This window comes from Paracoccus caeni, from assembly GCF_016629665.1.
Lineage (GTDB): Bacteria > Pseudomonadota > Alphaproteobacteria > Rhodobacterales > Rhodobacteraceae > Paracoccus > Paracoccus caeni.
Genome location: NZ_JAEPRQ010000011.1, coordinates 1 through 54,804, shown reverse-complemented (window position 1 = coordinate 54,804; position 54,804 = coordinate 1). Strand labels below are relative to the sequence as shown.

Annotated in this window: 57 protein-coding genes; 30 read left to right on the top strand and 27 right to left on the bottom strand. The window is 63.7% G+C overall.

Annotated elements, in window-relative coordinates; genetic code table 11:
• Positions 1-93 precede the first annotated feature (93 nt).
• From JJJ17_RS19020 to JJJ17_RS19010, 3 genes are read left to right on the top strand one after another with little or no spacing between them, the layout of a single operon-like run.
• The gene (locus JJJ17_RS19020; protein ID WP_234464207.1) at positions 94-606 is read left to right on the top strand and encodes a MarR family winged helix-turn-helix transcriptional regulator; all 513 of its coding nucleotides are present in this window, start codon (positions 94-96) and stop codon (positions 604-606) included.
• 15 nt (positions 607-621) lie between these two features.
• Positions 622-1,326, top strand: coding sequence for a response regulator (locus JJJ17_RS19015; RefSeq protein WP_200689297.1), 705 nt, complete (start codon positions 622-624; stop codon positions 1,324-1,326).
• Between the two features lie 41 nt (positions 1,327-1,367).
• Entirely contained in the window at positions 1,368-2,204 is an 837-nt protein-coding gene (locus JJJ17_RS19010) for a uracil-DNA glycosylase (RefSeq protein ID WP_200689295.1), read from the top strand.
• Here JJJ17_RS19010 and JJJ17_RS19005 read toward each other — a convergent pair.
• The gene (locus JJJ17_RS19005) at positions 2,201-2,983 is read right to left on the bottom strand and encodes a protein-disulfide reductase DsbD domain-containing protein (protein WP_234464206.1); all 783 of its coding nucleotides are present in this window, start codon (positions 2,981-2,983) and stop codon (positions 2,201-2,203) included. The genes JJJ17_RS19010 and JJJ17_RS19005 overlap by 4 nt on opposite strands.
• Before the next feature lie 195 nt (positions 2,984-3,178).
• Between JJJ17_RS19005 and JJJ17_RS19000 the strand changes: the two genes are divergently transcribed.
• Complete coding sequence (locus tag JJJ17_RS19000; protein ID WP_407673381.1) at positions 3,179-3,709, top strand: YqgE/AlgH family protein; 531 nt, start codon at positions 3,179-3,181, stop codon at positions 3,707-3,709.
• A gap of 28 nt (positions 3,710-3,737) precedes the next feature.
• Here JJJ17_RS19000 and map read toward each other — a convergent pair whose 3' ends face one another.
• Positions 3,738-4,535, bottom strand: coding sequence for a type I methionyl aminopeptidase (gene map / locus JJJ17_RS18995; RefSeq protein ID WP_200689293.1), 798 nt, complete (start codon positions 4,533-4,535; stop codon positions 3,738-3,740).
• 103 nt (positions 4,536-4,638) lie between these two features.
• On the opposite strand from map, the gene JJJ17_RS18990 reads away from it, so the two are divergent.
• Together JJJ17_RS18990 and JJJ17_RS18985 are read left to right on the top strand one after the other, a co-directional pair.
• Complete coding sequence (locus JJJ17_RS18990) at positions 4,639-5,379, top strand: competence/damage-inducible protein A (RefSeq protein WP_200689292.1); 741 nt, start codon at positions 4,639-4,641, stop codon at positions 5,377-5,379.
• A complete protein-coding gene (locus tag JJJ17_RS18985) occupies positions 5,379-6,089 on the top strand; it encodes a GNAT family N-acetyltransferase (protein ID WP_200689291.1) in 711 nt (236 codons plus the stop codon). Before JJJ17_RS18990 ends, JJJ17_RS18985 begins: the two co-directional genes overlap by 1 nt.
• A 178-nt stretch (positions 6,090-6,267) precedes the next feature.
• On the opposite strand, the gene JJJ17_RS18980 is transcribed toward JJJ17_RS18985, so the two are convergent.
• Both JJJ17_RS18980 and kynA read right to left on the bottom strand, forming a co-directional pair.
• Positions 6,268-6,984: a hypothetical protein gene (locus tag JJJ17_RS18980; protein ID WP_200689290.1), complete on the bottom strand. Its 717-nt coding sequence runs from the start codon at positions 6,982-6,984 to the stop codon at positions 6,268-6,270.
• Positions 6,981-7,802 (bottom strand): tryptophan 2,3-dioxygenase, encoded by an 822-nt coding sequence (gene kynA, locus JJJ17_RS18975; RefSeq protein WP_200689289.1) that lies wholly within the window; start codon positions 7,800-7,802, stop codon positions 6,981-6,983. Before kynA ends, JJJ17_RS18980 begins: the two co-directional genes overlap by 4 nt.
• A gap of 53 nt (positions 7,803-7,855) precedes the next feature.
• On the opposite strand from kynA, the gene JJJ17_RS18970 reads away from it, so the two are divergent.
• The 4 genes from JJJ17_RS18970 to nadC all read left to right on the top strand — a co-directional run bounded on the left by JJJ17_RS18970 (position 7,856) and on the right by nadC (position 12,288).
• Positions 7,856-8,881 carry an NUDIX hydrolase gene (locus tag JJJ17_RS18970; protein WP_325168841.1) on the top strand — a complete coding sequence of 342 codons (1,026 nt, stop codon included), beginning with the start codon at positions 7,856-7,858 and terminating at the stop codon, positions 8,879-8,881.
• Between the two features lie 65 nt (positions 8,882-8,946).
• The gene (nadA, locus tag JJJ17_RS18965; RefSeq protein ID WP_200689284.1) at positions 8,947-9,918 is read left to right on the top strand and encodes a quinolinate synthase NadA; all 972 of its coding nucleotides are present in this window, start codon (positions 8,947-8,949) and stop codon (positions 9,916-9,918) included.
• Complete coding sequence (locus tag JJJ17_RS18960; protein ID WP_200689283.1) at positions 9,915-11,429, top strand: L-aspartate oxidase; 1,515 nt, start codon at positions 9,915-9,917, stop codon at positions 11,427-11,429. The genes nadA and JJJ17_RS18960 overlap by 4 nt, the downstream gene beginning before the upstream one ends.
• Before the next feature lies 1 nt (position 11,430).
• Positions 11,431-12,288 carry a carboxylating nicotinate-nucleotide diphosphorylase gene (gene nadC / locus JJJ17_RS18955; RefSeq protein WP_200689282.1) on the top strand — a complete coding sequence of 286 codons (858 nt, stop codon included), beginning with the start codon at positions 11,431-11,433 and terminating at the stop codon, positions 12,286-12,288.
• Positions 12,289-12,381: 93 nt separating this feature from the next.
• On the opposite strand, the gene JJJ17_RS18950 is transcribed toward nadC, so the two are convergent.
• Positions 12,382-13,149, bottom strand: a complete 768-nt coding sequence (locus JJJ17_RS18950) for a pyrroline-5-carboxylate reductase family protein (RefSeq protein WP_200689281.1) — start codon at positions 13,147-13,149, stop codon at positions 12,382-12,384.
• Positions 13,146-13,775: a TetR/AcrR family transcriptional regulator gene (locus JJJ17_RS18945; protein ID WP_200689280.1), complete on the bottom strand. Its 630-nt coding sequence runs from the start codon at positions 13,773-13,775 to the stop codon at positions 13,146-13,148. Before JJJ17_RS18945 ends, JJJ17_RS18950 begins: the two co-directional genes overlap by 4 nt.
• A gap of 113 nt (positions 13,776-13,888) precedes the next feature.
• On the opposite strand from JJJ17_RS18945, the gene JJJ17_RS18940 reads away from it, so the two are divergent.
• Positions 13,889-15,925, top strand: coding sequence for an NADH:flavin oxidoreductase (locus tag JJJ17_RS18940; protein ID WP_200689279.1), 2,037 nt, complete (start codon positions 13,889-13,891; stop codon positions 15,923-15,925).
• Here the strand turns inward: JJJ17_RS18940 and JJJ17_RS18935 are convergent, their stop codons facing one another.
• Complete coding sequence (locus JJJ17_RS18935) at positions 15,926-16,291, bottom strand: DUF983 domain-containing protein (protein WP_200689278.1); 366 nt, start codon at positions 16,289-16,291, stop codon at positions 15,926-15,928. It abuts the gene before it with no gap.
• A 73-nt stretch (positions 16,292-16,364) separates the two neighbouring features.
• Positions 16,365-17,327, bottom strand: a complete 963-nt coding sequence (locus JJJ17_RS18930) for an AraC family transcriptional regulator (protein WP_200689277.1) — start codon at positions 17,325-17,327, stop codon at positions 16,365-16,367.
• An 81-nt stretch (positions 17,328-17,408) separates the two neighbouring features.
• Here JJJ17_RS18930 and JJJ17_RS18925 point away from each other — a divergent pair, with 81 nt between their 5' ends.
• On the top strand, positions 17,409-18,629 hold the full coding sequence (locus JJJ17_RS18925; RefSeq protein ID WP_200689276.1) for an MFS transporter: 1,221 nt from the start codon (positions 17,409-17,411) through the stop codon (positions 18,627-18,629).
• Here JJJ17_RS18925 and JJJ17_RS18920 read toward each other — a convergent pair.
• The 8 genes from JJJ17_RS18920 to JJJ17_RS18885 all read right to left on the bottom strand — a co-directional run bounded on the left by JJJ17_RS18920 (position 18,595) and on the right by JJJ17_RS18885 (position 28,643).
• Positions 18,595-21,213, bottom strand: a complete 2,619-nt coding sequence (locus JJJ17_RS18920) for a nitrate reductase (RefSeq protein WP_200689274.1) — start codon at positions 21,211-21,213, stop codon at positions 18,595-18,597. The genes JJJ17_RS18925 and JJJ17_RS18920 overlap by 35 nt on opposite strands.
• Positions 21,214-21,219: 6 nt before the next feature.
• On the bottom strand, positions 21,220-22,068 hold the full coding sequence (locus JJJ17_RS18915) for a formate/nitrite transporter family protein (RefSeq protein ID WP_200689272.1): 849 nt from the start codon (positions 22,066-22,068) through the stop codon (positions 21,220-21,222).
• Between the two features lie 59 nt (positions 22,069-22,127).
• On the bottom strand, positions 22,128-22,592 hold the full coding sequence (gene cynS, locus JJJ17_RS18910; RefSeq protein WP_200689271.1) for a cyanase: 465 nt from the start codon (positions 22,590-22,592) through the stop codon (positions 22,128-22,130).
• 12 nt (positions 22,593-22,604) lie between these two features.
• Positions 22,605-22,940 (bottom strand): nitrite reductase small subunit NirD, encoded by a 336-nt coding sequence (nirD, locus tag JJJ17_RS18905; RefSeq protein WP_200689269.1) that lies wholly within the window; start codon positions 22,938-22,940, stop codon positions 22,605-22,607.
• The gene (gene nirB / locus JJJ17_RS18900) at positions 22,937-25,375 is read right to left on the bottom strand and encodes a nitrite reductase large subunit NirB (RefSeq protein ID WP_200689267.1); all 2,439 of its coding nucleotides are present in this window, start codon (positions 25,373-25,375) and stop codon (positions 22,937-22,939) included. The genes nirD and nirB overlap by 4 nt, the downstream gene beginning before the upstream one ends.
• Before the next feature lie 12 nt (positions 25,376-25,387).
• The gene (locus JJJ17_RS18895; protein WP_200689266.1) at positions 25,388-26,608 is read right to left on the bottom strand and encodes an MFS transporter; all 1,221 of its coding nucleotides are present in this window, start codon (positions 26,606-26,608) and stop codon (positions 25,388-25,390) included.
• 269 nt (positions 26,609-26,877) lie between these two features.
• Positions 26,878-28,065: an ABC transporter substrate-binding protein gene (locus JJJ17_RS18890; protein WP_200689264.1), complete on the bottom strand. Its 1,188-nt coding sequence runs from the start codon at positions 28,063-28,065 to the stop codon at positions 26,878-26,880.
• Positions 28,056-28,643: an ANTAR domain-containing response regulator gene (locus JJJ17_RS18885; RefSeq protein WP_200689263.1), complete on the bottom strand. Its 588-nt coding sequence runs from the start codon at positions 28,641-28,643 to the stop codon at positions 28,056-28,058. Before JJJ17_RS18885 ends, JJJ17_RS18890 begins: the two co-directional genes overlap by 10 nt.
• A gap of 228 nt (positions 28,644-28,871) precedes the next feature.
• On the opposite strand from JJJ17_RS18885, the gene JJJ17_RS18880 reads away from it, so the two are divergent.
• Positions 28,872-29,336: a hypothetical protein gene (locus JJJ17_RS18880; RefSeq protein WP_234464205.1), complete on the top strand. Its 465-nt coding sequence runs from the start codon at positions 28,872-28,874 to the stop codon at positions 29,334-29,336.
• A 23-nt stretch (positions 29,337-29,359) separates the two neighbouring features.
• Here the strand turns inward: JJJ17_RS18880 and JJJ17_RS18875 are convergent, their stop codons facing one another.
• Positions 29,360-30,703 (bottom strand): alpha,alpha-trehalose-phosphate synthase (UDP-forming), encoded by a 1,344-nt coding sequence (locus tag JJJ17_RS18875; RefSeq protein WP_200689261.1) that lies wholly within the window; start codon positions 30,701-30,703, stop codon positions 29,360-29,362.
• 13 nt (positions 30,704-30,716) lie between these two features.
• Positions 30,717-31,454 carry a trehalose-phosphatase gene (otsB, locus tag JJJ17_RS18870; protein WP_200689260.1) on the bottom strand — a complete coding sequence of 246 codons (738 nt, stop codon included), beginning with the start codon at positions 31,452-31,454 and terminating at the stop codon, positions 30,717-30,719.
• A 212-nt stretch (positions 31,455-31,666) separates the two neighbouring features.
• Here otsB and JJJ17_RS18865 point away from each other — a divergent pair, with 212 nt between their 5' ends.
• Genes JJJ17_RS18865 through JJJ17_RS18845 form a run of 5 tightly spaced genes read left to right on the top strand, consistent with a single transcriptional unit; the run spans position 31,667 to position 35,848 of the window.
• Entirely contained in the window at positions 31,667-32,401 is a 735-nt protein-coding gene (locus JJJ17_RS18865) for an energy-coupling factor ABC transporter ATP-binding protein (protein WP_200689258.1), read from the top strand.
• On the top strand, positions 32,376-32,984 hold the full coding sequence (locus JJJ17_RS18860) for an energy-coupling factor transporter transmembrane component T family protein (RefSeq protein ID WP_200689256.1): 609 nt from the start codon (positions 32,376-32,378) through the stop codon (positions 32,982-32,984). The genes JJJ17_RS18865 and JJJ17_RS18860 overlap by 26 nt, the downstream gene beginning before the upstream one ends.
• A gap of 13 nt (positions 32,985-32,997) precedes the next feature.
• Positions 32,998-33,573 (top strand): biotin transporter BioY, encoded by a 576-nt coding sequence (locus JJJ17_RS18855; RefSeq protein WP_200689254.1) that lies wholly within the window; start codon positions 32,998-33,000, stop codon positions 33,571-33,573.
• Positions 33,570-34,733, top strand: a complete 1,164-nt coding sequence (locus tag JJJ17_RS18850; RefSeq protein WP_234464204.1) for an AMP-binding protein — start codon at positions 33,570-33,572, stop codon at positions 34,731-34,733. The genes JJJ17_RS18855 and JJJ17_RS18850 overlap by 4 nt, the downstream gene beginning before the upstream one ends.
• Positions 34,730-35,848, top strand: a complete 1,119-nt coding sequence (locus tag JJJ17_RS18845; RefSeq protein ID WP_200689248.1) for a thiolase family protein — start codon at positions 34,730-34,732, stop codon at positions 35,846-35,848. The genes JJJ17_RS18850 and JJJ17_RS18845 overlap by 4 nt, the downstream gene beginning before the upstream one ends.
• A gap of 5 nt (positions 35,849-35,853) precedes the next feature.
• Here the strand turns inward: JJJ17_RS18845 and JJJ17_RS18840 are convergent, their stop codons facing one another.
• Positions 35,854-36,528: a nitroreductase gene (locus JJJ17_RS18840; protein ID WP_200689246.1), complete on the bottom strand. Its 675-nt coding sequence runs from the start codon at positions 36,526-36,528 to the stop codon at positions 35,854-35,856.
• Between the two features lie 130 nt (positions 36,529-36,658).
• Here JJJ17_RS18840 and JJJ17_RS18835 point away from each other — a divergent pair, with 130 nt between their 5' ends.
• The 6 genes from JJJ17_RS18835 to JJJ17_RS20435 all read left to right on the top strand — a co-directional run bounded on the left by JJJ17_RS18835 (position 36,659) and on the right by JJJ17_RS20435 (position 40,636).
• Complete coding sequence (locus JJJ17_RS18835; RefSeq protein ID WP_200689241.1) at positions 36,659-37,444, top strand: exodeoxyribonuclease III; 786 nt, start codon at positions 36,659-36,661, stop codon at positions 37,442-37,444.
• A 79-nt stretch (positions 37,445-37,523) separates the two neighbouring features.
• The gene (locus JJJ17_RS18830) at positions 37,524-37,982 is read left to right on the top strand and encodes a hypothetical protein (protein ID WP_200689236.1); all 459 of its coding nucleotides are present in this window, start codon (positions 37,524-37,526) and stop codon (positions 37,980-37,982) included.
• Between the two features lie 258 nt (positions 37,983-38,240).
• Positions 38,241-39,149: a thioredoxin gene (trxA, locus tag JJJ17_RS18825; RefSeq protein WP_200689360.1), complete on the top strand. Its 909-nt coding sequence runs from the start codon at positions 38,241-38,243 to the stop codon at positions 39,147-39,149.
• 12 nt (positions 39,150-39,161) lie between these two features.
• Entirely contained in the window at positions 39,162-39,788 is a 627-nt protein-coding gene (locus JJJ17_RS18820; protein WP_200689235.1) for an LON peptidase substrate-binding domain-containing protein, read from the top strand.
• Entirely contained in the window at positions 39,785-39,976 is a 192-nt protein-coding gene (locus JJJ17_RS18815; RefSeq protein WP_200689230.1) for a Trm112 family protein, read from the top strand. The genes JJJ17_RS18820 and JJJ17_RS18815 overlap by 4 nt, the downstream gene beginning before the upstream one ends.
• Positions 39,977-40,636: a rhomboid family intramembrane serine protease gene (locus JJJ17_RS20435; RefSeq protein WP_200689229.1), complete on the top strand. Its 660-nt coding sequence runs from the start codon at positions 39,977-39,979 to the stop codon at positions 40,634-40,636.
• Here the strand turns inward: JJJ17_RS20435 and JJJ17_RS18805 are convergent, their stop codons facing one another.
• Complete coding sequence (locus JJJ17_RS18805) at positions 40,637-41,461, bottom strand: DUF2268 domain-containing putative Zn-dependent protease (RefSeq protein ID WP_200689228.1); 825 nt, start codon at positions 41,459-41,461, stop codon at positions 40,637-40,639.
• Positions 41,462-41,680: 219 nt separating this feature from the next.
• On the opposite strand from JJJ17_RS18805, the gene JJJ17_RS18800 reads away from it, so the two are divergent.
• The gene (locus tag JJJ17_RS18800; RefSeq protein ID WP_200689227.1) at positions 41,681-42,442 is read left to right on the top strand and encodes a DeoR/GlpR family DNA-binding transcription regulator; all 762 of its coding nucleotides are present in this window, start codon (positions 41,681-41,683) and stop codon (positions 42,440-42,442) included.
• Between the two features lie 4 nt (positions 42,443-42,446).
• Here the strand turns inward: JJJ17_RS18800 and JJJ17_RS18795 are convergent, their stop codons facing one another.
• Positions 42,447-42,800: a winged helix-turn-helix domain-containing protein gene (locus JJJ17_RS18795; RefSeq protein WP_200689226.1), complete on the bottom strand. Its 354-nt coding sequence runs from the start codon at positions 42,798-42,800 to the stop codon at positions 42,447-42,449.
• Positions 42,801-42,982: 182 nt separating this feature from the next.
• Here JJJ17_RS18795 and JJJ17_RS18790 point away from each other — a divergent pair, with 182 nt between their 5' ends.
• Complete coding sequence (locus tag JJJ17_RS18790; protein WP_200689225.1) at positions 42,983-44,164, top strand: acetyl-CoA C-acyltransferase family protein; 1,182 nt, start codon at positions 42,983-42,985, stop codon at positions 44,162-44,164.
• Between the two features lie 58 nt (positions 44,165-44,222).
• On the opposite strand, the gene JJJ17_RS18785 is transcribed toward JJJ17_RS18790, so the two are convergent.
• The 6 genes from JJJ17_RS18785 to JJJ17_RS18760 all read right to left on the bottom strand — a co-directional run bounded on the left by JJJ17_RS18785 (position 44,223) and on the right by JJJ17_RS18760 (position 50,245).
• Positions 44,223-45,083: a DMT family transporter gene (locus tag JJJ17_RS18785; protein ID WP_234464209.1), complete on the bottom strand. Its 861-nt coding sequence runs from the start codon at positions 45,081-45,083 to the stop codon at positions 44,223-44,225.
• A gap of 409 nt (positions 45,084-45,492) precedes the next feature.
• Entirely contained in the window at positions 45,493-46,095 is a 603-nt protein-coding gene (locus JJJ17_RS18780; RefSeq protein WP_200689224.1) for a queuosine precursor transporter, read from the bottom strand.
• Positions 46,096-46,306: 211 nt separating this feature from the next.
• Positions 46,307-47,152: an esterase-like activity of phytase family protein gene (locus tag JJJ17_RS18775; RefSeq protein ID WP_234464203.1), complete on the bottom strand. Its 846-nt coding sequence runs from the start codon at positions 47,150-47,152 to the stop codon at positions 46,307-46,309.
• Positions 47,153-47,178: 26 nt separating this feature from the next.
• Positions 47,179-48,042: a penicillin-insensitive murein endopeptidase gene (gene mepA / locus JJJ17_RS18770; protein WP_200689222.1), complete on the bottom strand. Its 864-nt coding sequence runs from the start codon at positions 48,040-48,042 to the stop codon at positions 47,179-47,181.
• Positions 48,039-49,412, bottom strand: coding sequence for an MFS transporter (locus JJJ17_RS18765; protein ID WP_200689220.1), 1,374 nt, complete (start codon positions 49,410-49,412; stop codon positions 48,039-48,041). The genes mepA and JJJ17_RS18765 overlap by 4 nt, the downstream gene beginning before the upstream one ends.
• 290 nt (positions 49,413-49,702) lie before the next feature.
• Positions 49,703-50,245 carry an acyl-CoA thioesterase gene (locus JJJ17_RS18760; protein WP_200689218.1) on the bottom strand — a complete coding sequence of 181 codons (543 nt, stop codon included), beginning with the start codon at positions 50,243-50,245 and terminating at the stop codon, positions 49,703-49,705.
• A 136-nt stretch (positions 50,246-50,381) separates the two neighbouring features.
• On the opposite strand from JJJ17_RS18760, the gene JJJ17_RS18755 reads away from it, so the two are divergent.
• From JJJ17_RS18755 to JJJ17_RS18740, 4 genes are all read left to right on the top strand, one after another.
• A complete protein-coding gene (locus JJJ17_RS18755) occupies positions 50,382-50,672 on the top strand; it encodes a YggT family protein (protein ID WP_200689216.1) in 291 nt (96 codons plus the stop codon).
• Positions 50,673-50,674: 2 nt separating this feature from the next.
• Positions 50,675-52,708 carry a DNA helicase RecQ gene (gene recQ, locus JJJ17_RS18750; RefSeq protein WP_200689215.1) on the top strand — a complete coding sequence of 678 codons (2,034 nt, stop codon included), beginning with the start codon at positions 50,675-50,677 and terminating at the stop codon, positions 52,706-52,708.
• Between the two features lie 366 nt (positions 52,709-53,074).
• The gene (gene msrP / locus JJJ17_RS18745; RefSeq protein ID WP_200689213.1) at positions 53,075-53,971 is read left to right on the top strand and encodes a protein-methionine-sulfoxide reductase catalytic subunit MsrP; all 897 of its coding nucleotides are present in this window, start codon (positions 53,075-53,077) and stop codon (positions 53,969-53,971) included.
• Positions 53,971-54,618 (top strand): protein-methionine-sulfoxide reductase heme-binding subunit MsrQ, encoded by a 648-nt coding sequence (locus JJJ17_RS18740; protein WP_200689209.1) that lies wholly within the window; start codon positions 53,971-53,973, stop codon positions 54,616-54,618. The genes msrP and JJJ17_RS18740 overlap by 1 nt, the downstream gene beginning before the upstream one ends.
• Positions 54,619-54,804: the final 186 nt, after the last annotated feature.

The window sequence follows — 54,804 nt, the reverse complement described above, 5'->3', positions numbered from 1 at the left end:
TTTATTGCGCAATGCCCTTGACGGCTAGCAATCGATTCGTAGAAAGTCAACAACACTGCCCTATACCCGCAGCATGATGCGAAAGGATGCCCGATGGCCGAGAAACTGCGAATTCAGCCCATGGTCCCCGAGGATCTGCTGTTTCTCACCGACGATCAGTTGCGCAAGGGCATCGAGGCGATGTTCTTTGCCTATCGCGCCTTCACCGCCGACCCGGACCTGATCCTTGCCGATATGGATTACGGGCGCGCCCATCACCGCGCGGTCCATTTCATCAATCGCGATCCGGGCCTGACGGTGACCTCGCTTCTGGCGGTGCTGGGCGTGACCAAGCAATCGCTGAACCGGGTGTTGCGCACGCTGATCGATGACGGGCTGGTCGAAAGCCGCGTCGGACGCCGCGACCGGCGCGAGCGTCAGCTATATCTGACCGAGAAAGGCACTGCGCTGGAACGTCGCCTGTCCGAGGCGCAGCGGGCGCGGATGCGGTCGGCCTATCGCAATGCGGGCCCGCAAGCCGTCGGCGGTTTTCGTCAGGTGCTTGAAGCGATGATGGACCCCGAGACGCGCTCGCAGTATCAGGCAATGAAAGATTTGCCCGAATAACCTTCCGAGGCCAGAATGACCCAACAGGACGCGCATATCCTTGTCGTCGATGACGATGAACGTATTCGTGCGCTGCTGGGGAAATTCCTGCGCAAGAACGGCTACATGATCACCACCGCCCGCGACGCCATGCAGGCGCGGCGGCTGCTGTCGGGGCTGGAGTTCGATCTGATCGTGCTTGATGTCATGATGCCCGGCGAAGATGGTATCTCGCTGACCCGCGCCCTGCGTCAGAAACTGCAGACGCCGATCCTGCTGCTGACCGCGAAGGGCGAGACCGAAGACCGTATCTCGGGTCTCGAAAGTGGTGCCGACGACTATCTGCCAAAACCGTTCGAGCCGCGAGAGCTGTTGCTGCGGATCGCCGCGATCCTTCGCCGCGTTCCCGTGGCCGAGGCGAGCCAGCCGAAATTCCTGACGCTTGGCATGCTGCGTTACGATGTCGAGAAGGGTGAATTGTGGCAGGGCGAAAGCCATGTCCGTCTGACCGGCACCGAACAGGCGCTGCTGCGCCGACTGGCAGCCAGCCGGGGCCAGCCGGTCAGCCGAATGGATCTGATTGAGGATCTGGGACGTGGCGGCGGCGATGAAAGCGAAAACTCTGAGCGCGCCATCGACGTGCAGATCACCCGCCTGCGCCGGAAGCTGGAGGTTGACCCGAAAGAGCCGCGCTTTCTGCAGACCGTGCGCGGCACCGGCTATATGTTGATGACAGACTAGGCTTGCCCGACAGCCGGGCCGCGCTTAGTTTGCAGGCCAAGATGGACTCCAATCCCACATATCAGGGCATCGATATTGATGCCGATACCGCGCTGGCGTTGCTGGAATGGCAGGGCGAGATGGGCGTGGACGAACCGATACTCGACATGCCCGTCGATCGGTTCGAGATTGCGGCGCGGCCCAAGGCGGAAACTGCGCCGCCCCTGCCGTTGGAGCTTCAGGCACCGACGCCAGCCCGCCCCGTTGCTGATCCGGCAGAGGACGCCGCTGCCCATGTCGCCACCGCAGAGGCGCTGGCCGCGGGTGCCGAAACGCTGGATCAATTGGCCGCGGCGCAAGAGGGTTTTGACGGGATCGAACTGAAGAAAGGTGCGCGCAACTTCTGTTTCGCAGACGGCAATCCCGGTGCGCGGGTGCTGATCTTGGGCGAGGCGCCGGGCGATGAAGAGGATCGGCAGGGCCGTCCCTTTGTCGGACGCGCCGGGCAGTTGCTGGATCGGATGTTTGATGCAATCGGTCTGTCGCGGCAGGCGGTCGATGCCGAAAAGGCGATCTATATCACCAATGTTCTGACATGGCGTCCCCCCGGCAATCGCGACCCAAGCCCCGAGGAAATCGCCGTCAGCATGCCCTTTGTCCGCCGCCATATCGAACTGGCGGCGCCCGATCTGATCGTGTTGATGGGCAATATCCCCTGTCAGGCGGCACTTGGCCGCCGTGGCATCCTGCGCCTGCGCGGCAACTGGACCGAGGCCTTCGGACGTCCCGCGCTGCCAATGACGCATCCGGCCTATCTGCTGCGAAATGCCCCGGCAAAGCGCGAGGCATGGGCGGATTTGCTGTCGCTATCGGCGCGACTGGACGGGCAGGGGCGCTAGTCGTCCTGCAAACAGCCTTGCATTTCCACCGCCCCGTCAGGGCCGATCACTGTCATCGTCAGCAATGCAGGGTCCAGCGGAAAGGGCGCGCCGTTGGGGGGGACGAAATCGGCCGTGGCAATCGCGCCGTCGGCATTCTCAATTATATCGGTCCCTGACACCCAGATTTTCGGCTGACCTTTCAGCTCCATCGCGGCCAGTTCGACCTTCTCATCGGGCAGGGTCACACTGACGCGGACGCCGTCCTCGATATCCTCGACCCGGCAAACCGGCTTTTGTGCCACCGGCTCGGGGACGCTGTCCAATGCGGCGGTGATCTTGGGGTCAGGTGCAGTGGCGGCGTCGTCGGCAGCAATCTCGACATGCGCGGGGACGCAGATGTTCTCGCAAAGACCCAGATCCATCTTGGCAGATAGTTCAACGGGTTGTGCAGGATCAACGGGATGGGCGGTAAAGGGCAGGACCAGCCGGTCATGATAGCCCATCGTCAGCGAATCGCCCGAGCGGATCGCCTGCGGCGCGGGCCAGTGGAAGGTTACATCGGCCAGATTCTTCGATGCGTCCCAGTCGAAACTGGGCGGCAGGCCGCTATCCCCTGGACTGCGCCAATAGGTTTTCCAGCCGGGCTGTAGCTCCAGCTCGATTGCGGCCATCCTGCTGCCATCCGGCTCGGTCCAGCCGGGCAGCATTCGGGCAGCAACCAGCCCCGGCGGCAAATCCTGCCCGAATGCAGGCAGCACCGTCAGAAAAAGTCCGGCAATCAGGGGTATGGCGCGCATCATGGGTGCCTGCATAGCGGTTCTCTGGGCACGGATGAAGTCACAAACACGCGCGGCACTTGCAACATTGGCATTGAGGACCGATCTTGAGGGAAAGGAGGCCAAATGAGCAGTAGCCCCGAATTTTCCGATTTCCATGATCCCGATGGCCAAGGGCCGGCTGATGGCAATCTTACCGGCAAACTTCTGATCGCGATGCCGGGAATGACCGATGCGCGCTTCCGCCGCTCGGTCATCCTGATCTGTTCGCATTCCGATGAGGGTGCCATGGGGCTGGTCCTGAACCGCCCTTTGCCCGAGATCGACTTCGGCGATCTTCTGGAACAGCTTGGGATCGAGACCGATAACCGCGTCCGCCGGATCGAGGTGCGCTTTGGTGGTCCGGTCGAGCCGGGGCGTGGCTTTGTGCTGCATAAGGTGCCCGAACATGGCAACGATCCCGAAGGCCGCCTGCGGATCGGCAGCGCGCTGGCCATGACCACCACCCGCGATATTCTTGAGGATCTGGCGCATGGTGCCGGGCCGGATGCTGCGGTGCTGGCGCTTGGTTATGCCGGTTGGGGGCCGGGCCAGCTTGAGAATGAGATGTTGCAGAATGGCTGGCTGACCGGCGAGGGTGCGGATGAAATCATCTTCGACGCCTCACATGACGACAAATGGCAGCGGGCCTTGCTGGCACAGGGTATCGATCCGTCGGTTCTGTCGGGGGCGGCAGGTCGCGCCTGAACGCGCATAGCCCGCCGCTTCAAGAGCCTTAATCGAATACCGGGAAGAACTTGTCCGACGGGGTGAAGATTTCAAACCCGTTTGCCGTCACGCCGATGGAATGTTCGAACTGCGCCGACAGCGAACGGTCGCGCGTCACCGCCGTCCAGTCATCGGCCAACACCTTGGTTTCCGGGCGGCCCAGATTGATCATCGGCTCGATGGTGAAGAACATACCTTCTTCCAGCACGGGGCCTTTGCCCGCACGGCCGAAATGCAGCACGTTTGGCGGGGCGTGGAACACCCGGCCCAGCCCATGCCCGCAGAAATCGCGGACCACCGACATGCGATGCCCCTCGGCATAGGTCTGAATCGCGGCACCGACATCGCCAAAGGTCGCGCCGGGGCGGACCACCTCGATCCCCTTCATCAGCGAATCGTGGGTGACCTGAATCAGCCGCTGCGATTTGACCGAGGGCTTGCCCGCGACATACATCCGGCTGGTATCGCCGAACCAGCCATCGACGATCACCGTCACGTCGATATTCAGGATATCGCCGTTCTGAAGCGCCTTTTCGCCCGGAATGCCGTGACAGACGACGTGGTTCACGCTGATACAGCTTGCATGCTGATAACCGCGATAGCCGATCGTGGCCGAGGTCGCGCCAAGCTCTTCCACCCGGTTGCGGATATAATCGTCCAGCACGCCGGTCGTCGTGCCGGGCTGAACCAGCGGGCCAACCTCGTCAAGGATTTGCGACGCCATCGCACCCGCCTTTCGCATCCCGGCGAAATCCTCGGCGGGGTGAATGCGGATGCCTTCCTTGGTGATTTGGCTCTGATCCATTGCTGGTCCTTTCATCTGGAAGCATAGATAGTCCCGGAACGCCACTTGTTCCAGTCCCGCGTCGGGGCGTAGAAGATCGGGGAACATGGCGGGGGATAAAGCGATGCAATCCGACAATCCGACAGCGGCAATTCTGGTCATCGGCGATGAGATCCTGTCGGGTCGCACGCGCGAAGGGAACGCCCATCATCTGGCGCAGGTGCTGACCGCGACCGGCATCGATCTGCGCGAGATTCGCGTGGTCTCGGACGATACCGACCAGATCGTGGCGGCGGTGCAGGCGTTGGATTCGAGCCTTGGCGGCGCCTATGATCTGCTGTTCACCTCGGGCGGGATCGGGCCGACGCATGACGACATCACCGCCGATGCCGTGGCCAAGGCGCATGGCACCAGGGCCGAGATCGACCCCGAGGCACGGGCCTTGTTGCAGGCGCGCTGCGACCGGATGGGGACCGAACTGACGCCGAACCGGCTGCGCATGGCACGGGTGCCGGTGGGTGCGACGTTGATTTTGAACGCAGTTTCGGCCGCTCCGGGCTTTTCCATCGGCAATACGCATGTGATGGCGGGAGTGCCCGAGGTCTTTCGCGGCATGGTCGATTGGCTGATCCCGCGTCTGCCAGTGGGGCGTCCGGTGCAGTCGCTGTCGGTCGAGGTCAGGCGCGGCGAAAGCGAGGTGGCCGAGGATTTGCTGGCGGTTGCCTCGGAATATGCGGATCTGTCCTTCGGCTCTTACCCGTTCAACGACGCGGATGGATGGGGCACCAATCTGGTCGTGCGCGGTCTGGATGAGGCGCGCGTGGCCGAGGGGATGACGGTTCTCAAGCAGCGGTTAGGTCTGTGATGGACCGCGCGATTGCCGAGGCTTTCGAGGCGACATGGCCTGCCGCTGAATATGTAGATGTGGGCGGGTTTCGCGTGGGCCGGGGCCTGGGCGCGGGCGGTCGGGTCAGTTCGGCGCGCGCGGTAAGTGACTGGACGGAAAAGGATATATTGGCGGCGGCAGAGGTTCATCGGGACTGGGGACAGAAGCCGATGTTTCGGGTGCTGGATGCCGATGCGGCTCTTGTCGCGGCGCTGACCGGGCAGGGGTATCGGCTGGACACGCCGACGCTGATCATGGCCGCGCCGGTCGAGGTGCTGACCAGCCAGCCGGTGCCGCCGGTGACGGCCTTTGCGATCTGGCCGCCTTTGGCGATTCAGCGGGATATCTGGGGCGCGGGCAATATCAACCCGGCGCGGCAGGCGGTGATGGAGCGCGTGGCCGAGCCGAAAGTTGCGCTGCTGGGACGGATCGAGGATCGCGCTGCCGGTGCGGGATTTGTTGCGGTACATCAAGGTGTTGCGATGGTTCATGCGGTCGAGGTGCTGCCGGATTGGCGGCGGCGCGGGCTGGCCGGGTGGATGATGCGGCAGGCCGGATTCTGGGCGGCAGAGCATGGTGCCGACCGGGTGGGGCTGGCGGTCAGCCGGGCGAATACCAGTGCGCAGGCGCTTTATCGCAGTCTCGGGTTTGGCGAGGTTGCGGGTTACGGGTATTACGAGAAAGACTGAGCGCGCAACGGGCTGCGGGCGTTGCAATCGGTATTTAAGCAACGAAGAAGCGACTGTGCTGGATCTTCAGCAAATGCTGGGGATTTGGCTGCACAGAGCGTACACCGCGCATGCACAGAAGATGCACAGCCTGTACACCGCTTGCGAAGGGTGGGTGTTGCGTGGGGGTGGCGGCGGATTACTTCATCGGCGGCAGCAGCGTAATGAGCGACCATTCCTGACCTTCCGCGCCATCGGTGCAACTGGCCCGGATCATTGCGGTCGGGGCCGAACCCAGCATTCTTTCGAAGCGGAAACCGTCGGTGTAGGCGCAGCTTTCCTGCCAGTAGTCCATCCCGATCAGCAGGTCGGTGATGGTGAGCCCGTTCATGCGCCCATAATCACCGAGCGTCTCGCCCGTCCGTATCAGCGCGGCAAGGCGTTGCTTGTGCAAGCTGGTCTCGTCCTGTCCAAAACGTTTCCCGTCTTCGTCGGTGAGTGTCACCAGATCGCCGGACATCTGAATCGTCGCTTCGTGTCCGTCGGGGATCCATGACGGTCCGATCGGGATCCCCTCTGCCTCTCGCAGTTTGGCGTAAGGGTCGATTTGATCGTCGAGGTCGATCGGGGCGATGCGGTAGCGCCGGTCCAGATCGGCGTCGCGCTCATAATCAGCGCCGTTGCGGGCGCGATAGACCGGCCAGATGGTCTCGGCCCGCGTTTTGCGATCAAGAACGACCAACAGCAGATCGCGTTGTTCCTGTTCATGGACGCCGTGATTGTCAAAGACATGGCGCAAGACAAAGATGCTATCTGCGCTGATGCCGAAAAGCTGGTCCGTGACGCCGATTATGTCGGGCGGTGTGGCAAGCGCGGGTGTGGCGCAGCAGATGGCGAAGGCGGCGGCGCGGATCATAGTTCTGTCCTCAGTTCCCAGAGGTCGGGGAACAGCACCACGTCCAGCATCTTGCGCAGGTAGTTCACCCCCGACGTGCCGCCCGAACCGCGTTTGAAGCCGATGATCCGTTCGACCGTGGTGACATGGTTGAAGCGCCAGCGGCGGAAGTAATCCTCGAAATCCACCAGCTTTTCGGCAAGCTCGTAAAGCTCCCAATAGCGGCGTGGATCGCGATAGACCTCGGCCCATGCGGCGCGGGCTTTGGGATCCGGATGGTGCGGCTCGTCCAGTTTTTCGCGCGCGGGAACATCGAAGCCCGCCGCCCGCAGGCGGCCGGTGACGGTGTCGTAAAGCGAGGGGCGTTCGACCTCGGCCAGCAGGGGCGCGGCCAGTTCGGTGCGGTGCTGATGCGGGCCAAGCATCGCCATGTTGCGATTGCCCGCGACGAATTCGATCATCCGGTATTGGTAGGACTGAAAGCCGCTGCTTTGGCCAAGGCTTTCGCGAAACTCGGTATATTCGCTGGGCGTCATCGTGCGCAGAACGTCCCATGCGCTGTTCAATTGTTCCATGATCCGGGCGACGCGGGCCAGCATCTTGAAGGCGGGTTGCAGGTCGCCGGCCTCGATCCGGTCGCGGGCGGCGTTCATCTCGTGCAGGGCAAGGCGCATCCAAAGCTCGCTGGTCTGGTGCTGGACGATGAACAGCAATTCGTCATGCGCCTGCGACAGCGGGTGCTGCGCGGTCAGGATCTTGTCGAGGCCAAGATAGTCGCCATAGGACATGCGCCCTTGAAACGACATCTGCGCGCCTTCCTTGGAGGGATCATAGCTCATGATCTTGGCCTGCCTTATTGGTGAGCGGTAGAGATTGTTTAGGACGGATCGTGGTGCGGGTCTATGGATCCCCGTCCGGCATGGGTGGCCGGGCGCCGCGCCACCTTGACGCGACGGCATCAGCCGCCGCCCGATTGGACGCCGATCCGCTTCGTGCTAAGCCTTTGGAAAAGACGAAAGGCTGGAACGTGACGACGGGATTTGCCCATGCCGAACTGATCGCGGTGCTGGCCGCCGTGACGGGGGATGAGCCTCGGGTGATGACGGTCGATGCGGGCAAGGCGCTGCCCTCGGGGCCGTTCGAATCCTCGCATCGCAGCCTTCAGGTCGGCTTGCGCGACTGGATCGAAAGCCAGACCGGGCATCCGGTGGGCTTTCTGGAGCAGCTTTATACCTTTGCCGACAGCGACCGTGATCCGGGTTCGGTGACCGGCGCAAGGCGGATCTCGATCAGCTATCTGGGGCTGGTTCGCGAACAGGCCGCGCCGGGGGCGGGACAGCCGGAATGGCATGGCTGGCACGAATATTTCCCGTGGGAGGATCGGCGCGAAGGCGATCCCGCCGGGCTGGCGCAGATCCTGCAAGGGTTGCGCGGTTGGGCCGAAAGCGATCCCGACCGCGATCAGCGCATCGATTTCGCTTTTGGGCAAAACGGTTTGCCGTGGAACGAGGATCTGGTTCTGCAGCGCTATGAGCTGATGTTCGAGGCTGGTCTGATCCCCGAGGCGGGCGCGCCGGAAGCCCCGGCCTTCGGTCGTCCGATGCAGGGCGATCACCGCCGCATTCTGGCGACCGGGATTGCCCGCCTGCGCGCCAAGATCAAATATCGCCCCGTCGCGTTCGAGATCATGCCGGACAGTTTCACCCTTTTGCAGCTTCAGCGGACGGTCGAGGCGCTGGTGGGGTTGCGCCTGCACAAGCCCAATTTCCGGCGTCAGGTCGATCAGCAGGAACTGATCGAAGAGACCGGCGAGACCACCACCGAAGCGCGGGGTCGCCCGGCCATGCTGTTCCGTTATCGCCGCGCCGTGGTCGAGGCGCGGGCGCTTTCCGGCACCCGGTTGCCGATAAAGGTTTGACATAATCTCAGGGCGAGTATAAATCCGTCCTTGATATACTCGAATCGAGTATAAAGGAGGATGTGATGACGTCAGCCCTGCGCCTGCCCGACCTCTATGATCGCGTTCGCAAGATCATCCCGCAGCCCGACTGGATGATGTATGAGGACGATATCGAAGCGATCCACCGTCTGAAGCGCGAACGGAACGCTGTGATCCTTGCCCATAATTACCAAACGCCCGAAATTTTTCATGGGGTTGCCGATATTGTCGGGGATAGTTTGGCGCTGGCGCGGAAGGCGATCGATGTTCAGGCCGATGTGATCGTGCTGGCCGGTGTGCATTTCATGGCCGAGACGGCGAAGCTGCTGAACCCGGAAAAGACCGTGCTGATCCCGGATATGGGGGCAGGATGCTCGCTGGCCGATTCGATCACGCCCGAGGATATTGCGCTGCTGCGGCAGGCGCATCCGGGGGTGCCGGTGGTGACTTACGTGAACACCTCGGCGGCGGTGAAGGCTGCATCGGATATCTGCTGCACCTCGGGCAATGCCAAGCAGGTGGTGGAATCGCTGGGCGTGCCGCGGGTGCTGATGCTGCCCGATGAATATCTGGCGCAGAACGTGGCGCGCGACACGCATGTGGAACTGATCGCATGGCGTGGCCATTGCGAGGTGCATGAGCGGTTCACCCCCGCCGATATTCAGGAAATGCGGGATTCCTATCCGGGCGCAATCGTGCTGGCGCATCCCGAATGCCCGCCAGAGGTGGTCGAGGCTGCGGATTTTTCCGGCTCGACGGCGGTGATGTCGGATTATGTCGGGCAGCACAAACCGCCCCGGATCGTGCTGCTGACCGAATGCTCGATGAGCGATAACGTGGCGGCGGATCACCCGGATGTAGAATTCATCCGGCCCTGCAATCTGTGCCCCCACATGAAGCGGATCAGCCTGTCGAACATCCGCACCGCGCTGGAACAGAACCGCCATGAAGTCACCGTCGATCCTGCGATTGCGGGCGCGGCGCGGCGGGCGGTTGAACGGATGCTGGAGGTATGAACGGCGCGCTGGCCGGGAGGGTCGCGGTCATCGGCAGCGGCATTGCCGGGCTGGTGACGGCGCTTGAACTGGCACCGCGCCCGGTGGTGCTGATCACGCAGGCGGGTCTGGGCGAGGCGAGCTCGACCGCTTTGGCGCAGGGCGGGATCGCGGCGGCTTTGGCCGAGGGTGACAGTGTGGAATCGCATATCGCGGATACGCTGGCGGCAGGCGACGGGCTTTGCGATGCGCCGGTGGTTGAGCGGATTTTGCGCGGAACCCCGGACGCGATTGCAATGCTGGTGCGGCATGGTGTCCGGTTTGATCGCGGCGCGTCGGGCTTCAGTTTCGGGCTCGAGGCCGCGCATGCCCATCATCGCATTCTGCACGCGGCAGGGGACGGGACCGGGGCCGAGATTTCGCGGGCCTTGGTGGCGGCGGTGCTGACCTGCCCGTCGATCACGGTGCTGGCCGGGGCGCAGGTGCGCCGGTTGCTGACCCGGGATGGGCAGATCAGCGGCGTGCTGCTGGCGCGTGATGGCCGGGCCGAGGTTCTGCTGACCTCGCAGGTGGTCATGGCGACCGGCGGCATCGGCGGGCTTTACGACACCACCACCAGCCCGGTTTCGAATTTCGGGCAGGGCGTGGCGATGGCGGCGCGTGCCGGGGCGGCGCTGGCGGATATGGAGTTCGTGCAGTTTCATCCGACCGCTTTGGCGCTTGGGCAGGGGCGTGTGACCCTGATCAGCGAGGCGGTGCGGGGCGAAGGGGCGATCCTGCTGAACGACCGGGGCGAACGCTTCATGGCCGATCAGCCGGGGGCAGAGCTTGCGCCGCGCGATGTGGTGGCGCGCGCCATTCATCAGCAGATCGCCGACGGCAGGCGGGTGTTCCTTGATGCGCGGCAGGCGCTTGGGGATCGTTTTGCGGTCCGCTTTCCCGGCATTGCGCGGCTTTGCGCAGCGGCGGCGCTTGATCCGGCGCGGGATGCGATCCCGGTGCGGCCCGCCGTTCATTACCATATGGGCGGGATCTGGACCGATACGAAGGGGCGCACGACGTTGCCGGGGCTTTGGGCGGTGGGCGAATGCGCCTCGACCGGGTTGCATGGCGCGAACCGGCTGGCCAGCAACTCGCTGCTGGAAGGCGCGGTTGTCGGCATGCGCGCGGCGGAAAGCATCGCCGCAACCCGGACCCGCCCGCTTGCGCCTGCGCCCAAAGGGATCGAGTTGCCCGAGGCGGCGCATACCCAAGCGGTGCGCGGGATTGTGTCGCGGCATCTGGGCATCGTCCGCGACGGGGCTTCGTTGCGGCAGGCGATGTCGGAACTGCTGCCGATGGGGGATGACGCGGCCATCGTCGCGCTGTCCATCGCTACCTTTGCCGCATTGCGCGACGAGTCGCGGGGCGCCCATTCGCGCCTTGATTTCCCGGCGCAGGTGGCGCGGCCAAGCCGTCGCCGGATGGTGCTGGACGATATTCTTAGGTCGGCGCGTCTGCTGACCCAAACCCGCCTTGTCAGGAGCGCCTGAAATGCCGATCACCCCTTTGCCGCGTCTGATGATCGAAGACGCGGTGCGCGCGACACTGGCCGAAGATCTGGGGCTTGCGGGCGATCTGACCTCGCTGGCGGTGATCCCGGCGGATCATGTCTCGACCGTGACGGCGCAGACGCGGGCTGCGGGCGTGATTGCCGGGCTGGATCTGGCGGCCTTGGCTTTTGAGCTGGTCGATCCGTCCTGCACCTTCACGCGCAATGTCGCGGATGGCGATACGGTCGCACCGAGCGAGCGGATTTTCACCGTGACCGGCCCGTCCCGCAGCCTGCTGACGGCGGAACGGACGGCGCTGAATTTCCTGTGCCACCTGTCGGGCATCGCCTCGGCCACCGCCGATATGGTGGCGGCGGTGAAGGGCACGAAAGCGGCCATCGCCGATACCCGCAAGACCACGCCGGGGCTGCGCACGCTTGAGAAATATGCGGTTCGCGTCGGCGGTGGGGTCAATCATCGCTTTGCCTTGTCGGATGCGATCCTGATCAAGGACAATCACATTGCCATCGTCGGCGGGGTGGCGAAGGCCATCGATCTGGCGCGGCGAAATGGCGGCCACATGGTCAAGATCGAGGTCGAGGTGGACACGCTGGATCAGCTTCGCGAGGCGATGCAGGCGGGTGCGGATGTGGTCATGTTGGACAATATGAACCCGGTGCAGTTGCGCGAGGCGGTAGGCATCGTCGGCGGGCGGGCGGTCACGGAAGCCTCGGGCGGGGTCAACCGCGAGACGGTCGCTGCGATTGCGCAAAGCGGGGTCGATCTGATCTCGGTCGGGTGGCTGACGCATTCGGCGCCGATTCTGGATATCGGGCTGGATTACGTCTCGGCTGTGTAACAGAGCAGAGGGCATTGCCAGACCGCGGGTGGGCAATGCCCGGCGGTGCCTTGCAGGCACCTTGATTCCGGGCGGATGCTTACCTGTCGGCGTTTACGGTTTTGCTGCTTCGGCGGCTGCTGAGAGGCCGGCGTGGACAGCCTCTGTGAAACCCGCTGCCTTCATCGCGTTCAAGCCTGCGGCGGTGGTGCCAGCGTAATCCGTGAACGCTTTGACCACCTGCGCCGGGCTTTCGCCGCCCTGCTGCAACTGTTGGCTGGCGGCAGTCAGGAGGTGGAGGACAGCGCGTGCGGCGCGGTCCTCGGGCATGCCCTGCGCGATGGCGTGATCGATCATTGCCTGCGCGAAAAGGGCCGGGAAGGCGGTGCCCGAGCCGGTGAGAGCGGCGGCATAGTCGATCTGAGCTTCGTCCTCGACGCGTTCGGCGGTGCCGCAGGCGGTGAAGAGGCTTTGTGTCAGGGCGATCTCGGGCGCTTCGGCCTGATCGGTCGCCCAGTAGGGCGTCCATGACATGCCGCTGTCGGCCATCGCGTTCGGTAGGGCACGGATGATGCGGGCGGTGACGGTGGCGCGGGCGATCTCGGTCGCGGAGACGCCTGCCATGACCGAAAGCGCCGGGCGGCCTTGCAGGTCGATCTGCATCTGCCGGAACTGGGCGGGTCTGACGGAGAGGACGACCAGATCGCTTTCGGCGATGAGCGTTGCGTTATCGTCGGTCCAGTGCGCGCCCTGCGGCACCTCGGTCGGGGAGCGGGATGATAGCCAGAGGCGTGCGGGATCGATGACGCCTTCGGCGATGCCGCGGCGGGCGATAGCGCTGCCCAGCCAGCCGGTGCCGCCGATAATGCCGATACGGGTCATTGCGGTTCTCCTTTGTCCAAAAGGCCGTGGCGGCTTTTGAAGCGGTCGATGTCTCGCGGTTCCGGAATCTTGCCGGTGAAGGCTTCGACATATTGCGGGATGCGGCGCATGCGGGTCTCGACGTCCTCGACCGTGTTCATCGAGATATAGCCGATCTGGACCAGATAGATCGTCCGCGACCGTACATCCGCCGCCGTGGCGTCATAGCCGAAGCGCAGGAACATCTGGCGCAGTGATTCCATCCGCGTGGCGTCGGCGGCTTCGATCAGGGCCGCGACTTCGGGGGATTGCAGCGCCCAACTGCGGACGGCGAATTCCAGTTGGGCGTCGAAAAGCCGGGGGTCCAGCCAGCAATCGTTCACGTTCAGCACCGCCTCTACAATGGTTTCGGCATAGGCGTCAGCGCGGTTGGTGAGGGCGTCGGTGTTCTTTTTCCACTGGTCCAGAAGCGCCTGCAACAGCGTCTCACGGTCCTCGAAGAACCAGTAAAAGCTGGTCCGGGCCAGTTTCAGGCGCTTGGACAGCGGGGCGATGCGGACGGCGTCAACGCCCTGTTCGATCAGCGCCTGATAGGCGGCAGTGATCCAGGCGTCGCGCGAACCCTTTGATGTCGTGTCGTTTGCCATCGGGCCTTTCGGTATTTGAACAACGAAGAATGTACACTATCGTCAAATCAGTTGACACTAGTGTACATACGGCTTTAGCTTCGGTCCAGCCACTTTCTTCGATGAGAGCAGTCATGTCAGCCGATCCGCTGTTGCAACCCTTCCAAATCAAGCATGTCACCTTCCGAAACCGGGTGATGATCACCTCGCACGAGCCCGCCTATCCCGAGGACGGCATGCCCAAGGCCGCCTACCGCGCCTATCATGTCGAACGCGCAAAGGCCGGGATCGCGCTGACGATGACGGCGGGGTCGGCGGCGGTGTCGCGGGACAGCCCGCCGGTGTTCAACAACATCCTTGCCTACAAGGACGAGGTCGTTCCGTGGATGCGCGATCTGGTCGATGAATGTCACGAGCATGGCGCGAAGGTGATGATTCAGTTGACCCATCTTGGGCGACGGACGCGGTGGGACAAGGGCGACTGGTTGCCGGTCGTGGCGCCGTCGCATGCGCGAGAGGCATCGCACCGGGCCTTTCCGAAGAAGATGGAAGACTGGGATATCGCTCGCGTCATTGGTGATTTCGCCGATGCGGCAGAGCGGATGAAGGCGGCGGGGCTGGATGGGATCGAGCTTGAGGCTTACGGGCATCTGCTGGATCAGTTCATTTCGCCGCTGACGAACAGCCTTGAGGGGCCGTATGGCGGCGATTTCGACAATCGCGTGCGGTTCCTGTTCGATGTGCTGGGGGCGATCCGTGCGCGGGTGGGCGAAGATTTTCTGCTGGGTGTTCGTTACACCACCGATGAACGGCTGGAGGGCGGGACTACCCCGGAAGAGGGGCTGTCGCTGTCGCGGAAGCTGAAGGACAGCGGGCTGGTCGATTTCCTGAACGTGCTGCGCGGGCATATCGATACCGATCCGGGGCTGACCGATGTGATCCCGATTCAGGGCATGCCCAGCGCGCCGCATCTGGATTATGCCGGGCAGATCAGGGCGGCGACGGATTTCCCGACCTTTCATGCCGCCCGCGTGCCGGATGTGGCGACGGCGCGGCATGCGATCGCCTCGGGCAAGGTGGACATGATCGGGATGACGCGGGCGCACATGACCGACCCGCATATCATGCGCAAGATTCTGGAGGGCCGCGAGGATGACATCCGGCCCTGCGTCGGGGCGAACTATTGTCTGGACCGGATTTATCAGGGCGGCGCTGCCTATTGCATCCACAATGCCGCCACCGGGCGGGAACTGACCATGCCGCACGACATTCCAAAGGCCGACACGCCCCGGAAGGTGGTCATCATCGGCGCGGGGCCAGCGGGGCTTGAGGCCGCGCGGGTCAGTGCGGCGCGGGGGCATGAGGTCACCGTGCTGGAGGCTGCGAACCGTCCGGGCGGGCAGATTCGTCTGACCGCGCAGAACGAGCGGCGGCGAGAGATGATCGGGATCATCGACTGGCGTGTGGCGCAGTGCGAGGCGGCGGGGGTGCGCTTTCACTATGACACATGGGCCGAGGCAGAGACCGTTGCCGCGATGGACCCCGATGTGGTGATCGTCGCGACCGGCGGCTTGCCGGATACCGAGGTCTTGCGGGCGGGCAATGATCTGGTCGTTTCGTCATGGGACATCATCTCGGGCGATGTGCGACCGGGCAGCAATGTGCTGGTCTATGACGATGCGGGCGATCATGCCGGGCTGCAGGCGGCGGAAATCATCGCCAAGGCGGGCGGCCGGGTCGAGATCATGACACCGGACCGCAGCTTCGCGCCCGAGGTGATGGCGATGAACCTGGTGCCCTATATGCGCTCGCTTCAGAAACTGGACGCGACTTTCACCGTCACCTTCCGGCTGGAAGAGGTGCAGCGCGACGGCAATGAATTGCGGGCGGTGATCGGCAGCGATTACGGCGGCGTCAGGAAAGAACGCAGCTTCGATCAGGTTGTCGTCAATCATGGGACGCTGCCGCTGGACGATCTCTATTTCGATCTGAAGCCGATGTCGTCCAATCTGGGCGAGGTTGCTTATGGCGATCTCATCGGGGGCAAGCCGCAGGCTCTGCGGCGTAATCCCGAGGGGCGGTTCCAGTTGTTCAGGATCGGCGATGCGGTGGCCGCACGGAATACCCATGCGGCGATCTATGATGCGCTGCGGTTGGCGAAGGATCTGTGATCAGGCGCCCCGGTCCTGCTCGTTCTTCGCCCAGAGATAGCCGATAAAGGCACCCTTGACGAAGCGCAGCAGGATCAGCGTCAACAGCGCGGTGATGGTGCCGACGATGGTCAGCAGCATGACCGGGCTCGGTCGCAGGATGATCCAGGTGAAGCCCAGAAGCGGGATCAGCACCAGCAGCATGATGGTCATGGTGAAGAAGGCCGGGCCATCTGCCGCCGGATAGCGGTTAAGCGGGGCCTTGCAATCGTCGCATTCCGGCGAGACGGCAAGATAGCCGCGCAGCAGTTTCCCCTTGCCGCAATTCGGGCAGCGGTTCATCAGCCCGCGAAGAACCGCCGTTCTGCTGTCGCGTTCGTCAGACATGGTCTGTCCTCTGCTGGTTCAGCGCCCATCTGGGGCATGCGGGCGGTGCGGTGAATGCGGCATCTTGCTGCACCTAGCCTGCCCGCTTGCGGATATTGCCCGGCGAAACGCCGATTACCCGTTTGAATGCGCGGGTAAAGGCCGCCTGCGAGCCATAGCCAAGCCGATGCGCCACCGTCGCGACGGCCAGCCCCTCTCGTGTCAGCCATTCCGCCGCGATCCGCATGCGCAGATCGGTCACATAACGCAGCGGGCTGACCCCAACGACCGCAGCAAAGCGGTCCGCGAAGGCCGAACGTGACACCCCCATCAGCGATGCCATGGCGGGAATATCCCAATCTCGGCCCGGCTCTTTGTGCAGTTCCACCAGCACGCGGGCAAGGCGCGGGTCGCGCAAAGCGGTGATCACGCCAGAGGCGCTGTCGCAGCCGCATTCGATCCAGCCGCGCACGATCAGCGCCGCCACCACATCGGCAAGCCGCGCCAGAATCCCGGCGGAACCGGGCCGGTCCTCGGCCATCTCGACCTCCATCGCGGCAAGGATCGCGTGCATCTCCGGCTGACGCTCTAGCAGGGCGCTGACGGCCATCGCTTCGGGCATCAGGGCGACCAGCGGATGCATGGTGACCAGATCAAGCTCCATCACCCCGGTCAGGATCGTGGTGTCCCGCGTCCGGCAGGCCGAGGCATCGCAATCCTTGATCTCGGCGAAAGAGGGGCAGCGGGTTTCAGGCGTGTAGCTGTCGAAATGACGGGCGGCGACGCGGGGGGCGGACAGGATCTGATGCGGCTCGCCGCGTGGGATCAGCACCGCGTCCCCGGCTTTCATTGGGCGCGGGGGCAGGCCCGGCAGGATCAAAAGCGCCTCTCCCTGACCAACGAAGTGAAAGCGCGCACCGTCGCCACGGGGGAAATCCACGCCAAAAGGCGGCGACAGCCGCAGCCGCCAATAGCGCGCGCCACGCAGGCGCATGCCCAGCAGCACCTCGGTCACGGCATCATGGCTTTCTGCAGATTCGGTGTTTCGATCAAACATGGCGGATAAACTGGCATGGTTTGACCGAGATTTCCAGCCAGATAAGCAGGACGGCCTTCCTCCACCCGTAAGGATTTCATCATGACAGACATCTCGACGCCGCCTGATATGGCGCTTTCCGCCCCGATCGCCACGCCTGACCAACCTGCTTGGGGGGCGGTTCTGTCGATGTCGCTGGGCGTATTCGCCCTTGTCACCGCCGAGTTCCTGCCCGCCAGCCTGCTGACCCCGCTGGCCGAGGGGCTGCAGATCAGCAAGGGCGCGGCGGGGCAGGCGGTCACCGCGACGGCCTTCGTGGCGCTGTTCACCAGCCTGTTCATCTCGACCCTTGCGCGGGGCATCGACCGGCGCATCGTGTTGATGGGGCTGTCGCTGTTGCTGATCGTCTCGAACCTGATCGTCGCGGCGGCGCCGGGGCTGACCATGCTTTTGCTGGGCCGCATCCTGATGGGCATCGCACTTGGCGGGTTCTGGAGCCTGTCCGTCGCCACCGTCATGCGGCTGGTGCCCGAGGCGTCGATCCCGCGCGCATTGGCGATCATGTTCATGGGGGTGTCGGCGGCGACGGTCTTTGCCGTGCCGGTCGGCAGCTATCTGGGCGCGATGATCGGCTGGCGCGGGGTGTTTCTGGCGGCGACCGGGCTGGGCGTTGCGGCGTTGCTGGTGCAGCTTCTGACGCTACCGTCACTGCCTGCGCAGGGCAGCGGTCGTCCCGGCGTGCTGGTCGAGGTGCTGCGCCGCCCCGGCATGGGCATCGGCATGATCGCGGTGCTGCTGGTCTTTGCAGGGCATTTCACCTTCTTCACCTATATCCGGCCCTTCCTTGAGAATGTGACTGGCCTGGGCGTCGATGGTGTGACGGCGATCCTGTTCGCCTTCGGTTTCGCCAATTTCGTCGGCACCTATCTGATCGCCTATCTGATCGAGCGGTCGCTGTGGTTCGCGATGCTGCTGATGCCGCTGGTCATGGCGGTGCTGGCGCTGCTGCTTTCCGCGTTCGGCGGGGTGACGGCGATGGATGCGGTGATGATCGCGCTATGGGGGCTGGTCTTTGCGGGGGTGCCGGTATCGTGGTCCACATGGATCACCCGCACCATCCCGGACGAGGCCGAGGCGGGCGGCAGTCTGATCGTCGCCGCCATCAACTTTGCCATTGCCATGGGCGCCGGTCTTGGCGGTGTCGCCTTGGAGCTCAGCGGTCCGCGCGGTGTCTTTCTGATCAGCGGCATCATTCTGGCAATCGCCGCGCTGACGATCATCTCTCGCGTCAGGCGGGTAGATGCGCCCGGATCAGCGATTTGATCTCGGGCCGGCACGAGCCGCAATTCGTGCCGGCCCTTAATGCCTCGCCGATCGCCTCGACCGAGATCAGCCCCTGTGTCGTCACCGCCTTCAGGATCGTATTGATACCGACGCCGAAGCAGGCACAGACCAGCGCGCCTTCGTCGGGCTGGTCCTGACCGGGTCGGCCCGCCAGCACGCCGGACAGACAATCCCCGCCAAGCGCCGAGGCCAGATGGCTGCGCGACAAAGCCACCGGATCGGGTGATATGAACAGCGCGGCCCGCAACTGGCCTTCCTCGACAAAGGCCAGCCGGGTCAGTCCGCGTTGGCGATCCTGAACCAGAAGCGGGTCGGAGCAGAGTCCGAACAGGCGTTTTGCCTCGCCGATCCAGTCCTGCGGCGTCTGGCATCCGGCAAGTTCGGCCTGATAGCCCGTCGGCAAGGCGGCCCGTGCCCAGTAGTCGCAGTCGGGCGCGATATCGCGCGTTGAGACGGCAAATCCATACCACGCCGCCGCAAAGGGCCGGATCACCACAGCGGTCGATTTCGAGGCGGGCTGACCCGAAACCGGGTCGATGGTCGGATCGATCAAGGCGCCCACGCGACCGGAAGGGGCGGTCTGCCCGGTCCAGTGGATCGGCGCGAAAGGATGCCCCCTCGCGACCCGGTCGGTCACCAATACGCGCAGAATCGCGCGACCATACGGGCTGTCCACCTGTGCCAGCGAGGCGGGGGCAAGTGACAGGGCGGCTGCGTCCTCGGGGTGAAGCTCCAGATAGGGCTCGGCCAGATGCCGGGACAGGCGCGGCGACAGGCCGGTGCGGGTCATCGTATGCCAATGGTCGCGGACGCGGCCGGTATTCAGGCGAAACGGATATTCCCGGCTCAGCGGCTGCGGCGGCATTGGTGCCACCGCGATCATGCGGCCCTTGCCGTTCGGATGGTGGAAGCGGCCATCGGCGAAGAAGCGACCACCTTTGCGCGTGGCCGATTGCGGCCACAGAAAGGGTTGCAGCCGGTCATAATCCTGCGCCGTGATACCCGCGTAATCCGAGATGTCGAAATCGCTGCCAAGCGCCCCGGCCACGCCCGACAATGCCGCATGTTCCGCGAAGATTTCAGCGGCAGAACTCCATGCGAAGGCGTCAGACCAGCCCATACGGCTGCCGACTTCTGCCAGAATGCGCCAGTCGTCGCGGGCCTGTCCGGGGGCGGCAAGCGTCCGGCGCTGGCGGCTGATGCGGCGTTCGGAATTGGTGACGGTGCCATCCTTTTCCGCCCAGCCGGTCGCGGGCAGCACGACATGGGCCAGCCGCGCCGTGTCGGTATCGCCGAACATATCCGAGACGGCGACGAAATCGCAGCCAGCGATGGCGCGGGCGACCCGGTCGGCCTCGGGCATCGATACGGCGGGGTTGGTGCAGATGATCCACAGCGCCTTGATGCGGCCATCCTCGACCGCGCGGAACATATCGACCGCCTTCAGGCCGGGTTTCGAGGCCATGCGCGGCGCGGCCCAAAAGCCTTGCACGGCGTCGCGATGGGCGGGGTTTTCGATCTCCAGATGACAGGCCAGCATGTTCGCCAGCCCGCCGACCTCGCGCCCGCCCATGGCGTTCGGCTGGCCGGTGACGCTGAACGGACCCATGCCGGGGCGACCGATCCGGCCCGTGGCAAGGTGGCAGTTGAGGATCGCGTTCACCTTGTCGGTGCCGCTGTCGGATTGGTTGATGCCCTGCGAATAGACCGTCACCACCTTCTCGCTGCTGGTCCAAAGCTGCAGGAATCGCTGCAATTCGCTGTGCATCAGCCCGGTCGAGGACGGCAGGGTGGCGCGCGCCGCCGTCAGAGCTTCGGACAGGCCGTCAAGGTTCGCGGCAAAAGCGGGATCGATCAGGCCCCGGCGGTCGATCTCGGCCAGCAGCAGGTTGAACAGCGCCGCGTCAGACCCCGGCGCAAGCGCCAGATGTAGATCGGCGATGTCGCAGGTCGCGGTGCGGCGCGGGTCGATGACGATGACCTTGGTGCCGCGCGTCTCTCGGGCAGCGGCAAGGCGCTGATAAAGAACCGGGTGGCACCATGCGAGGTTGGAGCCGACAAGGACCACGCAATCGGCCTGCTCCAGATCTTCATACAGTCCCGGCACGGTGTCAGAGCCGAAAGCGCGGCGGTGACCAGCCACCGACGAGGCCATGCAAAGCCGCGAATTGGTGTCGATATTGGCGCTGCCGATAAAGCCCTTCATCAGTTTGTTGGCGACATAGTAATCTTCGGTCAGCAGTTGTCCCGAGACATAGAAAGCCACCGAATCCGGGCCGTGCCGGGCGATGGTTTCGCTGAAGCGGCGGGCGATCAGGTCCAGTGCCTCATCCCATCCGGCCTCGCGACCGTCGATCCGGGGGGTCAGCAGGCGCCCCTTCAGCCCGACGGTTTCGCCCAGGGCCGAGCCCTTGACGCAGAGCCTGCCGAAATTGGCGGGGTGGTCGGGGTCACCCTCGATCACCAGTCCGCCCCCGGCCAAGGGGGTTGCAAGCACCCCGCAACCAACGCCGCAATAGGGGCAGGTGGTGCGGATCGGGCGGGTGGGGGCTTGCATGTTCATGGCAGGTTACTCGGCCGGGACGGCTGCGGGTTGCGCGGGTTCGGCGTCACGCGGCAGTTCGGGCGAGGTCTTGTGATGGGTGGCGTAGATCATCGCGCCAACAAAGGTCAGCCCGCCGACCAGATTGCCAACGACCGTGGGAATCTCGTTCCAGATCATGTAGTCCATGATGGTGAAATTGCCGCCCAACAGCAGGCCTGCCGGGAACAGGAACATGTTCACGATGGAATGTTCGAACCCCATATAGAAGAAGATCAGGATCGGCATCCACATCGCCATGATCTTGCCCGAGACGCTGGTGGACATCATCGCCGCCACCACCCCGGTCGAGACCATCCAGTTGCACATGACCGCGCGGATGAACAACGTCAGCATCCCCGCCGCGCCGTGGGCGGCATAGCCAAGCGTCCGCCCCTCGCCGATATGGCCGATCTGCTGGCCCACCGCGTTCGGGTCCTCGGACCAGCCGAAGGTCACGATGATCGCCATGAACAGCGCCACGGTAAACGCTCCGGCGAAATTGCCGCAGAAGACAAGGCCCCAATTGCGCAGCATGCCCTTCAGGGTGACGCCCCGCCGCTTGTCCAGCAGCGCCAGCGGGACCAGCGTGAACACACCCGTCAGCAGGTCGAAGCCCAGAAGGTAAAGCAGGCAGAAGCCCACCGGGAACAGCAGCGCCCCGATCAGCGGGTTGCCGGTATTGACGGTGACGGTGACGGCAAAGGCCGCCGCCAGCGCAAGGATCGCGCCCGCCATATAGGCGCGGATCAGCGTATCCTTGGTGGACATGAAGACCTTGGCCTCACCGGCGTCGATCATCTTCTTCGCAAAGTCCTGTGGAGGGACATATGACATCGGATTGCCTTCCTGTTGCGGATCGCCCCTGTGGCCGGGGCCTTTGGGGGGGTGGGGGATTACCAGTTCGAATAGGCCAGATATTTGCCCGAGATGGTCAGCCGCACGCGGTCGCCTTTCGGGTTCGGCTCTCGGTCAAGGTCCATCGAGAAGTCGATGGCCGACATGATGCCATTGCCGAATTTCTCGTTGATCAGGGCCTTGATGGTCGGGCCATAGACGCCGATCATCTCGTAAAGGCGGTAGAGGCAGGGATCGGTCGGCACCGTCTGATCCCAAACCTTCAGCGGGCTTTCGGTCAGAAGATCGACGGCACTGTCGGGCAGGCCCAGAAGATCGGCGAAGGCGCGGGCCTTGTCCTCGGGGAAGGCGTTCATGCCGGTTGCCGCGGAATGCAGCCAGACCGGCGACATGCCGATATCGTCCGCGATCTGTTGCCAGCCAAGTCCCGCCCGCTTTTTGGCGCGCAGGATCATCGCGGTCAGGTCGTCGCGGGTCAGTTCATCGATGGTCATCTTGTTCATCTGCTTCTCCTGTCAGGCGGCGTTGCTGCGGCGGATCAGGGTGGCGTCGATCAGGACGCGACCCTGCTGAACCTTGGTGGCGAAAGTCCGGACCAGCCCTTCATCGGCGCCTTGCGCCGTGCCGCTGTTCATGTCGAAGACCCAGTTATGCAGCGGGCAGGTGACCGAGGTGCCGTGGACGATGCCCTCGGACAGCGGGCCGCCCTTGTGCGGGCAGCGATCCTCAAGCGCGAAGACGCGGTCATCGGCGGTGCGGAAGACGGCGACGCAGCCTTGGGCGGTCTTGACCACCCGCGCACCCTGTTGCGGGATTGCGTCAAGCGGTCCGATATCGACGAAAACGGTCATTCCGCAGCCTCCAGCGTAAGATCGGCAAGGGGGCCCCATTTGGGCGTTTCGGTCGGGGTGGAAAGATCGGCCCAGGGATCGCGGCGATAGACCGACTGGCTAAGATCGAACCGCGCCACCAGCGCGCGGCGGTTGTCGATATCCTCGACCACCTGCGCTTTGACCCAGTCCAGCCCGACCTTGGCGACCCATTTATAGGGGCGGTCCAGATATTTCGCCTGTTCGCGGTAAAGCTGGACGAAGGCGGTGATGATCTCGACCGCCTCATCCTCGTCCGGGGTCGAGGCGAGGTGTTCGGTTTCCTTCAACTCCATCCCCGCCGCGCCTGCGACGCTGATATTGTAGCCAGAATCCACGCAGACGACGCCGACATCCTTGCAGGTCGCCTCGGCGCAGTTCCTTGGGCAACCCGAGACGCCCAGCTTGACCTTGTGCGGTGTCCATGACCCCCACAGCAGTTTCTCCAGCCGGATGCCCAGACCCGTCGAATCCTGCGTGCCGAAGCGGCAGAATTCGCTGCCGACGCAGGTTTTCACGGTGCGCAACCCCTTGGAATAGGCGTGACCAGAGACCAGCCCGGCGGCGTTCAGATCGGCCCACATATGCGGCAGGTCTTCCTTGCGGACGCCCAGCAGGTCGATGCGCTGGCCGCCCGTCACCTTCACCATCGGCACGTTGTATTTGTCGGCGGCATCGGCGATGGCGCGCAGCTCTGCCGGGGTGGTGACGCCGCCCCACATGCGCGGCACCACCGAATAGGTGCCGTCCTTCTGGATATTGGCGTGGTTGCGTTCATTGACGAAGCGCGACTGGCGGTCGTCGCGATAGTCCAGCGGCCATTCGGCCAGCAGGTAGAAGTTCAGCGCCGGGCGGCAGGAATGGCAGCCGCCGACGGTTTTCCAGCCAAGCTCCTGCATCACGGCGGGGATCGATTTGAGGCCCATCGACTTGATCAACCGGCGCACGTCCTCGTGGCTGTGATCGGTGCATTTGCACATGCCGGCGGGCGCGGCGGCGGTGAAGCTGTCGCCCAGCGTGAATTTCATCACCTGTTCCACCAACCCGGTGCAGGTGCCGCAGGAACCTGATGCCTTGGTGCAGGCGCGGACCGCGTCCAGAGTGGTCGCACCCCCCTGAACCGCCTTGACGATGGTGCCCTTGCAGACGCCGTTGCAACCACAGATTTCCGCCTCAGGCGGCAAGGCTGCAACGGCCGCCATAGGGTCCAGCTTGGACCCTCCCTGAAAGGCCGGGCCGAAGATCAGCGTCTCGCGCATCTCTTCGATATCGGTGCCGTCCTTCATCAGCCCGTAGAACCAGTTGCCGTCGCCGGTCTCGCCATACATGACGACGCCGATGATGCGGTTGTCCTGAAGGACCAGCCTTTTGTAGATGCCGCGACCGGGATCGCGGAAGACGATGTCTTCGCGGCCCTCGCCCTCGGCGAAGTCGCCCGCGCTGAACAGATCGCAGCCGGTGACCTTCAGCTTGGTGGCGGTCTGGACCGGGCGGAACTCGGCCTCTTCCTCGGCCAGCGTCTTGGCCAGCACCTTCGCCTGATCGTAAAGCGGCGCGACGAGGCCGAACAATTGCTTGCGATGTTCGACGCATTCGCCAAGGGCGAAGATATGCGGATCGCTGGTGCGCATGGCGTCATCGACGACGATGCCGCGTTCGACCTCCAGATGGGTGTCATTGGCAAGGCGGGTTTCCGGGCGGATGCCCACCGCCATGCAGACCAGATCGGCAGGATAGACGGTGCCGTCCTCCAACAGCACCGCCTCTGCCCGGTCGTGACCAAGGATCGCCTTGGTCGCGCCGTTGCAATGGACGCGGATCCCCCTCGCCTCCAGATCCTTCTGCAACAGATACCCGGCAGCGGGGTCAAGCTGACGCTCCATCAGGTGGCCGTTCAGATGGATCACCGTCACGCGCGCACCGCGCGCCGCCATCCCCGCCGCCGCTTCCAGCCCCAGAAGACCGCCGCCGATGACAACGGCATCCTTGCCAGCCACGCCCGCCTCGATCATGGCGTGGGTATCCTCAAGGTCGCGATAAGTGACGACGCCCGGAAGCTCTTTCCCCGGAACCGGGATGATGAAGGGGGCCGAGCCCGTGGCAATGACCAGCGCGTCATAGGGCGCACCGCCGAGATTGGAAGAGACCGTGCGGTTCTTGCGGTCGATCTTCACCACCGGCTCGCCGAAGCGACAGTCGATCCCGCGCGCCCGATACCAGTCGGCATCGTGGGTGACGATCTCCTCATAGGTCTTTTCGCCCGACAGGACCGGCGACAGCATCAGCCGGTTATAGTTCCCGCGCGGCTCGCCGTTGAACAGGGTAACGTCCCAGGCGTCGGGATTGGCGTCCAGCAGATGCTCCAGCATCCGGCCCGAGGCCATGCCTGCCCCGATGACGACAAGTTTGCGTTTCATTGCTGGCTCCTTTCAGACGGCTTGCAGGGTCGAGGGGCGACGGTTGCGGATCGAGACGTGCATCCAGCCAAGGCAGGCGGCAACAAGGACGAACAGCACCATGAAGCAGGTGGACCAGAGGCCGGTCTCGTCCTTCAGCCAGCCGAACAGCAGCGGCAGGACAAAGCCGCCCAGCCCGCCGATCATGCCCACCAGCCCGCCGACCGCGCCGACATTCTGGGGGTAATAGCTGGGGATGTGCTTATAGACGGCGGCTTTGCCGAGGCTCATGAAGAAGCCCAGAACGAAGATCGCCAGCAGGAAGACTGCAACCGGCACGCCCGCCGGGATCGACAGGATCGCGGTCGCGATCAGTGAGATCGCGAAGGTCGCATACATCACCGTCCGCGCGCCGATCCGGTCGGATAGGTGCCCGCCATAGGCGCGAAAGATCGAGGCGGGGATCGAATAGGCTGCGCCGATCATGCCCGCCGTCTTCACGTCGAAGCCGTAAACCCCGATCAGGTAATGCGGCAGCCACAGCGCCAGTGCGACGAACGCCCCGAAGCTGAAGAAATAATAGGCCGAGAAGCGCCAGACCTGCTGGTTCTTCAGCGGCTCGAACTCTGCCTTCAGGCTGCGAAGGGGCGCTTTGGTGCCACGGCGGGCGGCAGTCACCGGATCGTCCTTGCTGAAGAGCCAGAACAGGATCGCCGTCAGCGCCAGCGCGGCCGCCCAGATCTGCGCCGTGGCCTGCCAGCCAAGCGCGATCATCGCGAAGGGGGCCAGAAACTTCGTCACCGCCGCGCCGACATTGCCGACGCCGAAGATGCCAAGCGCGGTGCCCTGCCGGTCGGCCGGGAAGAAGCGCGAGACATAGGCGACGCCAACCGCGAAAGACCCGCCCGCAAGCCCGACGCCAAGTGCGGCCAGCAACATCTGCGGATAGGTCGTAGCCCAGCCCAGCAGGAACGTCGCCAGCGCGGCGGCCAGCATGGTGATTGTATAGACGGTGCGTCCGCCCAGCCGGTCGGTGGCGATGCCAAGGACGATGCGGACCAGCGATCCGGTCAGGATCGGCATGCCGACCAGCAGGCCGAATTGCGTGTCGGTCAGGGAAAGCTGTTCCTTGATCTGAATCCCGATGATCGAGAAAATTGTCCAGACGGCGAAACAGACGGTAAAGGCGAAGGTGGACAGGCTCAGCGCGCGATTGGGCGTTCCTGTTTCGGGAAGTTGCGACGATGCGGGCATGGTGGCTCCGATGGCGTTGGCAAATGCGTTGGCTGTCGGAAAGCGCGGGAATGCGGCCCGTGAAAGGGAAGCGGTCAGGCCGCGGAATGCGCTTTCGGGAAGGATGCCGCATCGTTGCGAGCGGGCCAGTGGCACGCCATTGCGCCGGGCCTTGGGTTCATTTCATCCAAAGCCGCAGAACGCTCAACCGTGCATGCTGCGCCTGCGGCAATCGCAGCGCGATTTATGCTGCGAGCGCAAAAGAGATGGGCGGATTGCCTGAATTCTGATCAGTCTGCGGACGAATCGGGGTTTGGCGGCTCGAAGGTGAAGCCGTCGAAGAAGCTGTCGGCGCGCAGGATCATCTGGCCTTTCTCGGCGGGGACGACCCGATCCTCGGCCAATGCGCCTTCGATCCGCGAGGACGCACCGGGCAGCGGCGCGCCTGCCGGGCGCAGGTGCTTGCGATAAAGATCGGTGCGGAAATGCCCCATTGCCATTTGCATGGCGGCAAGCGGCTCCAGCCCCCGCCGTTCGGCGATCCGACTGGCGATCAGCGCGGCGATGCTTTTCCACGGAAAGCTGGCCGCGCCGTTGTTGAAGGCAATGAAGCCGGGCGCGCGTCGTAACTCGCCACTGGATGAGATCAGCATCCTGCCCGTCAGCCCGCGCTCGGCCAGTTCCGAGGGCAGATCCAGATATTCCCCGCGCGACAGGATCTCGGCGGCGGTGCCGCGATGTTCGGGCTGGTCCAGCCATTGTCCGGCCCGCCACATCGCCCGCATCAGCGCGCCGGTTTCGTCGGGGCGCGCCTCGGTCAGGTCGCGGCGCAGGACCAGCCCCTTTTCGGGCGGGGCGGCCCAGATCGCGCGGCCCGGCAAAAGCAGCGCCGCGATGCCGCGTTCGACCGCGAAGGAACACCACGGCTCGCCGACGCAGAAGGCATCGACCTCGCCCGCCGCCATGGCCCGCGCCATCATCGGCGGCGGCACGGTGATCAGGTCAAGCTGGTCGGGCGTGAAGCCGCAGGCGGTCAGCCAGTGGCTGATCAGCTCATACTGCGTCGAAAAGTGGAAAGGCACACCGACCCGCAACCCGCCGGGAACTGCGCGCCGCAGCGCCAGTCCCGCCGCGCGGGCATCGGCGAAGTCGAAGCCGTGGCCGATCTCACGCAGGTTTTCCTCGATCCGGGTGTTGACCACGACGGCCTGCCCGCCTTGGGACAGGAACATGACCAGATCGAAGGCAGGCAGTCGTGGCCCAAGGCCAAGCGCCTGCCCGATTGGCATCGGCACCAGCATATGCGCCGCGTCGATCATACCCGCGCCCAGCATGTCGCGACTTTGCGCCCAGGCGCTTAGACGGATCAGATCGAGATCCAGCCCTTCCTCGGCCGCAAACCCCATCTCGTGCGCGACGATCAGCGGCGCGGCGTCGATCAGCGGCAGATAGCCAAGGCGCAGGCGGTTTATCGGCATAGCAGCCCCGCCGCCATCACCAGTTGCTGGGCAATATCGGGCAGCCGTTTGCCCTGATCCATCGCGGTCTTGCGCAGCAGCGCATAGGCCGCCTCTTCATCGATGCCGCGCGCCTTCATCAGCACCGCCTTGGCCCGGTCGATGATCTTGCGCTCTTCCAGCGCGGCGCGGGTGGCGGCCAGTTCGGTCCGCATCCGCTGAAACATGTGAAACCGCGCAATCGCCGCGTCGAGGATCGGCTTGATCCGCTCCGGTCGCAGCCCGTCCACCACATAGGCCGAGATCCCCGCCTCGATTGCCGAGCGCGTCAGTTGCTCGTCAGTCCGGTCCACGAACATCGCGACCGGCCGCTCGGACGGTTCCGAGGCAAGTGCTAGTTCCTCAAGAATGTCGCGGGACGGGTTGGCGATGTCGATCAGCACTACATCCGGGCGCAGATCGGCCACCTGCCGGGCAAGGCCCGATTGTTCCGCGATGATGCGGATGTCGTGATCGCCCGCCGCCAGCAGGCCATCGGCGATGGGCTGGGCACGATCCGGGTCCGGTTCGACGACGACGATGAGCAGTTTTTTCGGCATGGCATTGCGGTGATGGCAGCAGGCCGGGGCCGTTTCAACATTTTGGGTGCCCAAGCGCCGCCAAGCGCAGCATTTTAAGTGGTTCTGCACGAAAACCGGGCAGTCGCGATCCTGCCAATATGTGACCGGAAAGCGGTCGGCATCCGCAGTTCGGATTAACGGAAGAATCCTTTTCGAAATAACGTGTTCGTGATAATTTCAGACTGTCTGGTTCAGTCGGAGACTATCATGAAATTGTCGATCTGGTTCGTCGGAGCGCTGCTATTTGGCGCGCCTGCCGCGATGGCCTGCCCTGACTACAGGCTTTACGGCACCGAATACAGCTTTTCAGGGCAACAGGCCTATCAGGCGATTGGCTTTCCGGTCGCGGCGGGCGGAAGCTCGCGCCTGTCATCCTGCGGCATCCGCTTTCTGTCCGATACCGGCGACGGCTATGTCACCCAGGCCCCGGATTTCACCTTCACGATCAACAAGCTGAGCGGCTATCAACTGGAGTTTCGGGTCGAAAGCGAATGCGATGCGGTGCTGGTCATCAATACCGGCGATGCGAACTGGTATTACGACGATGACGACGCCGGCAATATCGACCCCCAGATCCGGCTGACCCGGCCCAGCGAAGGCATCTATGATGTCTGGATCGGCACCTATGACGGCAAGACCTGTTCAGCGCGCCTGATCGTCGAGACGTTCTGACCTCACCCGCCGCCCAGCCGCGTTCAGCCAAGCGCCGCCAGATATTCCGACGACCACCAGTTCACGTCATGCTCGACCACGTCGCGCAGCAGGGCCGAGTGGCGGCGGCGGCGTTCATTCGCGCTCATCTGGATCGCCTGCGCCATCGCTTCGGCCAGTTCCCAAGGGTCATGCGGGTTGATGATCAGAGCCTCTTGCATGGTTTCTGCCGCGCCTGCGAAACGCGACAGGATCAGCACGCCCGGATCTGACACGTCCTGCGCCGCCACATATTCCTTGGCGACAAGGTTCATTCCGTCGGCCAGCGGCGTCACCAGCCCGATCCGCGCCTGCCGATACAGGCCCGCAAGCTCGTGCCGGGGGATCGGGCGGTGGATATAGCGGATCGGGGTCCAGTTTACCGTCGCGAATTCGCCATTGATGCGGCCCGCCAGATGCTCGGTCTCTTCGCGGATGTCGCGATAGGCCGAAACCGCCTTGCGCGTGGGCGGCGCGATTTGCAGGAAGGCGACCTTTTCCAGCAGATCGGGGTTGTTCTCTAGCAAAAGCTGAAACGCACGAAATCGCTGCGGGATGCCTTTGGAATAATCAAGCCGGTCAACGCCGATCATCATCTGCGCGCCGGTCAGGCTGCGCATACGGTCTTCCTCGCGGGCATTGCGCGCCTCGGTCATGAAAGAGGCGGTATCGATGCCGATTGGAAAGACCCGTGCCTGCAATGTCCGGCCCGATAGGCGGATCACATCCCCCTCGACCTGCTCGATATCGCCAAGCTGACGGGCGCTTTCCATGAAGTTCAGCCGGTCGCGTTCTGCCTGAAACCCGACCAGATCGTATTCGGACACCCAGTCCAGCAGTTCGGTCGGATTGGGCAGCGCCGCACATTCGGCGGGGCCGGGGAAGGGGATATGCAGGAAGAACCCGATCCGGCAAGTGACGCTGCGCTTGCGCAGTTCGGATGCCAGCGGGAAGAGTTGATAATCCTGCACCCAGATCCGGTCATCCTCGCGCAGATGCGGGATCATCAGATCGGCAATATGGGCATTCACCCGGCGATAGCCTTCCAGATATTCCGGCACGATCCGCATCAGATCGGTCCGGCCATGCAGCGCCGGCCACAGCACCGAATTGGAGAAACCCAGATAATAGCTGTCGTAATCCTCGGGGCTGAGGTCAAAGGCCGCGCGCTGGAAGGCAGCGCCCTCGTGAAAGACAAGCTGGGTCGAGGTCATACCCTCATGCTCGCCCGAAAAGCCGATCCACAGCCCGCCCGACTGTCGCAGCGCGTCTTGCAGCGCCACGACAAGCCCGCCAGAGGGGTTGTCGCCCAGTGGCAGACGGTTCGAGACGACGACGAGCCTGGACATGGTTGCGATCCCCTCAGCCCGCGACCGAGGCGGCCAGCCACGCATCCAGCCACGCCGCCAGCGCAACCGGATCATCCATCCGATAGCGCGCGATACTGTCGCCCGGCCCGATCTTGATGCCGAAACCGCCGCGTTTCTGCACCTCGGCCATGGCGGGTTCATCCATCAGATCGTCGCCCGCATAGACCGGCACCCGTCCGGCAAAGGCGGGCAGAGACATCACCCGCGCGACGGCACCATCCTTGCCGAAACCCGCCGGATGCAGTTCCAGCGCCATCTTGGCGGGCTGCAACGCCATACCGGGATGACGGGCCAGCATCGTCTGCATCGCCTCTTCGACAAAAGATTGCAGCGAAGGATCGGCGCGGTAATGCATCGCCACGCCCAACGGCTTGTCCTCGATCAGGATCGACGGATGTGGGGCGGCAAGCTCTTTCGCTTCCTGCGACAGGGCGGCGGGGTCGATGTCGAGACCGTGGAACGTTTCAAGCGTCTGGGCATCCAGCGACAGTTCGGCCCCGTGGCTACCCGCGATCACGCCCGGGAAATCCGGCAGGAAATGCCGCAGGCTGGACACATGGCGGCCCGAAATCAGCGCCAGCGCGCCATCGGTCCGCTGATAGAGGCGGTGCAGACGCTCTGTCAAAGCGGGGGCGACGACGGCCAGATCGGGGCGCGCGGCGATATCGACAAGCGTGCCGTCGAAATCCAGAAGCAGGGCGACATTGGCGGGAAGCTGGGCAGGGATCACGGAGGTCTCTTTCTTCTAACGTCTTTGGCGGACAATACCCATCCAACCCCCGGAACTACGAGAGGTTCAATGCCTGTAGCCGCAATTGCATTCCGAAACGTCACCCGGAACGGCATTGGAAGGCAAGCAGAGGGTTTTTTTGGCAGGGCTTCTGTGCTTGAAGACGTGGCTGACAGCGGCAATCAAACGGACTGGATTCGCGGGAATGATGGATGTCTGAAACCGGAGACCTCACCATCCGTCTGGACGACCTTGGTTATGAGGCTGGCGGACGCGCGGTCCTGTCCGGTCTGACGCTGCAATCCTCGGCTCGTCGGATCGGCGTCGTCGGACGGAACGGGTCGGGCAAAAGCACGCTGGCGCGGCTTCTGGCGGGGCTGATTGCGCCAAGTTCGGGGCATATCAGCGTGGCGGGGCACGATCCCTATCGCGACCGCCGTGCCGCGTTGAAGACCATCGGCATCCTGTTCCAGAACCCCGATCATCAGATCATCTTTCCCCGCGTGGCAGAGGAAATCTCGTTCGGTCTGCGTCAGCAGGGGTTGGACAAGGCGCAGGCGTCACAGCGGACCGAGGCGATCCTGACCTCTTTCGACAAGCTTCACTGGAAGGACGCGCCGGTCACCGCGCTGTCGCAGGGGCAGAAACATCTGGTCTGCATGATGTCGGTGCTGGCCATGGGGCCGCGCCTTCTGATCCTTGATGAACCCTATGCCGGGCTGGACATCCCGACGCGCCGCCAGCTGTCCCGGCATCTGCACCGCGCCGATACACGCTTGCTGCATATCTCGCATGATCCGGCTGATCTTGCGGATTATGACCAGCTTTTCTGGCTGGATCGTGGCACGATAGTCCAGCAGGGCACAGCGGCTGAGGTTCTGCGCGATTTTACCGCCGAGATGGACCGGCTGGGAGAGCTTGATGATATCGCTGACCTCGCCCGTTAGGACACGCGCTCATGACTGGTCGGCGGGGCTGAAGCTGGGCGGGCTTTGCCTTGCCTCGACTGGGCTGTTTCTGACCGCAAACCCGGCGGTGCATCTGGCGGCATTGGCGCTGACACTGGTGCTTTATGCGATGCCGGGTCCGGTCTTTCTGCGCGCCGGGCTGCGCAGTCTCAGGGCGGTGCTGCCCATCGTGGTGATTTTGCTGCTCTGGCACGCGATTATCGGCGATCTGATGGCCGGTCTGGTCATCACCTTGCGGATGGTCACGCTGGTCGCGCTTGCCAATCTGGTGACCATGACCACGCCGCTGGAGGATCTGATCGACCTGATCCACTGGCTGACGACGCCGTTGCGCAGACTTGGCCTGCCGACCCATCTGCTGGAGACCGCGATTCCGCTGGTCATCCGCTTTACCCCGGTTCTGGTCGCCCGCGCGGCCACGCTGGCCGAGGCATGGCGTGCCCGTGCCCGGCAGCGACCGGGCTGGCGATTGATCCTGCCGCTGATGCTGCAGGCACTGGACGACGCCGATCATGTAGGCGAGGCGTTGCGCGCGCGCGGCGGCCCGCTTGGACCGAACTGACAGGAGTATCTTCATGGAACGGAATATCGCTCAGATCGCTCTCTTTGCCGCCATGATCGCGGCGCTTGGGCTGGTGCCGCCGATCACGCTGACCTTTGGCGTGCCGATCACCGCGCAATCGCTTGGCGTCATGCTGGCGGGGGCGGTGCTTGGCTCGCGTCGCGGCTTTGCTGCCGTCGGGCTGTTCGTGCTGCTGGTCGCGCTTGGCCTGCCGCTTCTGGCGGGCGGTCGCGGCGGTCTGGGCGTCTTCGCCTCGCCGACGGTGGGCTTTGTCGTAGGCTACCCGATCGCCGCCTTCGTCACCGGCCTTTTCGTCGAACATGTCCGCCTGCGCTCGCCCGGTCTGACGGCGGGTCTGGGTGCGGTGGTCGGCGGCATTCTGGTGCTTTATCTGCTCGGCGCGACCGGGCTGGCCTATGTCGCCGGGAAAACCCTGATCGAGGCTTTCGCGCTGGTCGCGGCCTTCATACCGGGTGACCTGCTGAAGGCCGGGATCGCCGGGATGCTGGTGCAGGCGCTGGCGAAGGTGCGCCCGCAGACGCTGGAATGGCTGCGCCTGCCCGCCAGCAACGGCAACGCACGGCTTTGAGCGCGAAAGGCCAGGAATGGTTCGCCCCCGCCCGTCCCGATCTGCTGATCGCGGCGGGGCAGCGGGGGCAGAACGCGGCGGCGATTGCCACGCTTCTCGATTGCCTCGAGCGGCGGTTGCCGGTTCACGCCAGTCTGTCCGGCATCCGCCCGGCAGACGACATTCCTGCGCCGATGATCTATTGTCAAAGCTCCGGCTCGGGCGGTCGCGTCAAGACGATCCGCCGCCGCCACGCCTCGTGGATCGCCAGTTTCGAGGTGAACCGGGTGCTTCTGGGCGTCTCGTCCTGGGACCGCTACGGCATTCTGGGCCAGCTTGGCCATTCGCTGTCGCTTTACGCGACGATGGAGGCCGCTCATCTTGGCGCGGGTCTGGTGGTTCTGGCCGGGGACAATCCGCAGGCGCAGATGCAGCAACTGGGCGATACCCGGGTCAGCGTCATCTATGCCACGCCCTCGCAGCTCTGGCGGCTGCAACTGGCCGCGGGATCGGGCGGGCTGCCCGATGTGGCGCATATCATCTGCGGCGGGGGCAAGCTGGACGATGCCTGCCGCGACGGCATTGCCGCGCTTTGCCCCAATGCCGAAATCCGCGAATTTTACGGCGCGTCCGAGACCAGCTTCATCACCCTTGCCGATTCACGGACGCCTGCCGGTTCGGTCGGTCGGCCCTATCCGGGCGTCAATGTAAAACTGGACGACAGTGGTCGTATTCACGTTGCCAGCCCCTATCTTTTCGACGGCTATGCCGAACCGGATCTGCCTGACCTGCCGCGCGACGAGGCCCATCTTGGCACCGGCGATATCGGCAGGCTCGACAGTTCCGGCAACCTTTTTCTCAGCGGGCGCGAGAACCGCATGATCACCGTCGCCGACCGCAACCTGTTCCTTGAGGATGTCGAGGCAACCATGCGCGATGCAGGTGCCGGCCTTTGCGCCGCGATTGCCGTGCCGGACCCGGCCCGCGGCAATGCCGTCATCGCCGTTGTCGAAGGCCCTGCCGATGATGAGCTTGCCGCCCGTCTGCGCCGTGCCTGCCGCGACCGTCTGGGCGATCACGCCGCCCCGCGCCGGGTGATGTTTCTGCCGCGCCTGCCGGTGCTTGCTTCGGACAAGCCCGATCTGGCGGCACTGGCCTTGCTGGTCCGAACCGAGGGATGACCGGCGGCGGCGCGGTCATCGTCGGCACCCTCCGCAGCGCCGTTGTGCCGCGTCATGGTGCCTTTGACAGGCTGGAGATCCACCAACTCGCCGCCCCGGTCATCTCGACGCTTCTTGCCCAGACCGGCATCGCCGCATGGGAGGTGGACGAGCTTATCCTTGGCAACGCCCTTGGCGCAGGCGGTAACCCGGCGCGGCTGGCGGCGTTGCAGGCGGGCCTGCCGAAGCTGGTCGGCGGGCTGACAATCGACAGGCAGTGCTGCAGCGGCATGGACGCGGTGCTTCTGGCCGACGCGCTGATCCGCGCAGGCCGCTGTGAAGTGGTCATCGCGGGGGGCGCGGAAAGCTATTCCCGCCGCCCGATGCGCCTGCGCACCGACCCCGAGGGTGGTCCGGCCATCCCTTATGACCAGCCACCCTTCGCCCCGTCTCCTGAACAAGACCCGCTGATGCCCGACGCGGCGGATCGGATCGCCCGCGAGATGAACATCTCCCGTCAGGACCAGGACGACTGGGCCGTTACCAGCCACGCGCGCGCCCAAGCCGCCGTTACACGGCTGCACGATGAGATCACGGTGATTAACGGCGTCGCCGCCGATCCCTTTACTCGCCCGCTGACACAGCGCCTTGCCGCACGCGCCCCGGTGCTTTCGGGCACGGTGACCAAGGCCAATACCGCCGTCGCCGCCGATGCCGCCGCCTTCTGCCTGCTGGTGTCGGAACGCATCGCGAAACGGCTTAGCACGCCCCATTGGCGTATCCTTTCAGGCATGACCCTTGGCGACGATCCAAGCCTGCCGGGCATCGCCCCGGTCGCCGCGATCCGCGAAACGCTGGCCGCGACCGGCCTGACGCCTGACCGCCTGCACGCGATTGAGATGATGGAGGCTTTCGCCGCTCAGGCCATCGCCTGCGCCCGCATGACCGACTTGCCAGCGGACAGGATCAATCCGGGCGGCGGAGCCTTGGCGCGCGGACACCCGATTGGCGCGTCTGGTGCGATCAACCTGGTCCGGCTGGCACGGGAACTGGAATCGCCCGGCCAGACCGGCCTTGCCGCCATCGCCGCCGCCGGAGGATTGGGCACCGCCGTCGTCATGGAACGGATCGGCTGACCCGTTCAGAACCCGCGAAAGCTGGCAAAGACCGGCAAATCCTCGCGCTCGGTCCGCACCCGGTTTTCAGGCGCGTCCAGATCGGGCCAGCCAAGGGCGATCCCGCACACCACCATCTCCTCGTCCGGCAGACCCAGATGCCGATGTACGACCGGCCCGTAATTCGCCAGCGCCCCGATCCCGGTCGCGCCCAACCCGCGCGCCTCTGCCGCCAGCAGAAAGCCCATCAGGCTCATCCCCAGATCCATGAAACAGCCCTTGCCCATGTCCCGACGAATGGTGACCACCACACCGACCGGCGCATCGAAGAAGGCATAATTGCGCCGGAACTGCCGCCGCCGCCCGTCAAGATCGCGCCGCTCGATCCCAAGGGCGGCGTAAAGCGCATAGCCCGCCGCCCGCTGCCGCGCCTTCAGATCGGCGGGCATCGGGTCGGGGAAATAGGAATATTCAGAGACCTGCGGCTCGCCCGTATCAATCGCGTGGTGCAGCGCGGCGACCAGATCGCCAAGTGGGGCACCCGCCAGAACGTGAAAACTGCCGGGCTGCAGGTTCGCCCCGCTGGGCGCGGTGCGGGCAAGGCGGCAGATATCCTCGACCACGTCACGCGCGACCGGACGATCCAGAAACGCCCTGATCGAGCGCCTGTTGCGCATCAACCCGTCAAGATCCTCGGACATGGCCCCGCCTTCAAAATCGGATCACAGCAGCCCGTGCAACCTGTCGAATGCGCCCCGCAGGGTCAACCCGGCAGCCGACCTCGACACGCCAGCGCGCAACCCTTAGGGTCCGCCGCAAAGGAGCCTGCCCATGTTCACACTCGCCACCTGGAACATCAACTCGGTCCGCCTGCGCGAAGGTCTTGTCGCCCGCCTGCTGCGCGAAGAGGCGCCCGACATCCTCTGCCTTCAGGAATGCAAATCCCCGGTCGAGAAAATCCCGCTGACCATGTTCCAGGAGCTTGGCTACAACTGGATCGTGGCACGCGGGCAAAAGGGCTATAACGGCGTCGCCATCCTGTCGCGCCTTCCCATCGAGGATGCAGGCGACCGCGATTACGCGAAACTGGGCCATGCGCGCCACGTCGCCGCGCGGCTGGAAAACGGCGTGACCATCCACAATATGTATGTCCCCGCGGGCGGCGATATTCCCGACCGCGAACTGAACGTGAAATTCGGGCAGAAGCTGGATTTCGTGTCCGAGATGCGCGACGTTTTCCATGCCGACAATCCGCAACGCTCGATCCTCGTCGGCGATCTGAACATCGCCCCGCGCGAGGATGATGTCTGGTCGCACAAACAATTGCTGAAGATTGTCAGCCACACCCCGATCGAGGTGGAACATCTGCTGGCCGCGCAGGATGCCGGAAAATGGGTGGACGTGACCCGTCAGGACATCCCCGAGGGGCTGCTTTATTCGTGGTGGAGCTATCGTTCCCCCGACTGGAACGCCGCCGACAAGGGCCGCCGACTGGACCATATCTGGGCCACGCCCGACATCTCGAACGCGGCGCATGGCAGCCGTATCCTGCGCGACGTTCGTGGCTGGCAACAGCCCAGCGATCACGCCCCGGTTCTGGCGACCTTCGATCTTTGACCGGCTTGCGGTGACTGGCTTGCGGTGATGGGCCTGCCGGGGGCACTATGAGGCATCAGCCGCAACGGACCCCGCGCCCATGCCGATCACTGCTTCCGCCCGCCTGCTCGCCGCCACACTGTCGCTTTGCCCCGGCTTCGCCTGGGCCGAATGCGGCCCCGATGCCGCCTTCGACTTCATGCAAACGGTGACGCTGATGGACTGGAGCCTGCCCGAACGGTCCGAGTTCAACAGCACCGAAGGCCCCGGCATTCGCGACCGCTACACGACGCCGGAAGGCGCAACCCGCGTCGATGAACGCTTCTGTGTCTCGTTCTTCTGCGCGTCCTCGATCTCGGTCGATACCCCGTGGAGCGACAGCGCCCTCTATTTCTTCAACTGGGGCGGCGTCGCCATGCCCGAAAGCGAGGAACGCAGCACTGCCTTCCTCGACCGCATCGCGGGCGAAATGTGCGTCGTCAACCATCAGGGCGGGGAAGAATTCAACGGCATGACCCTTGGCCTCATCGCCGACATCGAATCCGAGCGCCCACGCTGACGCAACACCGACCGTGCGCAAGCTGTGTACGCCCTGTGCACATCCTGTGCCTCTGCGGTGCACGCCCTGTGCTGCCCTTTCGTCAGCATTTGCTGGCCCGTTTCGCCCCCGCCGTTTCTTCGTTGCACAAATACCGATTGCAACGCTCGCAACCTGTTGCGCGGCTTGCCTGCGATCCCCCTCTTTCGTTCAAGCCGCTGACGCCCCATATTGCGCGGCAACACCTTGCCACTCTGCTTATCCGGAGAAGACATGACCATGATTTTCGATGGCGCCCAAAGCGCGCCGCAGACCGCTGATTTCATCAGGGACGTGACCGAAGCCGACTTCATGTCGGAAGTCATTGAAAAATCGATGGAAGTCCCTGTGATCGTGGACTTCTGGGCGCCTTGGTGCGGCCCCTGCAAGACGCTTGGCCCACAGCTTGAAGCCGAAGTTGCCCGCCACAAGGGCCGTATCCGCATGGCCAAGGTCAATGTGGACGAAAACCAGATGATTGCCGGTCAGCTTCGCGTGCAGTCGATTCCGACCGTCTATGCCTTCTTTCAGGGCCAGCCGGTCGATGCCTTCCAGGGCGCGCTTCCGCAAAGCCAGATCAAGCAATTCGTTGATAAAATTGCCAATCTTGGCGGAGACGATGGCGGTCTGGCCGATGCCATCGCCGCCGCTGAATCGATGCTGGAAGAAGGCGCCACCGAAGACGCCATCGAAACCTTTGTCGCCATCGTCGGCGAAGATCCCGACAGCGCCGATGCTTGGGGTGGCCTGATCCGCGCCCATCTGGCCGCCGGTGACAAAGCCGCCGCCGCCTCGGCCCTGCAGCAGGTGCCCGCGACAATCGCAAGCGCGGCCCCGGTCGAGGCTGCCCGCGCCGCGCTGCAATTGGCGCAACAGGCTGAAAACGCCGGGCCTTTGGGCGATCTGCAGGCAAAGGTCGAGGCGGATCCGGCTGACCAGCAGGCGCGTCTTGATTATGCGCAGGCGCTTCACGCCGCCGGTCAGGTCGAGGAAGCGATCGAGGTTCTGCTGGACAGTTTCCGCCGTGATCGTGACTGGAACGAGGGTGCCGCCAAGGCGCAGCTCATCACCATCTTCGATAGCCTGAAGCCCAACGATCCGCTGGTCCAGAAAGGCCGCCGCCGCCTGTCCTCGCTGATCTTCGCCTGACCGGGCATCGGCATGACCTTTCGCTTCGACCTGCCGAACCGCATCGCACTGTTCCCCCTTGCCGGAGCAGTGCTGATGCCCCGGTCACGTCTGCCGCTGCATATTTTCGAGCCGCGCTATCTGCAGATGGTCGAGGATGTCCTGAAGACCGATCACCGCCTGATCGGGATGATTCAGCCCGAGGGCGAGAACCTTGCCGCCATCGGAAATGCAGGCCGGATCGTCGCCTATTCCGAGACCGATGACGGGCGGCTGATGATCTCGCTGAAGGCGGTCTCGCGCTTTCGGCAGTCGGATGCTGAACAGGGGTTCACCCCCTATCTGACGACCGAACCCGACTGGACGCCATTTCAGCGCGACATGTCCGGCAGCGAACATGATCCCGCGCTGGACCGCCCAAAACTGTTCCATCTGCTTGAACGCTATATGAAATCACATGATCTCTCGACCGATTGGGGTGCCGCCGCCGATGCCGAGGATGAGTTGCTGATCAACTCTCTGTCGATGATGCTGCCATTCTCGCCGGGTGATAAACAGGCGCTTCTGGAATCGCCGACCCTTGCCGACCGTCGTGAATTGCTGTTCGGTCTGGTCGAGTTCGCCCTGCGAAGCGGCGACAGCGAGGAGACCATGCAATGAGCGACGCCCCCGGTTTCGACCGCCACATGCTTGAGGCGCTGGTCTGTCCGGTCACTCATGGCCCGCTATCCTATGACGCCGAGCGGCAGGAGCTTGTCTCCAAGACCATCGGGCTGGCCTTTCCGATCCGCTCGGGCATCCCGATCATGCTTGTGGACGAGGCGCGGCAGATCAAGGCGGATGACTAAGTGACCCAATACCCCGACCGGATGACGACGATCCCTCGCGTCAGGCGACGGCAATTGCCGGTCTGGGTGGTCGCGGTGATCGCGATCTGCTGCGCGGTCGAGGTGGTGATCCTGCTTACCACATTGCTGGGCTATACGCAGGCGCGTGCCATCGGCTTTTTCATCGGCGGTTTCTGGTCGCAACTGCTGTGGAGCGGCGGCGGACTTTATGTTGGTCAGCCGGTGTTGATGTTTCTCACCTACGGCTTGCTGCATTCCGGCCTGATGCATCTGACGATGAACATGATTTCGCTGGCCGTTGTCGGGCGCGAGTTGAACCGGATGATCGGATCGTCCCGAATGGCGGTCATCTATATCCTCAGCCAGATCGGCGCGGGGCTGGTCTTTGCCCTGCTTGAACCAGAGACCGGCCCGATGGTTGGCGCGTCTGGCGCGATCTTCGGGCTTGCCGGTGCGCTGGTCGGCTATGCCGCAGTCTCGGGCTATCGTCGGGGTCGTGAGATGGGTCAGATGTGGCGCAGCGTGCTGTTGCTTTTGGTGCTGAACGTGGCGCTGACCTTCCTGATGCCCGAAATTGCATGGCAAGCGCATCTGGGTGGGGCCATCGTCGGGCTGGTTGCGGGCGTCATGCTGGCCATGCGCGTGCCGCAACGGCGCTGATCACGCGCCGCCGGGCTGCTGTTCTTCGCCGTTTTCGCCGTCCGTCTGCTCGTCCTTCGGTTCAGCCGTGGCTTCCGGCACAGGCGCATCCTTGCCGTCAGTGACCTCTGGCTCAGGCGTCGCCAGATCAAGGCTCGCCTCTTCCGGTTCTGCGGTTTCCTGCGCCTCGGCCTCATCTGTCTCTTGCGCGCCGTCTGCGCCAATCAGGCGGCGCAGGCTGTTCCGGAACGGCTCTGACCGGGTGTTGGCAAGTGTCGCGGCATCCTGTCCCGCATTCTGCGCCAGATGCTCTGCGACCAGCCGATAGCCCAGCCCGTAACCTGCCCATTTGCGCAGATCGCCCTTGCCGAAGAACCAGCGCGCATGGTCATAGTCCAGCCGCGCCCATTCATTCATCGCTCGTCGGGCCAGCCCCGGCGCAGGCTGAACCGAATCCCACGGATCGGGCTTCCCGCCCAGCACCTGCTGAACGAAATGCCCGGCCAAGCCTTCGCTGACCAGTGCATCGCCCAGCGATTTGCCATAGCCTGGCCCGTCCCAACGGATCAGATGGTGAAATTCGTGGATCAGCGTCCGGGTGAAAAGCTCTGCCGAAAAGCGGTCGGGGTTCAGGTCGATCTGGATCACGCCGGGCAGGGGCGCCATCCCGCCGACGCCCCATTCGGGGATGACATTGCCGCCGCTACGGACGACAAGGTCGAAGCTTGGAACATCGGCGTGTTCGTTCGCTTTGGTTACGGCGTCGCGCACGGCGGCCCGGATTTCGGACATGACCAGCGTCAGCGTGTTGCGCGAATTCAGAAGGTGAAGATGCCAGATCGTCATGATGGAAACTTATACCGGCACCGCCCTGGCTCTGCCAGTCTTGGCGACATCAGGATGCCGCGACCTGCGCCGTTTGATCGAAAACCGGCCTGTTTCTGCCAACCGACCGCGAACCATGATGCGACGGGGACCGTTGTTGTTTGACAGACCAGCGCATAATCTGCCTGAACGGAAGAGTGTAGTTCGTTCTTGGTGTCTGTTTGGGGGGACATAAGGCGCATGGCATTGAATATAAGACAGATGGAAATCCTGGACATCGCGCGCGCATCGGGGCGGGTTGTCGTTGAAGAGCTGGCAGAGCGATTTGACGTGACCTTGCAGACGATCCGGCGCGATCTGGGGGAACTTTCGGATCAGGGCGTTCTGGACCGGGTTCATGGCGGCGCGGTTTTGCGCAGCGGGGTCAGCAATATCGGTTACGAACAGCGTCGTCAGATGAATGCCGACGCCAAGACCGCCATCGGCCGCGCTTGCGCTGCCGAGATCCCGGACAATTGCTCGATCATCCTGAACCTTGGCACCACGACAGAGGCGGTGGCGCGGGAATTGATGAACCATCGCAATCTGACCGTCATCACCAACAACATGAATGTGGCCAATATTCTGGTCGGCAATGAAAGCTGCGAAATCATGGTGGCGGGGGGCGCGCTTCGCCGTTCCGACGGTGGGCTGGTCGGAGATCTGACGACCGAATTCATGGCTCAGTTCAAGCCCGATTACGCGATCATCGGCGTGTCGGCGCTGGATGTGGACGGCGATCTTCTGGATTTCGACATGGCCGAAGTCCGGGTCAGCCGGGCCATCGCCGGGCTGGCGCGCAAGACCTATCTGGTCACCGATATCAGCAAGCTGACGCGCTCGGCCCCGGTCAGGATCATCTCGGTCGGTGAGTTGGACAGCATTTTCGTCGATCAACGTCTGCCGGAATCGCTGATGCAGAAATGCGAGGAATGGGAAACGCGGGTCGTCGTGGCCGAGTGATCGGTTATTTCAGCAACGAATTCAGGGCGCGAATTTCTTCCGCGCCCTGATCCGCCAGCATCTTTTCCAGCGCGCGATAGAGGCGCAGCACCTGCTGCCCGTTCGCCGTTACGGTCGCGCCGCCACCGCCGCTGCCGCCGCGGCTGCTGTCCACGACCGGCTCAGCGAAGGCCGCATTCATCTCTTCGACAAGCGACCATGCGCGTTTGTAGCTCATTCCCATCTCGCGCCCCGCAGCCGAGATCGAGCCAAGCCTGTCGATCAGCGTCAGAAGCTCGGCCTTGCCCGGTCCCAGAACCAGCGGCACGTCATATTCCAGCCGCAGCTTGATCTTTGGCAGCCTGTCCTGATTTCGCATGCGCCCTCCTGCGTCCTGCTGCGGCAATGATAGGCGGCGGAAATTGCTGCTGCAAACCCACTCTGACCTTCCCTCGCGTTCTGCGACCTTTCTTCAGTGCCGTCGCGTCGTGACCTGTTTTCCTTGCCGCGATGCTGCGGCAGCCTATGGTGGAGAAGGAGATTCATCAGGAGGGTGTTTTCATGTCGGATGTAGATATCGTCATTCTGTCGGGGGCACGGACTGCCATTGGCGGTTTCGGAGGCAGTCTTGCCGCGATTCCCCCGACCGCGCTGGCAACCACCGTCACCAATGCCGCGCTGGAACGGGCAGGGGTTTCGCCCGATCAGGTCGGACAGGTGTTTTTCGGCCATGTCATCAATACTGAACCCCGCGATATGTATCTAAGCCGCGTCGCCATGCTCGATGCTGGCATCCCCGACGCAACCCCGGCGCTGAATGTGAACCGGCTTTGCGGTTCGGGCGTGCAGGCCATCGTCTCGGCGACGCAGGCGCTGCAACTAGGTGATGCGGATTTCGCCGTTGCGGGCGGTGCCGAAAGCATGAGCCGCGCACCCTATTCGCTGCCCTCGGCCCGATTCGGCGCGAAGATGGGCGATCAGACGATGGTCGATATGATGACCGGCGCGCTGACCTGTCCGATGGGAACCGGCCATATGGGTGTGACCGCTGAAAACGTCGCGACCGAGCATCAGATCAGCCGGGCAGAGCAGGACGAATTTGCGCTGGAATCGCAAAAGCGCGCGGCGGCGGCGATTGCTGCGGGTTATTTCAAGGATCAGATCGTCCCGGTCGAGGTCAAGACCCGCAAGGGTATGGTCGCCTTCGACACCGACGAGCACCCGAAAGAGACCACGCTTGAAAAGCTGGCCGGGCTGAAGGCGGTGTTCAAGAAGGACGGTTCGGTCACGGCGGGCAATGCCAGCGGCATCAATGACGGCGCGGCGGCGCTGGTTCTGGCGCGGGCCGACGCTGCCGAGGCTGCCGGGCTGAAGCCGCGAGCGCGCATCCTTGGCTATGCCGTGGCCGGTGTTCGTCCCGAGGTAATGGGCATCGGCCCGATCCCCGCAGTGCGCAAGCTGCTGGAGCGGACCGGCCTCAGCGTCGAGGATTTCGACGTGATCGAATCGAACGAGGCTTTCGCGGCGCAGGCCCTTGCGGTCACGAAAGAGCTTGGGCTGGATCCGGCGAAGGTGAATCCGAATGGTGGCGCGGTTGCGCTTGGCCATCCGGTCGGTGCGACCGGCGCGATCATTACCGTGAAGGCGCTTTATGAGCTGGAGCGGACCGGCGGTTCAAAGGCGCTGATCACTATGTGCATCGGCGGCGGTCAGGGCATCGCTTTGGCAATCGAGCGGATCTAACGGCTTCGATTCAAACAATCGGCAGCACCCGTCCCGTGGGATGGGCGCTGCCGACCCGTCAGACCATCCCTTGCGGCCTTGGTCGCGACAGCCTTAGCGCCGCAATTCCCGCAACGATGATGATGATCGAGCCGATGATCGTCGGCATGTCGGGACGCTCGGCGAAAATCACGATTCCCGCGATCATGGCAAAGACAAGCCGCGTATAGCGGAACGGGGTGACGGCGCCGACCTCGCCCGTCCGCATGGCGATGGTCAGCGCGGTATAGGCTAGAATGCCGGTCGCGGAAGCGGCGATCAGGAACAGCCATGCCCGCGGCTCTGGCATGCTCGGCGCTGCGCCGAAGGGCAGGGCGATCAACCCCGCGATCACCAGCATGGCAAAGCCCAGCACACCAAGCTGACGAAAGCTCAGGCTTGGCGGGGCGGCCCGCGTTGCCAGATCGCGCCCGGCAAAGCCAAGCATCGCGACCAAGGCCAGAAGCGATAGCGGCCCGAATCCTTCCGCACCCGGTCGCAGAATCAACAGCACTCCGGCAAAGCCAAGTGCGACCGCCAGCCAGCGGCGCGGCCCGATTTGTTCGCCGAACAGAAAAATCGCTCCGACCATGACGACCAAGGGCGTGGCCTGCAGGATCGCCGAAGCCGTGGACAGCGGTGTCAGCGCAATGGCCAGCATGAAGAATAACCGTCCGATGACCTCGCAGATCGACCGCAGGATCATCGCGGGTTGCAGCATCTGGCGGGTCATCGGAGATTCGCCCGCGATCAGCGCCATGACCGAAAATGACAGCACGCCCAGCAGCCCGAACGTGATCAGCACCTGCCCAACCGGCAGACTGGCGGCGGCGGTTTTCAGAAGCGAATCCTCGACCGCGAATCCCGCCATCGAGGCCGTCATGAACAGCGCGCCCTGCATATTCCATGCGGCGCCAAGTCGGGGTTGCAGATCGGTCATGTCTTTGACTTCGCTTGGGATCGCCAAGCTGTCCCTCATTCAGCGCCAATGGGCAAGGCCACGGCGAAGATATAGAGCCACCGCATTCCGTTGAAGGTGACGCGCGTGCCCCGGCACAAATACCTCTGCCGGAAAATGAAAACGGGCCGCCTGAAGAAAGCGGCCCGCGAGTTCCACGGAGATGGTCCGGTTAGGGTTGGAAATCCGTCCGGTCCCAATCAGGGTTTACGACCTTTGGGGTTGCCCTCAGGCCACGGCCCCCCTGACTGTTCCGACACCTCTCTCCACTATCACTCTCGACACTGGACCACCTCCTTTCAATAAGTTGCCGTTGTAAGGAAAATGGTGCCACAGATTACCTGTGTGTCAATCAGATTTCTTGGTTACGGCTCAACAAATTGCGAACGATGAGGCGGAAGGGCACAAGAGTCAGTATGGCGAGACTCATTTTGACCAGCCAATCGGCAGTTGCCAGCGAAACCCACAGCGCAGTGACCGGACCTTGACCAAGAAGCGGAACCGCCTCATTCGCCCAGCCGGTATTGCCATCCGCAGGCAGGCTTGCCGAAAACGCGATGCTGAAGAAGATCGTCGTATCCACCACCGACCCGATGCTGGACGACGTCAGCGGCGCCACCCACCAGCTTTTGTGCCGCAGCCGGTTGAAGACGATGATATCGACCAGTTGCGCCACAAGGAAAGCGCTGCCCGATCCGATGGCGATGCGCAGCGTCGTCTTGTCCAGCCCTGCGGCGACAACAGATGACAGCACGCCCACCACAAACCCCGCAAAGACCACGCGGCGCGCTGCAGCCGGGCCATAAACGCGGTTCATCACTTCGGTGACAAGGAAGGCGAAGGGATAGGTGAAGGCGCCCCAGGTCAGCCAGTCCCCAAGGACGAACTGCACAAGGATGTTCGAGGCCACGACGATGATGGCCATGGCAAGAATGCCGGGCAGGTAGCGGGTCATTGATGATTTCCGTTTTACAAGGTCGCGGAACAACTCGGCCCCACGGATGCGGGACAGCGGGGCCTTACGCCCGCGCGGGCAAGGTTGTCAATGAATGCGATTCCGACAGCCTGCCTCCTGCAACGATGAAGAAAAGCACCCGCCCGGAATCAAGTCGCCTTCAGGCGACGCCGGGCAATGCCCTCTGCTCTGAAAGACACCCGAAGCCCGCTCAATCCCGCAACCGATACTCCACCACTTCCGTTCGCTGCACGAACAGGAAGTTGTCGTCCGAGATCATCGTCAGCCGGATGCCAACCCCGTCATCCCAGACCGAGATCCCCTCAAGATTGTCATATTGCAGATACTGCGTCTCCAGCAGGATTTCCTCGTCCTGTGGCCCGTCATCGGTCATCTGCATCCGCCTGACCCGTGAGGCGAAGCCCAGAATCCCGCGAAAATCCCGCTCTAGCAGGTAAAACCACCCATCCGGCCCAAAATCCGCGCCGACCGGCAACCAACGCGGATCGCGCCTGATCTCACCGGCGCGGCCCCAGCTTCCATCGCGATAGGTCAGCACCGGAAAGGGCCGCGTCTCCAGACCCGACCGCTCGGGGACACCGAAGATGGTGCCGTCATCGCGGATCGCCAAAGCCTCGATGCCGGAATTTACGCCCATGCCGGGCAGCTTCGGCGGTCGCGGGTGCAGCCCCGCATTCGAATCTGGCGAGGCATAGCTGGCAATCCGGTCGAACCCCTCGAAGCTGACCCAGATGGTGCCGTCATCGGCCACCGCCAGCCCCTCGCTGTCACCCAGATAGCCGGGCTCCAGAAACAGCCCCTTGCTGTCCTTCAACCGTGCATAACCGGCAATGTTCATACCACGCAGAATTCCCTGCGAATCGCGGTCGATACTGCCCCAGTAAAGATGCGACCGGTCCGACAAGGCGTGGAAGCCGCTGCCGTCGGCGCTGATCTCGATCCCCGAAAACCCGCCAAAACTGTCCTGCGACGAGGACCAGATATAGGTGCCCACATATTCCAGCGAAGCGGCCGACGCAGGGGCGCCGGCCGTCATCAGGATTGCCGCAGCAAGCCAGGCGGTCAGGGCGCGCCGGCGACGGTCGAGCATTGATTGGGCAACTCGCTCAGTCGGAAGGTGCGCGGATGGCGATAGTTCGGATCGGGCGGCACCGGGGTCACCCGGCTGGGATCGATCCGGTTGCGGATCCAGTCGGCGGCTTCCTCGCAACCGTCACCCGCAGGCGGCGGGTCCTGACGGTCGCAGATCGAGCCGCGCGGACAGGCCAGACGGACGTGGAAATGGTAGTTATGGGCGTTGATCGGACGCACCTTGCGCAGCCATGAGCGGTCGCCCCGCTCGGCCTGACACATGGCGACCTTGGCGACGGGATCGACCAGAATCCGCTCGACCCGTGGATCGCGGGCGGCGGCGCGCATGATCGACATATGGCCCGGCGTCCATTGGTTCGACAGGCCGACACCCCGCCCGTCGGTGATCGACACCGAGGACAGATTCTCGCGCTGGTTCGGCGACAGGTTTAGCGAGGAAGGCGGCAGCATCCAGATATCGGCATCCAGCCCGATCTGGTGGCTGGCATGGCCCGAGGTCATCGGCCCGCCACGCGGCTGGCTCATATCGCCGATATAAAGCCCCTGCCAACCGGCCTGCTGCGCGGCCTGCGACAGCCCGATCAGGAAATTCACCAGTTCGGGGTGTCCCCAGTTCCGGTTCCGCGACAGGCGCATCGCCTGCCAGCTTGGCCCGCTTTCGGGCAATTGCACGAAGCCCTGCCCGCAGCCTTTGGAATAAAAGCCGATCGAGACCGGCGGCCCCTGCGATGCCCCCCGGAACGAGCCGAAGACATCCTTCGCCAGCGGGTCGGCTATGGCAGGCATGGCCATGCCAAGAACCAGCGCGGCGGCTGTCATGATTTTACGGATCACTGCTTTGCCTCTTCTTCTTCTGGTTTGACCCAGACTAGCAGAAACAACCCGCCAAGGAATATCAAGATCAGGGGAGAGATGCCGATGCGCTGATTTCCGGTCATGTCGGTGACCAGCGCGATCATCAGCGGCGCCAGAAACGCGGTCGCCTTGCCGGATAGCGCATAAAGGCCAAAGCCTTCCGTCGCGCGTTCCTCGGTCGTGTGCAGGACCATCATGGTGCGGCTGGCGGATTGCAGCGCACCACCCGCGCCGCCGATCAGCGCACCACAGGCAAAGAAGATCAGATCCGGCAGCGTCAGCGCGCCAAGCAGCGGCTCTTGCGAAAAGGGGATTCCGAAAAAGGCGTCGCGGCTCATGCCCACGATGATGCTGCACACGCCGATCAGCACCAAGGTCGCCGCGACAATCACCGGCTTCGGCCCCCAGAAGCGGTCGGCCCGCCCGCCAAGCCACGAAATGATCGCTGCCGAAATCGCGCTGATCACCCCAAAGACCCCGGCCAGAAACACCGGCCAGCCCAGCACCGTCCCGGCATAGACGCCGCCAAAGCCGTAAAGCGCGTTCAGCGCGTCCCGCGACAGCATCGAGGAAATCAGCCAGCTTGTCAGACTGCGGCGGTGGCGCAGGCTGCGGATCAGCGCCCAAAGATCGCGCATCGCCAGCCCAAGCTGCACCGGCCTGCGCGGCCCGCGCGGCTCTTTCACCCATAGAAAGAACGGGATCATGAAGAACGCATACCAGATCGCCACGAACGGCCCGACGAAACGGGTGCCCTCGCGCTGCTCGGGGTCCAGCCCGAACAGCGGCTCGATCCCGATCAGCGTTTTGCCCGAAGGCGTTTCCTGAAACAGCGCCAGCATGATCGCCAATGCGACAACCCCCCCCAGATAGCCAAAGGCAAAGCCCGATCCCGAAACGCGACCGATCTCTTCCCGCGGCGCAAGGCCCGGCAGCAGCGCATTGGTAAAGGTGGTCGCGAACTCGGTCCCGATCAGGCCGATCCCGAACAGGGCGACCGCCATGATCAAAGGCGGCTGGTTCGGCGTCAGAAACCACAACCCCGTCGCGCCGATGATATAGAAGACCGAAAACAGCCAGATCCACGGCATCCGCCGCCCGGACGTATCGGCGATGGCCCCAAGGATCGGGGACAGGACGGCGATGATGATCCCGCTGATCGACAGCCCATAGCCCCATAGCGCCTGCGCCTGCGCCCCGGCCAGCGTGACACTGTCCCCGATCTGCAGGAAATGCCGCTTCGCCACCTCGGCGAAATAGACCGAGAACACGAAAGTCAGCAGAAGCGTATGATATGGTTGACTTGCCCAGTCAAAAAACCACCAGCCCCAGATACGCTTTCGGTTCATGGCTGTATCCCCTCGTCCGTTTGCGCACATAAGGCAGAAGCCATGCCCTTCTGGCAAGCAAACTCTCGCTTATAATACGCTGGCCCGACGGAAACCGGCCCTTTGCGCGCCCGGCCCTGATCACCCCTGACGCAACACTACCGTTCGCAAGCTGTGTACGGGCTGTGCACATCCCGTGCATGCGCAGTGTACGCCCTGTGCAGCAAAATCCCCAGCATTTGCTGGATTTTCACACCAGCCGCTTCTTCGTTGCAAAAATACCGGATGCAACGCCCGCACACCGTTGCACCTCACGCCTTCGCAGCGATCTCCGGCGGCCAGGGGCGCTCTGCATCCGATGCGATCCAGGCTCTGATCCACTCCGCCATCTCGGGGCTGTCGGGCGACTGCCCGATTGCCGCCATCACCTCGGCGGGCGGCACGATCCCCTTGGCCGACGTGATGGCCGAGCGCAGCAGCATATGGTTGCAGCACTCGTCACCCTTCCACATCGATTGCTCCATATAGAAGAAGCGGTGATCCCAGCCGACGACGCGCGAATACATGGTGAAGCGGTCGAACATTTTGATTCGGCGGCGATAACGGGTGGTGTTCCCGGCAACCGTGATGCCCCATTTCTTCTCGCGCAGAATATGGATCAGGCCCGACCTTTGCGCCATCGGAATGCGGCCAAGGTCATACAGCGTCAGCGTCCGGCCATTGTTCAGCTCGATCCACGGGTCCAGATCCCACGGCCAGCAGATATGGGTCGAGATGTGAAACTCATCCAGACCCAAGGGCGGCGCATTGCGGAACTTCACCATTTCCTTGACGAAGCGGATCAACGGATACATCGGCGCCCCCTTTTAACGGCCTTTCCCCTTGGGTGGCCCGCGCCCACGGCATCGTCAACCCGGACGCCACGGCAAGCGGCTTGCGCGCAGCCATGCGCGCCTGCATACAGGGCAGGTATCCGGCCAAGAGGGGAATATGGGAACGCTCTACGAAGCCTTGCAACTGATCCTGCAAGTGTTGTGGTTCTTGATGATCGTCCACATCATCATGTCGTGGCTGATCAACTTTCAGGTGCTGAACCTGCGCCAGCCGCTGATTGCGCAGCTATGGGACGGCCTGAACCGCCTGCTGGAGCCGATCTATCGCCCGATCCGCAATATCCTGCCCAATACCGGCGGTCTGGATCTGGCGCCGCTGGTGCTGTTCATCCTGATCATCATCCTGCAACGCGCTTTGGCCAATAACGCGGGCTTCTTCTACGGGTAGTGATGCCAACTGATCTGCTGCGACAGGTCTGGGGCTTCGACGGATTCCGCCCCGGTCAGCGTGAGATCGTCGATGCCGTGGCAGATGGCCGCGACGTGCTGGCGATCATGCCGACCGGCGGTGGCAAATCTCTGTGTTTTCAGCTTCCGGCACTGATGCGTGAGGGTGTGACGGTGGTGATCTCGCCGCTGATCGCCCTGATGCGCGATCAGGTCCGGGCGCTGCGCGAGGCAGGTGTGGCCGCAGGCGCCCTGACCAGCGGCAATACCCAGGATGAAACCGACGCGGTCTTTCAGGCGCTTTCGCAGCGCGAGCTGAAGATGCTCTATATGGCGCCCGAGCGTCTGGCAGGCGGCGGCACCATCAACCTTCTCCGCCGGGCGGGCGTCACCGCCATCGCCGTGGACGAGGCGCATTGCGTCAGCCAATGGGGCCATGATTTCCGCCCGGATTATCTGCGGATTGGTGAGCTGAAGCGGGCGCTGAACGTCCCGCTTGCCGCCTTTACCGCGACCGCAGATGCCGAAACCCGGGCCGAGATCGTCACCCGCCTGTTCGATGGCGCCGAACCCGTCACCTTCCTGCGCGGCTTCGACCGCCCGAATATCCGACTTGCTTTCCAGCCCAAGGACAGCCCGCGCAAGCAATTGCTGACCTTCTCCGCCGCGCGGCGCGGTCAGTCGGGGATCGTCTATTGCGCCAGCCGCGCCCGCACGGAAACCCTTGCCGATGCCCTGAACGCCGAGGGCCACAGCGCCGTCGCCTATCACGGCGGCATGGAGGCCGACCTGCGCCGGCAAGTCGAAGCCCGGTTCCAGCGTGAGGACGGGCTGATCGTGGTGGCGACGATTGCCTTTGGCATGGGCATCGACAAGCCTGACATTCGTTGGGTGCTGCATGCCGATCTGCCCAAATCGATCGAGGCCTATTATCAGGAAATCGGTCGCGCCGGTCGCGATGGCGATCCGGCCGAGACGCTGACGCTCTACGGTCCCGACGACATTCGCCTGCGCCGCACGCAGATTGATGAAGGTCTGGCCGAAGGCACCCGCAAATCGGCGGATCATGCGCGGCTGAACGCTCTCCTGGGTCTGGCCGAGGCGACCGGCTGTCGGCGTAAACGCCTGCTGGCCTATTTCGGCGACGAATTGGCCGATGATTGCGGCAATTGCGACATTTGCCTGCATCCGCCGAAGCTGTTCGATGGCACGCAGGCGGTCAGGAAGGCCTTGTCGGCGATGCTGCGCACCGGCGAATGGTTCGGCGCGGGCCACCTGATCGACATCCTCACCGGCACCACGACTGAAAAGGTGCGCGAACGCGGGCACGACCATCTGCCGACCTTCGGCGTTGGGCGCGACTTCAGCAAAGGTCAGTGGCAGGCCGTTTTCCGGCAGATGATGGGGCTGGACCTGTGCCGCCCCGACCCTGATCGCCATGGTGCGCTGCACCTGACCGACGCGGCGCATCCGATCCTGCGCGGCGAGATCGAGGTGACCTTGCGCCACGACACAACCTTACGCGCCAAGGGCGCCAATGTGGTCCGCACACAGGTCGCCGAAGAGGATGAGCCGCTACTTTCCGCGCTGAAGGCCAAGCGTCGCGCGCTGGCCGAAGCCGCCCGGGTGCCTGCCTATGTCATCTTCCCCGACCGCACCCTGATCGAAATGGCGGAAAAGCGACCGCAGGATCTGGACCAGATGGCGCAGGTCAGTGGCGTTGGCGCGAAGAAGTTGGAAAGCTATGGCCGCGCGTTTCTTTCGGTGATCGCGGGCGATCAACCGGACATGCACCCGCATCGCCGCGCCTTGGCGGGCCGACCCGAGGGCGCGCTGTTCGATCGTCTGGTCGAAGCGCAGAATCAATTGCTGCGCGGTGCTGATGGGACCGGGAAGCCGCTGTCCTGCTCGACCGCACAGATCCGCCGGATCGCCGAGACGCGACCGTCAGACAGTGCCGCGCTGTCCCGGCAACTGGATCAGGCGCGGATGGAGCGGTTCGGAACCGCCTTTCTGGATCTGATCGCCGAAGGCTGACTTTCGGCGGGACGTAGATCCGCACGGTTGCCGATCCAAGAATAGGGCAGGGCACAGCCGCGGTTGGGCACCGCAACAGGCGTATCTGGCGCTTTATGGTGCCGCATCCCCTGCCATCTCTGTCGCGCGGGACGGTGACAAAGTGCCCAGCCGGGGGGCGGCTGTGCACTGCCCGGCGTCGCCTTCGGCGACTTGATTCCGGGCGGGCGCCTCGTCGTCATCTAAAAGGGGGCCGCCAGCGGTGACTCACGTTCGATTGACCGCAGGCGATCCCCGGTAAATCGAAAGTGAGACACATTTTTTCTATTTTCATGCATGAATGAACAGAATGGACGCGGCCTGCGCCCGACCTGCCGGAGACCCCGCATGAAACTAAACTGGTCCGATGTGACGCCGAAATCGGCTTGGCTCAATCGCCGCAGCTTCATGGCGGCTGGCGTGGCCTTGGCGGCCTCCCCGGCTTTGGGCCTGACGGGACGCGCCTCATCGCTGTCCACCGATGAGAAGCCGAACAGCTTCGAGGACATCACCAACTACAACAACTTTTACGAATTCGGCACCGCCAAGACCGATCCTGCCGATTATGCCGCCGCGATGACCACCGATCCGTGGTCAGTCGAGATCGCCGGTCTGGTCGAGCGTCCGGGCAACTATGGTGTCGCCGATCTTGCCCCGGATAACGCGCTTGAGGAGCGGATCTATCGCCTGCGCTGTGTCGAGGCATGGTCGATGGTGATCCCGTGGATCGGCGTGCCGCTGGCATCGGTTCTGGACAAGGTCGGCGTGCAGCCCGCTGCGAAATACGTAAGCTTCCAGACCCTGCTGCGCCCGGAAGAGATGCGCGGGCAGGCCTATCCCTTCATCGACTGGCCCTATGTCGAGGGGTTGCGGCTGGATGAGGCGATGCATCCGCTGACGATTCTGGCGACGGGCCTGTATTCCGATCCGCTGCCCAACCAGAACGGCGCGCCGTTGCGGTTGGTGGTGCCGTGGAAATACGGCTTCAAATCGATCAAGTCGATCGTGCGGATAACGCTGACCGAAAACCAGCCGCTGAATAGCTGGCAGCAATTGCAGCCCTCGGAATACGGCTTCTATGCGAATGTGAATCCACAGGTCAGCCATCCCCGCTGGTCGCAGGCGTCAGAGCGTCGGATCGGTGCCGGACTGTTCGGCGGGCGGCAAGAGACGCAGATGTTCAACGGCTATGCGGATCAGGTCGCCTCGCTTTATGCCGGGATGGATCTGGCGAAGAATTACTGATGATCCGCCGGATCAACGATTCTCTGCGACGATTGCCGGTCTGGTCGGTCTGGCTACTTGGACTGATTCCGTTGGCATTGTTGATCTTTGATACACTGACCGGGCGTGTCGGCGTCGATCCGGTGGCCTCGATCGAACACCGCCTGGGCCGGACGGCGCTCTATTTCCTGATTGGCGGGCTGGCGGCGACCCCGTTGCTACGGCTGACGGGAATCAGCCTGATGCGATTTCGTCGGGCGATTGGATTGCTGTGCTTTACCTATGCGGGCGTGCATGTGCTGGCATGGATCAGCATCGATATGGGCTTCTGGTGGCGGCAGATGGGCAGCGACATCCTCAAGCGGCCCTATCTGATCTTCGGCATGCTGGCCTTCGTTCCGCTGATTCTTCTGGCGGTGACCTCGAACAATCTGTCGATCCGCAGGATGGGGGCGGTCGCGTGGCGACGTCTGCACAGGCTGGTCTATATCGCTGCACCACTGGTGGCGCTGCACTGGATCTGGGCGTTGAAGACGTTCCCGCTGGAACCCGGTTTATGGCTTCTGGCGATTCTGGTTCTTCTAGGACTTCGAGTCCTCATCAAACGGCCCGTTCGCTGGACTGCGGCACGGCCATCTCGAATTAATCAACTGAAATCAGATAGTTAATAAAAATACGGCAGTTTAGTGAAGATTTTTGCTTTTTGGGGGTTGCGACTCTCCGGCGGTCTCCGTAAATACCGCTTCACCGAAGGCGGGAACGCAGACGGGGCGGACGGAAGCGCGGTGAGTGCGGAGGTTCGGAAGACAATCTGGGAATGACTGACCGGACGGTGCGTCGATGAAGTGGCGCCT

Bases quoted from the DNA above. Each gene is read 5' to 3' on its own strand.
- JJJ17_RS19020 (WP_234464207.1), top strand. From the start codon at position 94: ATGGCCGAGAAACTGCGAATTCAGCCCATGGTCCCCGAGGATCTGCTG.
- JJJ17_RS19015 (WP_200689297.1), top strand. From the start codon at position 622: ATGACCCAACAGGACGCGCATATCCTTGTCGTCGATGACGATGAACGT.
- JJJ17_RS19010 (WP_200689295.1), top strand. From the start codon at position 1,368: ATGGACTCCAATCCCACATATCAGGGCATCGATATTGATGCCGATACC.
- JJJ17_RS19005 (WP_234464206.1), bottom strand. From the start codon at position 2,983: ATGCGCGCCATACCCCTGATTGCCGGACTTTTTCTGACGGTGCTGCCT.
- JJJ17_RS19000 (WP_407673381.1), top strand. From the start codon at position 3,179: ATGCCGGGAATGACCGATGCGCGCTTCCGCCGCTCGGTCATCCTGATC.
- map (WP_200689293.1), bottom strand. From the start codon at position 4,535: ATGGATCAGAGCCAAATCACCAAGGAAGGCATCCGCATTCACCCCGCC.
- JJJ17_RS18990 (WP_200689292.1), top strand. From the start codon at position 4,639: ATGCAATCCGACAATCCGACAGCGGCAATTCTGGTCATCGGCGATGAG.
- JJJ17_RS18985 (WP_200689291.1), top strand. From the start codon at position 5,379: ATGGACCGCGCGATTGCCGAGGCTTTCGAGGCGACATGGCCTGCCGCT.
- JJJ17_RS18980 (WP_200689290.1), bottom strand. From the start codon at position 6,984: ATGATCCGCGCCGCCGCCTTCGCCATCTGCTGCGCCACACCCGCGCTT.
- kynA (WP_200689289.1), bottom strand. From the start codon at position 7,802: ATGAGCTATGATCCCTCCAAGGAAGGCGCGCAGATGTCGTTTCAAGGG.
- nadA (WP_200689284.1), top strand. From the start codon at position 8,947: ATGACGTCAGCCCTGCGCCTGCCCGACCTCTATGATCGCGTTCGCAAG.
- JJJ17_RS18960 (WP_200689283.1), top strand. From the start codon at position 9,915: ATGAACGGCGCGCTGGCCGGGAGGGTCGCGGTCATCGGCAGCGGCATT.
- nadC (WP_200689282.1), top strand. From the start codon at position 11,431: ATGCCGATCACCCCTTTGCCGCGTCTGATGATCGAAGACGCGGTGCGC.
- JJJ17_RS18950 (WP_200689281.1), bottom strand. From the start codon at position 13,149: ATGACCCGTATCGGCATTATCGGCGGCACCGGCTGGCTGGGCAGCGCT.
- JJJ17_RS18945 (WP_200689280.1), bottom strand. From the start codon at position 13,775: ATGGCAAACGACACGACATCAAAGGGTTCGCGCGACGCCTGGATCACT.
- JJJ17_RS18940 (WP_200689279.1), top strand. From the start codon at position 13,889: ATGTCAGCCGATCCGCTGTTGCAACCCTTCCAAATCAAGCATGTCACC.
- JJJ17_RS18935 (WP_200689278.1), bottom strand. From the start codon at position 16,291: ATGTCTGACGAACGCGACAGCAGAACGGCGGTTCTTCGCGGGCTGATG.
- JJJ17_RS18930 (WP_200689277.1), bottom strand. From the start codon at position 17,327: ATGTTTGATCGAAACACCGAATCTGCAGAAAGCCATGATGCCGTGACC.
- JJJ17_RS18925 (WP_200689276.1), top strand. From the start codon at position 17,409: ATGACAGACATCTCGACGCCGCCTGATATGGCGCTTTCCGCCCCGATC.
- JJJ17_RS18920 (WP_200689274.1), bottom strand. From the start codon at position 21,213: ATGAACATGCAAGCCCCCACCCGCCCGATCCGCACCACCTGCCCCTAT.
- JJJ17_RS18915 (WP_200689272.1), bottom strand. From the start codon at position 22,068: ATGTCATATGTCCCTCCACAGGACTTTGCGAAGAAGATGATCGACGCC.
- cynS (WP_200689271.1), bottom strand. From the start codon at position 22,592: ATGAACAAGATGACCATCGATGAACTGACCCGCGACGACCTGACCGCG.
- nirD (WP_200689269.1), bottom strand. From the start codon at position 22,940: ATGACCGTTTTCGTCGATATCGGACCGCTTGACGCAATCCCGCAACAG.
- nirB (WP_200689267.1), bottom strand. From the start codon at position 25,375: ATGAAACGCAAACTTGTCGTCATCGGGGCAGGCATGGCCTCGGGCCGG.
- JJJ17_RS18895 (WP_200689266.1), bottom strand. From the start codon at position 26,608: ATGCCCGCATCGTCGCAACTTCCCGAAACAGGAACGCCCAATCGCGCG.
- JJJ17_RS18890 (WP_200689264.1), bottom strand. From the start codon at position 28,065: ATGCCGATAAACCGCCTGCGCCTTGGCTATCTGCCGCTGATCGACGCC.
- JJJ17_RS18885 (WP_200689263.1), bottom strand. From the start codon at position 28,643: ATGCCGAAAAAACTGCTCATCGTCGTCGTCGAACCGGACCCGGATCGT.
- JJJ17_RS18880 (WP_234464205.1), top strand. From the start codon at position 28,872: ATGAAATTGTCGATCTGGTTCGTCGGAGCGCTGCTATTTGGCGCGCCT.
- JJJ17_RS18875 (WP_200689261.1), bottom strand. From the start codon at position 30,703: ATGTCCAGGCTCGTCGTCGTCTCGAACCGTCTGCCACTGGGCGACAAC.
- JJJ17_RS18865 (WP_200689258.1), top strand. From the start codon at position 31,667: ATGTCTGAAACCGGAGACCTCACCATCCGTCTGGACGACCTTGGTTAT.
- JJJ17_RS18860 (WP_200689256.1), top strand. From the start codon at position 32,376: ATGATATCGCTGACCTCGCCCGTTAGGACACGCGCTCATGACTGGTCG.
- JJJ17_RS18855 (WP_200689254.1), top strand. From the start codon at position 32,998: ATGGAACGGAATATCGCTCAGATCGCTCTCTTTGCCGCCATGATCGCG.
- JJJ17_RS18845 (WP_200689248.1), top strand. From the start codon at position 34,730: ATGACCGGCGGCGGCGCGGTCATCGTCGGCACCCTCCGCAGCGCCGTT.
- JJJ17_RS18840 (WP_200689246.1), bottom strand. From the start codon at position 36,528: ATGTCCGAGGATCTTGACGGGTTGATGCGCAACAGGCGCTCGATCAGG.
- JJJ17_RS18835 (WP_200689241.1), top strand. From the start codon at position 36,659: ATGTTCACACTCGCCACCTGGAACATCAACTCGGTCCGCCTGCGCGAA.
- JJJ17_RS18830 (WP_200689236.1), top strand. From the start codon at position 37,524: ATGCCGATCACTGCTTCCGCCCGCCTGCTCGCCGCCACACTGTCGCTT.
- trxA (WP_200689360.1), top strand. From the start codon at position 38,241: ATGATTTTCGATGGCGCCCAAAGCGCGCCGCAGACCGCTGATTTCATC.
- JJJ17_RS18820 (WP_200689235.1), top strand. From the start codon at position 39,162: ATGACCTTTCGCTTCGACCTGCCGAACCGCATCGCACTGTTCCCCCTT.
- JJJ17_RS18815 (WP_200689230.1), top strand. From the start codon at position 39,785: ATGAGCGACGCCCCCGGTTTCGACCGCCACATGCTTGAGGCGCTGGTC.
- JJJ17_RS18805 (WP_200689228.1), bottom strand. From the start codon at position 41,461: ATGACGATCTGGCATCTTCACCTTCTGAATTCGCGCAACACGCTGACG.
- JJJ17_RS18800 (WP_200689227.1), top strand. From the start codon at position 41,681: ATGGCATTGAATATAAGACAGATGGAAATCCTGGACATCGCGCGCGCA.
- JJJ17_RS18795 (WP_200689226.1), bottom strand. From the start codon at position 42,800: ATGCGAAATCAGGACAGGCTGCCAAAGATCAAGCTGCGGCTGGAATAT.
- JJJ17_RS18790 (WP_200689225.1), top strand. From the start codon at position 42,983: ATGTCGGATGTAGATATCGTCATTCTGTCGGGGGCACGGACTGCCATT.
- JJJ17_RS18785 (WP_234464209.1), bottom strand. From the start codon at position 45,083: ATGCAGGGCGCGCTGTTCATGACGGCCTCGATGGCGGGATTCGCGGTC.
- JJJ17_RS18780 (WP_200689224.1), bottom strand. From the start codon at position 46,095: ATGACCCGCTACCTGCCCGGCATTCTTGCCATGGCCATCATCGTCGTG.
- JJJ17_RS18775 (WP_234464203.1), bottom strand. From the start codon at position 47,152: ATGACGGCCGGCGCCCCTGCGTCGGCCGCTTCGCTGGAATATGTGGGC.
- JJJ17_RS18765 (WP_200689220.1), bottom strand. From the start codon at position 49,412: ATGAACCGAAAGCGTATCTGGGGCTGGTGGTTTTTTGACTGGGCAAGT.
- JJJ17_RS18760 (WP_200689218.1), bottom strand. From the start codon at position 50,245: ATGTATCCGTTGATCCGCTTCGTCAAGGAAATGGTGAAGTTCCGCAAT.
- JJJ17_RS18755 (WP_200689216.1), top strand. From the start codon at position 50,382: ATGGGAACGCTCTACGAAGCCTTGCAACTGATCCTGCAAGTGTTGTGG.
- recQ (WP_200689215.1), top strand. From the start codon at position 50,675: ATGCCAACTGATCTGCTGCGACAGGTCTGGGGCTTCGACGGATTCCGC.
- msrP (WP_200689213.1), top strand. From the start codon at position 53,075: ATGAAACTAAACTGGTCCGATGTGACGCCGAAATCGGCTTGGCTCAAT.
- JJJ17_RS18740 (WP_200689209.1), top strand. From the start codon at position 53,971: ATGATCCGCCGGATCAACGATTCTCTGCGACGATTGCCGGTCTGGTCG.